We start from the raw sequence: 57,671 nt of genomic DNA, 5'->3' as shown, positions 1-57,671 counted from the left end.
GGCAACCCGACAACTGCCGTCAACCACGCGATCAGTGGCACAGTCGCGGACATCGTTAAATGCGCATATCGAAGTATGAACATGCATTGCCTCCTCGCCGGTCGAGCATCCCCGCCGTGGACGCGGTCCCGGTACGGACCAGCCCGACCACTGGTCACCGCGCAGAACACGGTCCCGTTCACGGTGTGGGTCGCGGCGCGGCATCTCGACGACTACCCGGCCGCGATCACCGCCTGCATCGCCGCGGACGGAGATATCGACACCACCAGCGCCGTCGTCGGAGGAATCATCGCCGCCTACACCGGCACCAGCCCGCACGCGGGAGTGCCGCAAACGTGGCTCACCGCGCGAGAACCGCTGCCCGCCTGGCTCGACACGGCCCGCCGACCACGACGGCGCACGAAATTCGGTTCCGGGCGCGTTCGGCGATGGTTGTCCGGCGCTACGTGAGAACAACCACCTGACGACGGACGCACGCCCCACGAACCGGCCCACTCCCCCACCGACGAGGAACGTGCTTCCGGCTCTGTGCCGGTTTGCCGTGGTCCAGGTGCGCGTGCGCGGGGTGGCTCCCACATAGCCGGCCGACATTTGTCGCCGGTGTACCCGTCGCGGCCGCCGAACCGGAAGCTGCCGGAGACTCGCCCTCCGCCCGTGCTCGACTCCGCGACAGGCCTGGAAAGGTACGGACGGACACAGTCGAGCGCACCCGCGCTGGCCGGGCGTCACGATCCTCGTTTTAATCTGGAGATCGACGCGGCTCCTACCGCCGCGTCCCGGCCGGAGGACGCATCATGCGGGACGTGCTCACGGATCTGATGGCGATCTGGAACACCGGGGGCACGGCGGGGCTCGCGACGGTAGTGCGGACCTTCCATTCGGCGCCTCGACCGCCGGGCGCGGCCATGGTCGTCGCCCCGGACGGGACGGTCGGCGGCGGGATCTCCGGCGGCTGCGTCGAAAGCGCGGTATACGAGCTCGCCACTCAGGTCATGCGGACCGGTCGTCCGGCAGTACAGCGGTACGGGTTCTCGGACGACGACGCCTTTGCCGTCGGCCTCACCTGCGGCGGCATCATCGACATCTTCGTCGAAGCGATCTCCCGGGCCACGTTTCCGGAACTCGGCGCGGTCGCCGCCGACATCGCCTGCCACCGGCCGGTCGCCGTCGCGACCGTCATCGAGCATCCGGACCGCGCTCGGATAGGACGCAGGCTGCTGCTGCGGCAAAGCGGTGCGCACGGCACGCTCGGGTCGGCGCGCACCGACGACGCGGTGACCGACGATGCGGCCGGGCTGCTCGCGGCCGGCCGCAGCGAGGTGCTGTCCTATGGTCCCGATGGACAGCGCCGAGGCGAGGGTATGGCGGTTTTCGTCGCCGCTCATGCCCCCCGGCCGCGGATGCTGGTGTTCGGGGCCATCGATTTCGCCGCCGCCGTAGCGCGGCAGGGATCGTTCCTCGGGTACCGGGTCACGGTGTGCGACGCACGGCCGATCTTCGCGACCTCGGCGCGGTTCCCCACCGCCGACGAGGTCGTCGTCGACTGGCCGCACCGCTACCTCGCCGCGCAGATCGCGCAGGGCGCGGTCGATGCGCGGACCGCAGTCTGCGTGCTGACCCACGATCCCAAGTTCGACGTTCCGCTGCTCGAGGTGGCTCTGCGCGCGCCGCGGATCGGCTATGTCGGCGCCATGGGATCGCGGCGCACGCACGACCAGCGGATGACCCGGCTGCGGCAAGCCGGCCTCACCGACGCGCAACTCGACCGGCTCGCCAGCCCGATCGGCTTGGATCTGGGCGGTCGGACGCCGGAAGAGACGGCGGTGTCCATCGCGGCCGAGATCATCGCGCGACGGTGGGGCGGGGACGGTCGTCCACTGACCCGAACCGCCGGACCGGTGCACCACACGGCGCCGGCAGCGGATCAACCGGCTTCTTCCATGACGCCGCCGCGCCCCCCTGGCGTCTAGTCCGGCTGCCGGAGACCGAAAGCGCGTCACGAGATCCATTCCGACGCACACCGATACGCGCCACCGCGGCAGAAACAATCGAATTCGATCATGAAATGCGATCCGGGGTGAAGATCAAATTGTGTTACCTCGACACAATATCTCGTTAGCCAATTATTAACGGTGATAATTCACACAAGAAGAGAAGTGGATTAGTGGATTTCTTTTTCTTAACGTTGCTGAGGTGCGTCGTGATGGCGCCGTTATCCAACTGTGAAAGGAAGCTCCGTACATGATCTCGCGCATGACCCTCGCCGCCGCCTGCACCGTCTCCGCCGCCGCCCTGCTGCTCGGCCCCGCCGCGGTGGCCTCCGCCGCCACCGGCTCCGCCGCCACCGGCTCCGCCGGCCTGGCCTCGGGTTCGGCCGACGGCGGCTCGTCCACGGGTTCGGCCGGCTCGTCCTCCGGCTCGGCCATGCTCGACTCCGGCAGCTCGGCCCTCGACGGCGGCACCTCCGCCATCGTGAACGTCATCGATGCGATCACCGGCATCAGGGACCTGAGCCAGCCCAAGCCCGCCGCCTGATCCTCACCAGGGCGGTCACCGCGTCGCCGGTGTCCCCCCGAGGCGGAACTTCTTTTGCGCCGCTGACGCTCCACGGCAGCGTGCGCGCACCATTGCAGTGAATTTGCCAGAATCTATCCGTTCATTCGCCGCGCCGAAGTAGCCGCGGCGAATGAGCACAATCAGAACGCGTAGCGCACCTTCAGCCAGGGCGCCCGCAGGGCGATGAGGTCGGTCAAGGTTTCGACCCCGCCCGCTTTGACGTCGTTGCGGTAGCGCACATTCCACATGCCCGACTGGGAGCGCTTGGCCTGCTGGATCGGCGGCCGCCACAGCAGGTCCTCGGCCTTCGGGTGCCAGCCGAGGTTGAGTTCGTGCAATTGCTCGTTGTGGGTGAGCATGATGATCTCCGCCGCGGCCTGGGCCTTGAAGGCCGAGCCCGTACCGTCCGACAACTGCTCCAGCAGCTGCGCCCAGTCCTCCTCCCAGCCTGGGCGCACGACGACGGGGGAAAAGTTCACATGCACCTCGTAGCCCGCTGCAACGAAATCGTCGATCGCGGCGATGCGCTGGCGGATCGGCGTGGTACGCAGGTCCAGCAGCTGGGAGTCCGCCTCGGGCATGAGCGAGAACCGGATCCGGGTCCGCCCGCGCGGGTCGAGGTCCAGCAGGTCGCGGTTGACGTACTTGGTGGCGAAGGATGCCTTCGCGGTGGGCCACGCGCTGAACGCGGTGATCAGGTCGGCGACGTTGTCGCTGACCAGTGCGTCGACCGAGCAGTCGCTGTTCTCGCCGAGGTCGTAGACCCACGCGTGCGGGTCGCACTGGTTCGGCGCCTGCTTCGGCCCTTGCCTGCGCACGTGGCGTCCGAGATAGCCGATGATCTTGTCGATGTTGGTGAACACCGTGATCGGGTTGGCGTAGCCCTTGCGGCGGGGAACGTAGCAGTAGGCGCACGCCATCGCGCAGCCGTTGGACGTCGAGGGCGCGATCCAGTCGGCCGATCGACCGTTCGGACGGGCCGTCAGCGACTTCTTGACCCCGAGCACCAAGTCCTCGGTCTTGACCCGGATCCAGCGGTCGACGTTGCCCGCGTTGCCGTGCAGCTGGTCGATCTTCCAGTGGGAGGCGACGGTGATGATCTCGGCGTCGGGAAAACGCGCGCGCACCTGCTGCCCGCGCGGGCTCGCCAGCGCGTCCGGCTCGGCCCACAGGCGACGGACGTCCAGCAGACGCGGGCCGGAAGCCGGCCGGAAGGGGTCCGGAACTGCGGTGGATCGACTCATAGCCCCTGCCTACTCCTCCGCACCGACATTTCGGTGGGCGTGAGCGACCAGGTGTGTGCAGCGCCACGGCAATGCATCATGGCGCGCCCCGAGCGGCCCGCCGACCGACCCCGGCGTCGCCCACGAGTTGTTCGGCATCTCCGCCGACCGTCTCTTCTGACACGATCGCCCCGGCGGGCAGACGGACCGCCGCACCGAGGTCGGGCCGGCGCCGGCCTGGTCAGCTGGGAACACAGGTGGCGCCGGCCCGGCAAATACCCCGGGGCGACCCGACTAGGGCTTGGTGGGGTCGAGAGCGTCTTTCACCTTGCCGACCAGTCCGGCCTCGGTACCCAACGCCGCCGAACGCGGCTTGCCCTGCGAGCCGTCGTAGGTGGCGTACAACTGCGGGTCCGGCGGCGGTGCCGACGCCTTGTCACCCAGCGGTTTCGGGTCGGCGAGGAAACCGTTCTGGTGCACGCCGTCCGGAGCGACACCGGTCGCCCACCGGCCCGCGCCGGCATCGGGTCCGTCGGACAGATGCCACAGGCTCGTCGCATGCTCGGAGTGCTCCTCGTCGAACAACGCGTTCGGCGTGACGGTGCCTTCCAGTCCGTCCTCCTTCAGCTGCTCGATCGCGGCAAGCCAGAGGTTCTGGTGGTAGGTGTCCCTGGCGAGGTTGAACTTCAGCATGTCCTTGACCCCTGGGTCGTCGGTCATGTTGTACAGGCGCGCGGTTTGGATGCGACCCTGCGCTTCGGCGGCCACATTGGCGCGGAAGTCGGCCAAGAGGTTGCCGCTGGCCACGATGTACCTGCCGTTCCACGGCACCCCGTTGCTGTCAGACAGCGACGCCCCGCCGCCGGAGACGATCGCCTGCTGCGGATCCATCCCGCCCAGCACCGCCGCCACCACCGGATCAGCCGCCGCTTCCTGGGTGGCGCGCGTCGCGGGCGCTCCTTCCAGCAGCCGCGCGATCATCGTCGCGATCATCTCGACGTGGCCGATCTCCTCGGTCGCCACATCCATGATCATGTCCTTGTACTTGCCGGGCATCCGGCAATTCCACCCTTGGAACAGGTACTGCATGGTGACGGTCATCTCCCCGAACGCGCCACCGATCAGCTCCTGCAGCTTGCGCGCGTACACCGGATCGGGCTTCTCGGGCTTCACATCGAACTGCAAGTAATCGGTATGACGAAACATGCACTCTCCTCCGACGAACGGAACAACGTCCCCTCCCCGTCGCCGGGTACCGCCGCCCGCCCGGCGCAAACCGAGAAGAAACCACGAATTGATCGGATTTACTTGTGTCACAACTTATTTCGCGCACGACTACAGAACCCCTTGCCCGAAAGCGATTTACGGACGAGTGCAACGCACGGCCGGTCGCGTCCCGTCCGGCCCGGCGCGATGCGCGGATCGTGGGGCTCCCGCATCGGCGGGTTCCTTCCGCACCCGTGTTACCCCACTGCCCCGGCGTGAACCTCTCAGCATCGATGGTTCAAAGGCAATGGCGGGGCCGGATGCGACCCACGCCGTGTTCCCGCGCGACCGCGACGAAGTCAGGCGCTGCGGGGCAACGTCCGAGCCGCCGGGTCGAGGATCAGGCCCGCCTCCCAAGCACGGTCGATGACCTGCGCGATATCGATACGCCGCACCTGACTGATCTCGCGGCTCGACAGCAGCTCCCCGACATAAGCGACGACATGATCGACGACCATCGAGCGCACATCGGCGAGCCGGTCGAGCAGCCGAGCCGGCCTGTCGACCGGACGAACCTTGATGTCCACGTGCTCCTGACGAACTTCTTCGGTACGCACGAACACCGCGCACGGATCCTCCAGCACCAGCCCGACCCGCAAGCGCACCCGCCCCGTGGCGACGAACCGTCCGACGACCCCGGCGATATCCACCCGCAACCGAAGCCTGATCGGCAACTCCAGCGCAACGTCCCATTCCTCCCCGTCACAGGCTGCGGCCCGCACCTTTCCGGGCCAACCGGTGGCGGTGACGGAGGCCAATCCCCCAGGACCGGCCTGCACCGGCCCCACCTCGATACGGTCACCGACGATGTCCGCGATCACCTCCGCGATGCGCTCGGGCCGAGCGGCCGATCGCAACACCTCCCGCGCGAAACGCGCATTCGCCGAGTCCTTCGCGGACCATTCCCGGCCGTCGCGGCCATCGACTTTCAGCATCAGCCACCTCCGTTCACCACCCGGCGAATACCCCGCGATCGGAAACAATCACCTGGGCCGCGCCGGCTTCCCGCCGCGGACCGCCGATCGCTCAGCGGCGGCTGAGGAGGTTGTGCTTACGCACCTCGGGCAGGGACAGCGTCTTGTAACCGACCTCCTCGAACAGCACCGTGAGGCGATCTGCTTCGGTGGACATCACGATCCCCTCGCCCCAAGCGCGGTGCCGGACCGAACTGTCCACCGGGAACTCGTCGCCACCGGGGACGCGCTCGGCGGCCGTTCCGGCATCGCAGGTGTCGCAGTTGGCGCACGGGTCGAGAAGTTGCTCACCGAAGTAGCCGAGCAAATGTTGCCGCCTACAGCCGGTGGTCTCGGCGTAGCCACGCATCATGTCGATGCGCGAAGCGGTCAGTTCTTCGTAGGCCTGTGCGGCCTCGGCTGCCTGTTCCACCGCGCGCTCGGGTGCGCGTCCTCGATCGGCTCGGATCAGACCTTTCGCGGTGGTCGTGATCGCACCGACCTGTTCGAGCAGGTTGATCGCCCGCGTGCGGCGAGCGGGGGCGGCGTCGACTTCGAGCTCGGACGGCCGCACCGGATCGTCGCGCCGATACAGGGCACGGGCGACTTCGGCGATGGTGTCCGCGGGGACCCTGCTCGAGGTGAGGAATCTCTGGAGGCTAAGGTCCTCGGGGCGGTAGCACAGGATGATCTCGGCGCACTCGCCGTCACGTCCGGCTCGGCCGATCTGCTGGTAGTAGGAATCCAGCGAATCCGGCGCAGACGCGTGGACGACGAAGCGGACATCGGGCTTGTCGATGCCCATGCCGAAGGCCGAGGTGGCCACCACCACGTCGATATCCCCGGCGAGGAAGTTCTGGTGCACCTCGTCGCGGAGGGTGGCCTTCATCCCCGCGTGATAGGCCGCTACCCGGATGCCCGACTCCGCCGATTCCCGCGCGTAGAACTCGCTGTCCTTGCGGCTGGCCACGTAGACGAGTCCGTTCCCGGTCGCCGGGTCGGCGGCCAGCGTCCGGATGCGAGCGATGACGGCGCCGCGCTTGTCGGCGTCGCTGGTGAATCGCTCGACAGCCAGGTGCAGGTTCGGTCGATCGAAACTGGCGACGACTTCACCGTGGTCGCGCATGCCGAGCCGCGTCACGATATCGCGCCGGACCGGTGGTGCGGCGGTCGCCGTCAAGGCGACCACCCTGGGACGCCGGAGCCGCTCGACCACCGGAGCCAGGCGCAGATAGTCCGGCCGGAAGTCGTGCCCCCATCCCGAAACGCAATGCGCCTCGTCCACCACGAACAGCGAAACCCGAAGGGCCGCCAGCTCATCGACCAGATCGTCGTTGGCCAGTTGTTCCGGCGAGAGGAAGATGTACTCGGCGTCACCGCGGCGTAGTGCGTCCCAGGCCGCCCGGCGCTCGCTTTTGCGCTGGGTGGAGTTCAACGCCACGGCGTCCGGGGCACGGCTGCCCTCGATGCCATCGATCTGATCGTTCTGCAACGCGATGAGCGGAGAGACCACCACGGTCGGACCGTCGAGCAGCAAGGCGGGCACCTGATAGATCGCGGACTTGCCCGCACCGGTCGGCAGCACCACGAGCACGTCCTTGCCTGCCATCACCTGCTCCATGGCACGCAGTTGCTCGTCGTGCAGGTGCGCCAAACCGAACTTCTCGGCGGCGGCGTCCCGCAGGCGGCTTTCGTAATCGGACGAGCTCGTCATCGGGCTGGCATACCACCATCGGTCCGGCGGAAACGCCGGTCGGCTCTCGGCGAACGTCGCGGCGCCGTGGCATCGCAGGCGGCCCTCATCGGCCTCCGGGCGGCAGGGCTCCGATGGCGGCATCGGGCCGGGGCGACGATGGCGCGCCTCCGTGTGGGCTCCGCCTGCCTGGGTATGCACGCCACATGAGTGACGCCGAACGCGGGGCGACCGAACACCACGGCTCGTTGCGCGGATATCTCGCCACCATGGTGATGTTCGGCATCACCGTGACCGTCGCCGCTGTGCTCGGCAGAGTGACCGGCCGCAAGCTGCCACAGGCGATGAGCGTGCAAGATCTGGTGGTCACGGCGTTGGCGGCGCACAAACTGTCCCGGACCGTGACCAAGGATGCGATCACCGCCCCGATCCGGGCTCCGTTCACGCGGCCGACCGGCGACGGCGGCCCCGGCGAGGTCATGGAGCAACCCGCGGCCACCGACGGTCTGGCGCACAGCATCGGAGAGCTGCTCACCTGCCCGTTCTGCTTCGATGTCTGGGTGATCACCGGATTCACCCTCGGCCAGGTGTTCGCGCCGCGCACCACCCGCATGGTCGCCGACGCTCTGGCCGCCTTGACCGGTGCCGATTTCCTCCACCTCGCCTACGCCACCGCACAGCAGATCGCGCAGAAATAGCGTGGCTACGCCGGCCGGCCGAACCAGCGCGGCAGGTGCTCGAGCAGATCCTGCTGCTCATCGCCAACCCATGCGACGTGGCCGTCGGGGCGCAGCAGGACGGCGGGCACCTCGAGTTCCTCGCTGACGTCGACGACGTGGTCGATTCGATCCGCCCACCCGGCGACCGAGAGCCCGCCGGTCTGGTCCAAGAGCAGGCCGCGCCCGTCGTGCATCAGCTCGTAGAGGCGGCCGCTTCGCAATCGCACGTCGCGCAGGCGACGGCCGAGCAGATCGTGGCCATCGCCGAAGTCGTAGCGGATGCCGATCGCGACGACCTTCTCGATCAGGTACCGGTTCACCTCCTCGAAGTCCATCAGTTCCGACAGCAGTCGGCGCACCGCCTGGGCGCCCGGTTCGGTGGAGATCAGCTCGGCCTGCGCGCGGGTGTTGTCCAGAACGTCGGCGGCCACGGGCCGCCGTTCGCTCTCGTAGCTGTCCAGCAACCCCTCCGGCGCCCAGCCCTTGATCTCGGCGGCGAGTTTCCAGCCGAGGTTGAACGCGTCCTGAACGCCCAGGTTGAGTCCCTGCCCGCCCATCGGCGGGTGGACATGCGCCGCGTCGCCTGCCAGCAGCACCCGCCCGACCCGATAACGCTCGGCCAACCGGGTGGCGTCGCCGAATCGGGACAACCAGCGCGGCGAATGCACCCCGAAGTCGGTGCCCGCGAACGCCCGCAGTTGCCGCGCGAACTCCTCGAGCGTCGGCGTGACCGCACGGTCCTCGACCACCTCTGCCGCGGGTACGACGACGCGGTACACCCCGTCGCCGAGCGGTCCAAGGCCGAATCGCAACTCCGTCTTGCGGATTTCGGCGACGGTGGCGGCGATCGTCTCCGGATCCTCGGTCGCCTCCATTTCCCCCAGCAGGGTGTCGCGGCGGGACGGTTCGCCGGGGAAATCGACGCCGAGCAGCTTGCGCACCGTGCTGCGGCCGCCGTCGCAGCCGACGAGGTAACGCGCGCGCAACCGCGTGCCGTCGGCCAGCTCGACGGTGACCCCCTCCTCGTCCTGGCTCAGCCCGGTCGCCTCGTCGCCGCGCCGGATCTGCGCGCCGAGCTCGACGGCGTGCTCGGCCAGCAGGCGATCGGTGCTGGGCTGCGGAATGCCGAGCACGTAGGCGTGCGCGCTGTCCAGCCGCTCGGACGGCGGCTTGGTGATGCCGGCGAAGAAGCCCCCGAGCGGGTGCTTGCGGCCGAGCGCGAGGAACCGCTCCAGCAGACCACGCTGATCCATCACCTCGATGCTGCGCACATGCAGGCCAAGGGAGCGGACATACGCAGGCGGCTGGACCTCCTTCTCCAGGACCACCACGCGCACGCCGTGCAGCCGCAGCTCACCGGCCAGCATCAAGCCGGTCGGACCCGCGCCGGCAACGATCACATCGAACATGAGCCACCCATCTGCCGAGAGTTTGCGTTCCGCCAGGCGCTCCCGCGGTCCGCGCAGACCGCACGAACCCCACGTTTTCGCAGGTCCTGACCCTTCGGCCGGACATTCTGCGCCATGCACCCGGCCTTGCCGCAAGTCCCCCGGTGCGATATATGTTGAAAAGGGAGGGAGAATCCCCGACCATTCAGCTCGACTTCAGGCGGCCGTGAAAAAGTCCCGGACTCGCTTGCGGACTTCGGCACACCGGAAATCCAGTTCCGCCATGTCCCCGGCGACGACGAAGGCGAGTCCCAGCGCAACCGAATCCATCATGGACCTGGTAGCCGGGTATGTCCTGCCCCGCTCGGCCGCCATCCGCACCTCCAGCACGCCGGGGAGTCCTGCGAGTTCCGCTTCTGCCCCACCCAGATACCGGGCCTGGTGATCGATGCTGAAGAGCACGAGCGCGCCGCGCTGGGACAGGGCGTAACCGGTCCTGCGCTCCTGCGCCGGAGCGCGGATGCCGAAAAGTTCGGCGATGTACTCGCATTCGCGGTGTATCTGCGAGTTCCCGGTGAGCAGATAGGTCTGCCGAGGGTGACCGATCCCATGCGCTCGCGCGCCGAAGTCGATCAGGCGGGGACCGAGCGCACCGGACATGATCTCCATGTGCGCGGGACCGACGCGCACCCCGAGCGCGTCGAGCACGCGGCACGCGTAATCCGTCAGCTCGCCCACCACGGGGTCGTCACCCTCGAGCCAGCGCCCCCGCTCATAAACGAAGTCGCCGGAAGCCGACACCCATTTGTCGTACACGCTGACACAGACAAGTTCGTGTCCATCCGGGGTGGAGAAGGTGTCCACGGCGTATTCGACTCTGGGCGCGGGATACATCTGCTGGATCAGCGCGGCCGAGCCGCACCCGAAGAGTCCGGCGTTGCCGGTGATCGCGGAGACAGCGGCAGTCAATTGGTCCGGAGTGTCCACCAATCGAACGTCCACGGAGGCGGCTCCCCTGGCCGGTTTCACGACCAGCTTCCGGCCGCCGCGCAACTCCGCGATAGCCTCGGGCGGAACGGCATTCCCATGCGCTTCGACAGCCCGGGTCGTCAGACTCGGCACGCCTGCGGCCGCCAAGGCTTCGAACATGCGCTGCTTGTCCCATCTGCGCGTCGGCGCGGTCGTGTCGTTGCCGGGGCAGTCGGGAAGGTCCGCGCGCAGACGATCGCACAGCTCGACTCCCGGTTCCGATCCGGCGATCACGTATTTCACCGAGCGGTCCAGACACCACCGCAGCAGCAGCCGGTAGGACGATCCGAAGTCGGCTTCGAAATTCAACGCTCCGGGTGTGGGCGCGCGGCGGAATCCCGACACCAGCGCCTGGTCGGTATCCAGCAGTAGGGTGTCGATGCCATATCCCTCGAGCAAGGACGGGTACAGCGTTCCCGAACTCACCGGATCGACGATCAAGACCGACTTATCGGACACGGTCCGGACTCCTGTTCTTGTCTACCCCCGCTACCACCGCTACCGCCCCCGTGACGAATGAGATCTGGACGACCAGCGCCCAGTACAGCGAGAGATCGTGCAGGACTCCGAAGGCGCCGATCCCGGGCCCGACCGCGAAGCCGATCGACTGGGCGGCCGAAAGAAAACCTTGATACCTCGCGTTCTCCGACGAGGTAGAGAGCTTCGCTATCGCCGCGCTCGCCTGCGGAAGGAAAATCGCCTCGCCGAGGGAGAACAGGACGAAGCCCGAAATGCAGACGGTCCAGCTGGTCCCGAGCCCGCACACCGCGAGTCCAAGCCCCGTGACGAATATGCCGAGCCCGAGCGCGTAGTTCCACCGGATCCGTGATGTCACGAAGCTCAGCGGCAACTCGCAGACGATGATGAAGATCGAATTCACCGCGATCAGAACACCGTAGAGTTGCCCCCCGCCGGAAATCCGTTCCAGGGAAAGCGGTGTTCCGCTCGTGCTCTGGGCGTAGATCGCCATGGCCGTTGCGAACACTCCGACAACCGCCCACAGCCGCGCCGTCCGGAAGGTGTCGTATCCGGTTTCCGTCGCGGAACGGGGATCGAATTCCGTCGCACTCTCCCGCGTCCGCGCGCGTTCTTCTGCCGACCGCAGCCTGGCGCGCTCACTCAACAGCAACACCCCGGTGAGCAGCGAGCCGAGCGAGGACAGGAAGAACAGCGTCGAGAAGTTCTGTTCGCCGACCACCGCGACAACGATCGGAGCGACCGTGACGCCGCTGCTGAGAAATATCCGGTGGAAGGCGACCACGGTCACGGTGTCGCCCTGGTAGCCGGAGCCGGTGACCAACGCGGCCGCGGGCCCGGCGAACGACTGTGTCACCGCGACGCTCAGGGATGCCGACACGATCGCAGAGACCGGCTCCGTCGACAGCGATCCGAGCAGGAACAACAGTGGAACGTTCAGTACGGAGCCCGCGATCAGTACGTCGGTCGACCCGAACCGGGCAGCGAACCACCCGCCGGCCAGCGACCCGAGCACGCCGGCGAGCCCGGCCGCGAACAATGCCAGCGACAGAGCGGCGGCACTCAGCCCGATCGATGTGTAGAACACCGTGGAGTACAGCGCGAGGAATCCCACCGATCGACTGAGAAAGGTGGTGACCGAGACGATCCATACTTCCGCGGGAAACGATACGGGTTTCCGTCTTTCGATCACCTCGACGGTCAACGGGGCCACCGCTTCACGCCGGCAACACGTACTGCGCGACAGCGACTCATCGAACGTTCCCGATGGTCGTTGCTGTAGCTTCGCGCACCTGATCCTCCTTGCGATAACCACTGGTACGCCGCCATATCGGTGGGCAATGCGGACGTTAGTCATCGCCGTCCGGCGTCAGTTGCTCGCGCGCGAACAGAAGTTGCTCCCGCGCGCAAAGTTGCCTCGATACGCCGGCTCCTACGATGTGCCGCTCGCGGCCGATCTCACCTGCCGGCGGCGGTGGCCGGCCGGACCGAATGGCGGATATCGCGGGGGCTGACTCCGAAGCGCCGCCGGAATATCGTGCTGAACGCGCTGGCCGAACCGAAACCCAGACCGCCCGCTATCGCGGCGATGCTCTGGTGACGAAACGAGGGATCGCTCAACCGCCGGTACGCCAGTTGCAAGCGTTCTTCTCGGATCAGTTCCCGCGGTGTGGTTCCGGAATGCCGGAGGGCGAGCTGGATCTGTCTGGTCGACCAGCCGAGCGAGCGCGCGATGGTCGCGGTGGAAAGGCCGGGGTCGGTGGCGTGCGCTCGGACGTGATGACGTATCGCCGCGTCCAGTTTGTCGAGGTGGTCGATGCTCGTCATCTTCCGAGCGCGCGCATGCATGCAGAGCAGATCCACGATGTGGGAGGCCGCGGCGTCGAATTGGTAGCCGTCGAGCGCATCGCTCTCCTCGAGCAGGCCGGTGAGCATGTCGGTCACCACCCGCCCCAGCCCGGAGGTCAAGTCCATCGGTCGCGCGAACAGGGAATCCTCGGTGTCGACGCGGTGCTCGAGCTCATGGCGCGGGATCGTCATCAGCACACCGCTGGTGCCGTGCCCGTGCCGGAGGCCGATCGGCCGATCGAGGGTCACCAGACGGCCGGCACGATGCGGCAGATGTGCTCGGCCACCGTCGTCCCAGAGTTCCGTCCGGCCTGCGAAAGTGAGCAGAAGCCGGAAATCGTCGTCGCTGTCGTCTCGTACGTGGTTGGGCGTCCGGACGTAGGACACACCGTCGGACTTCCACCCCACCAACTGGTACTTACTGGTGCGACACAGTTTCGTACGCCCGTTGAAGTCGCTCCCGCCGGGAAAGTCGTATGCCATGCGCCGGTGATAGGAGGTGATGAGTTCCGCCCAGTAGTCCGCGCGTTCGCCCGGTTCGACACCCTGGGTAGTCGAGGTCTCCACCGTCAGGTGAGGCTTGTCCACCGCCGTAACTCCTGCTCGAACCGAACCGTATGCCGAATGGTTGCCCGGCACAGCGTATCGCCGCATCGATCCGGCTGCCGGTGTGAAATTCGTTGCGTGGCCGTCCGTGCCGCATGGCTCGACCGATGATCCGGCGGGTTGGGCCTGGCAGTAGCTGGCACCCACAGCCGCCCGCCAGGCCCAACATTCCCAGTCTGGGCAAAACGCTCGTTCCGGCGGCCGGGCTTTGCGTGCCTTTGCGCCCTTGGGGGGTTACGACCGGATGATCGGTCCGACACGATCAGGGTGTCGGACCGGGACCTCGCTTTCCCCGAGAAGTCCGGTCACTCATAAGGTTCGACGCCCAGAACGTACTCGAGGTATCCGGCCCGGTCGGCTACCTCGGGTTCGGAAGCGATGACGACGCGGTCGGCGCCGCAGAGCCGGACGACCTCGGCCTCGCTCTCGGCCAGCCAGTCGAAGAACTGCTCCCGGCCCCCGCGCGCAGTCACCCCGTGGCCGAGGAGGAGCGGATCGAGACGGACCAGATAGGTACGCGAAGCAGTCATAACCTTCTCCTTTCCGTAGTGCTTCGCGATCAGGCGCGCTGGAACTGCCATCGCTGGGTGCTGCTGGCGGGCGCATACCGCGTCAGTCCGATCTGGTCGGCCTCCGCACCACCGTCGTGTCCGGACAGCCCGAGAACGAGTTCGCAGGCAGGCCAGACCGCGATGCGATAGCGGTCGGCGTCGGCTTCGTCGGTCACGATCTGCCACCCCATGGGTGTCCCGCTGCACTCGACATGAGTCCCTTCGCAAGCCAGCCCATCGCCGAGTCCGAGCCGCGTGCCGGTGCGGCCGTTGGTGATGTACCAGATCTCTTCGCCGAACTCCGGCGCGCTCGACAGCAGCCAGTGCTGCCAGCCGTCCTCGACGCCCGGCTCCCCCACGACTCTGACCTGGTCAGCGCTCTCGAGCGCCAACACGCAACCCGTGCCCGCATTGACGATCCGATAGACACCCTCGCCCAGCTCAGTCATGATCTGTCGTCCTCACCGTCCGCGGAAGTCCGACGCCCGAGGCCCGCGCCGGAGTGCCCCAGGCCTGGGCGTCTCGCCATCGCCGAATTACCCGCCCGCTGACCGGTCAATCCCTTGATCCTCTGCGCCGAATTCGGCGCCGGAATTCCCCCATGTCTCATCAGCCACGCCAGCAACAAGGCTCGCGATATCGACAGGCTCCGACCTTTCCGTAAATAGGTATATGTCGGTGAAATCACCGATGCGGGGCCCGTACCTACCCGACCATGCTGGATGCGTGCTCAGGCACAGGTCCGGCCGGCGACGCCGTCACCGGGCCCCGCCCTCGACAACGACGTCGGTAGGCCGCCAAGGAGGTCGGCCACGCAGGCGGACTTCGCGATCCGACAAGCCAGAATGCTGTTCACATGTCCCTCACTCCACCCAGTATGTTCGGCGTGGTCGCCGCGCTCGATGGCCGCAACATCCGAGCTCATCGCACGGGCGCGATCGAGGACTGCGCGTTGTGCACCACGGTGTCCATCCCGTCCGGCAGGTGCCCCGCCGGCCACGCCGCCGAGATCACGCGCGCCGCGGCGCATCCGTTGTCCGCCGCCGAAATCCTCGATCGACTCCGTGGCGCAGGCTCTTTGAAAGCCTGGTAGCAGACTCCGGCGTGCCCAAGCAGATATTCGGGCGCGGCATTCTCACCTTTCCCACCGCTGTTGCTACGGCAAAGGGAGCCGGAGTTCGGTGACGGCGATGCGGGCGGTCTCGGCGATAGCGGCGTCCACGGCGGGCAGGTGCGGGTCCGCGCGGGCCGCGCGAGTGAATATGGCAACCGCGACGGGGTGCTCGCCAGGAAATTCGACAACCGCTACCTCGTTGCGAATCACCCCGATGGTGCCGGTTTTGCCCGCGGTCGAGACGTTGCGATGCGGAAAGCCTGCCGCGACGCGATGCGGCCAGACCTGCAGGCGCATGACGGCGCGGACGAAGTCGGTCTGCTCCGCGGACAGCACCGTGCCGTTCCAGAGCGCGCGCAGCAGCCGCGTCATCTCCTCCGGCGTGGTCGCGCTGGTGTAGGACGGGTCGTACGCCGACACCGACCATGCGTCGTCGTTCTGCGCCAGCGCCGCGAACGCCTCCGCGGTGCTGTGAGTGTCGGTGTCGCGGACGAGGCTGCGGTGCAGGTCGGCGGTGCCGCCCACGATGCGGGTGCGCTCGAGGCCGAGATCGTCCAGCAGGCTCTCGACGGCGCCGAGTCCGGTCGCGCCGAGCAGGACGTCCGCCGCGGCGTTGTCGGAGACGGTCATCATGGACGTCGCCAGGTCGCGCAGGCTCATGGTCACCGGATCGCGCATGACGGCGATGCCGGTCGGGCCGGGGGTGCAGTCGGACGGGACCACCGTCAGCCGGGTAGCGGGATCGATGCGCCCGGCGTCGACATGGCGGCAGAACGCGACGAACAGCGGCAACTTGTACACCGACGCCAGCACGACCCGCTCGGCACCGCCCACGGAGATCTCGGTCGCGGAGCCGTCGCACCGGCGGGCGTGCAACCACCCGGTGCATCCGGCGTCGGCGAACACGGCGCGGATGCGGTCCTCGACGGTGCTCACCGCAGTCGTTCCCGGTACAGGACCCGGTCGACCGCGTCGGCATGGGCGTCGGCGCCGGGCCGGTGGACGACGCGGACGCGCAGGGCGACCGCCTGCGGCGCGATGCGCAGCCACGTCACGCCGGGCGTGCGCGAGGGAGCCGTGGCAGTGAGACCGAAACTCGTTCCGGCCGCCACCGCCGCGAACAGGGTGCGATCGTCTGGCGCGGGCACGGTCGGTGCGTCCAGCCCGCGCTCACGCAGCAGGTCCACGGCGGTGTCGAAGGCGGGTGGGTTGGCCGCGCGGGGCGGACAAGCGAAGTTCAACCCCGCGAGCATGGGAAAGGTGGGGCGTTCGGCGGCCGCGCTGCGATGATCCGACGGCACCACGAGCCAGCGCGGCACCTTCACGACCGGGCGCACCTCGACCCCGTCGACCAGGGCGGGGTGCTCGATGACCGCCACATCGAACATGCCGGCGCGCACATCGGCGACCAGATCGACGCTCGTGCCCACCCTCGTCGACACCGCGGCGCCGGGCGCGACCACGGTGCGCAAGGCGCCCACACACGCCGTGACCACCCGGTCGGGCAGTGCCGTGATCGCACCCCAGTGCACGGCGCCGTGGGCGTTCGCGATGCGGTGGGACTCGGCGAGCAGGCGCTCGGCGTCGTCCACGAGCAGCCGAGCGCGCGGGAGCAGCTGCACACCGGCCGAGGTGAGCACGGCTCCTTGCCGGGTACGGCGGATGAGGTCGACGCCGAGATGCCGTTCGAGCCGTCTGAGTCCCTGCGACAGCGGAGGCTGGGTCATGTCCAGCGCGGCCGCGGCCCTCCCGAAGTGTCCTTCATCCGCGACGGCAACGAAGAAACGAAGGTGGCGGATCAGGTCCATGCGGTCATTGAACCAGCGGGGCGTCCGGCATCGGTTCGGCCGCGCACCGGCGCGGTCCGCTCCGGAGCCGAAAGAGCGAGCAAACCTGCGGCGATATCCAAGCCGACTCGCCCGCGCCGGAACCGGATATTGGTGTCGGCGAACGTGTCGATGGTGTGGTGCGTCGGTGATCATTTCCGTTTCCCCTCGGCGTGACCTGCTCGGTCACCGTCGACTTCTGGCCGCCGCGGCGGTATCAGCGCTGTCCCTCGTCACCACCGCGTGCGGGTCGGCTGCCGACGTGCCTGCCGCCTCGCAGACCACACCGCCGGCCGCGGCCGCGCCGTTCACCGAACTCGAGACCGACCACGCCGCCCGGCTGGGTGTGTCCGCGATCGACACCGGCTCCGGCCGCACCGTCGCCCATCGAGACGCGGAGAGGTTCCCGATGGCCTCCACCTTCAAAGGTCTCGCCTGCGGTGCGCTGCTTCGCGACCATCCGCTGTCCACGGGCTACTTCGATCAGGTGATCCGCTATTCCCGCTCCGAACTGGTCGCCAATTCGCCGGTGACCGAGAAGCACGCCGACACCGGCATGACCGTCGCCGAGCTGTGCGACGCGGCGATCACCGTATCCGACAACACCGCGGGCAACCAGGTGCTGAAACTTCTCGGTGGTCCGGAGGGTTTCACCGCGTTCCTGCGGTCCATCGGCGACACCACATCGCGCCTTGACCGCTGGGAGACCGAGCTCAACAGCGCCGTTCCCGGTGACGAGCGCGACACGACCACACCGGCCGCACTGGCCGCCGACTACCGCGCCCTGGTCCTCGGCGACGTTCTCGCCGATCCCGAACGGGCGCAATTGAAATCGTGGCTCGTCGCCAGCAAGACCGGCGCCGACCGGATTCGCGCCGCGCTGCCCCCCGGATGGACCGTTGGCAACAAGACCGGCAGCCCCGCCTACGGCAGCGCCCTCGACGTCGCCGTCGTCTGGCCGCCGGGGCGCTCTCCCTTCGTCATCGCGGTCCTGTCCACGAAAGCCGAGCAGAACGCCGAGGCCGACAGTCCTCTTGTCGCCGAGGCCGCTCGAGCCGCCGTCGCGGCGCTGGGGTGACTCGATGGCGCGCGACCGCACCGCCTGCGGCCGCGCGCGCTCAGTACGCCCCGCCCGCCGCGTTGAGATGCTGTCCGGTGATCCATGCGCCGTCGGCCGAAACCAGGAACGCCACCACCGCGGCTATGTCGGCGGGTTCGCCGATGCGACCCAGCGGCGCCGTGACCGGCATCCGCGCGACCGCCTCGGCGCCGAGTTGCTCGACCAGCGCGTCCGTGCGGGTGGCGCCAGGCCGGACGCTGTTGACGGTGATCCCGCGCGCGCCCAGCTCATTCGCGGCGACCCGCACCAGATGCTCGGCGGCCCCCTTGCCTGCTCCGTAGGCGCCGGTACCCGGCCGTGCGGTCACGGTGACTCCACTGGAGACGACCACGATCCGGCCGTAGTCGCGCAGCCGGCGAGCCGCCTCGCGCAACGCGAGAAAGGTGCCGCGGGCATTGACGGCGAACTGACGGTCGAAATCGGCCGGTGTGGTCTCGGCGAGCGAGGCGAACCGGGTGACCCCCGCGTTCGCGACGAGGATGTCGAGTCCGCCGAAAGTGTCGACGGCGGTGTCGAACAGCCGTGTCATCCGGTCGGGATCGGCGGTGTCGCCCGCGACCGCAACGGCCCGCCCACCGGCGCGCTCGATCTCCGCGACGACGCCGGCCGCCGCCGCGGCGTTCTGCCGGTAGTTCACGACGACCTGCGCGCCGTCGGCGGCCAGCCGCAGAGCGATCGCGCGACCGATCCCGCGCGCACCGCCGGTGACGAGTGCGACCGTCATGCCGACCACCTTTCGGTAGAGATACTAGATAGTCGAGATCCTCTACTTAATGGTCGGATGTCAACAGTCCGGTAGTTAGACTTCCGGGGTGAGCGAAACGCCGGATCTTGCCGCCGCGGTGATGACGCTGCATCGCGAAACCGCCGCGCTGTACGCCGAGACCGCACGGCGGTTCGAGTTGACCAGCCAACAGACGCAGGTGCTGTGCCTGCTGGGCCGGCACCGGCCGTCGTTCGGCGAACTGGCCGCGCTGCTCGGCTGCGACAAGACCAACGTCACCGGCATGGTCGACCGGCTGGAGCGGCGTGGCCTGGTGGGCCGGGCGCCCGATCCGGCGGATCGCAGGATCACCCGCGTCGCGCTGACCGACGAGGGCAGCACGGTGGCCCGGAATATTCGCACCCACCTGTCCGCGGCGATCGCCGACCGCCTGACCGAGCTGGTGTCCGATGATCCGGCCCGCTTCGATCCGCTGCGAAAACTGCTGTCCGGCTGATCCGCCTGCCACGCCGCGACCGTCACACGGGAAACGCTGTGCCACAAAGGAACGCGACCGAGCCTGTGCCGCACCGAGTTCGCTGCCGACGCCATCCACGAGAACAGCACAGGGCGTACCGTCTCCGATACACGTTCGTGCGCATCTGGGGGACCGGTTCGGATGGAAACAAGCAGCGACCCCACGGGTGGTCTCTTCGCCGACCGGCGGATCGCGCTACAGAGCGCGATCGCCGCTCGCATCCGAAGAATGGAGCTGACCGACGATCCCGCAGCGGTCCTCGCGCCGGAGGCCGATCGACAGGCACGCGAGCTCGTCGCGCTGGTGAACGGCGGCGACCTGGAGTCGGCGCTGCTCGCGGGTTGGTTCTACTGGTACCGCTACGAGGCCAGGCCGCAGCAAGCCGAGCACCGTGACCTGTCGACCGCCGTCGAGATGTTCACAGCGTGTTTCGTCACCGGCGTCGACCTCGCACAATTGCCACAACAGCTGTTGCCGCTGCTCGCCGAGGAAGCCGCTCTCGTTGCCGTCGCATTGCTCGACCAGACCCAGGAATCCGACGATGTCGAGTTCGTCACCGCGGTTCTGCGGCTGTGGTGGCGCATCCTGGCCGCCACCCCGTCCGACAGTTCGGCACGGGGCGGAATCCTGTGCAACCTCGGAATCGTCCTGCTGGCGCAGTTCCGCCTGACGCGCGACGCCGAGAATCTGCGCGGTGCCATCGAAGTCGGGCGACTTGCCCTCACCGGCATTCCCGCCGACCGAGCCGACCGCGGCACAGCGCTGGCTCAACTGTCGGCCGCGCTGCGAGCCCGATTCCACGAGGCCGGCGCCGGAATCGACTTGGACGAAGCCATCACGCTGGGACGCCATGCCATCGACGCCACCCCCGAGCACCACCCGTACCGACCCGGCATCATCGCCAACCTGGCGACAGCCCTCTGGCAGCGATTCGAGTTCACCGGAGGGCCTGCCGACCTCGATGAAGCGATCCGGCTGCGGAGGCTGGCGGTCGAGACCGCCCCGTCCGACTACGACGATCTCCCGAACATGTTGTCCGGTCTCGCGATGACACTGCACACCCGATTCGAGCACACCGGGAACCCACAGGATCTGGACGAAGCGATCGAACTGGGACGGCGTGCCATCGCCGATCCGGCAGGCCGAAGCCATCCTTTGTCCAACCTGAGCAGCGCACTGCACGCGCGTTTCGAAATCGCGGGCGCGCGAGCCGATCTGGACGAGGCCATCGCGCTGGGCCGCCGGGCGCTGGCCGCGTTACCCGCAGGCAGTCCCGACCTCGGCCTCATGCTGTCCAACCTCGGGAACGCACTGCATACCCGATACAAAGCCACCCGGCAGGTGGCGAGCCTCGACGAAGCCATGGAACTGGGCCGCCGCGCGGTGGACGCGACACCTACAGGCCATCCCGACCGCAGCGGATTCCAAGCCAATCTCGCCAACACACTCAGAACCCGCTACAGCCACACCGGAGCGCTCGCGGACCTCGACGAAGCCATCGACGTCGGCAGGCAGGCCGCCGCGGCGACCCCGGTCGGCCATCCCGACCTCGCTCGCATGCTCGCCAATCTCGGCGCTTTCTTGCACATTCGCTTCGAACGCACACAATTCCCCCAGGATCTGGCCGAAGCCGTCGACCTGCACACCGAGGCCGTGGCAGCCACCCCGGACGAGCACCCGGCTCGCGGCCCACGGCTGGCCGGGCTGGGTGCCGCGCTCTGGAGCAGATACCAGCAAACGGCCGTACCCGAAGACCTCGAGGAAGCCATAGACCTGCTGGAGCAGGCGGAACCGCTCATCTCAGCGACGCACCCCGATCGCCCCATGGTCTTGCACAGCTTGGCCGATACCATGCGCGCGCGATTCGAACGCACCCGTAAACCCGTGCATCTCGACACGGCGATCGCTTACGGAGAACAAGCCGTGGCAGCCTGCGATCCCGGACTCCCTGGCCGCGAGCCGATAGTCGCCGCGCTGGAAATGGCGCTGCACGCGCGCTTCGACCGGAGTGGCGCTCTCGAGGACCTGCGGCGGGTGGTGGGACTGCGGGGTGAACTGGTCGCCACGGCAGCCGCCGACGATCCCGCCTACCTCTCGATGCTGTACGCACATGCCCAAGGTCTGCGGACCTTGTACGAACACACAGGAACACCAGCGCTGCTGGACGAAGCCATCGAAGTCGGCGCACAAGCTCTCGCCCGCACTCCCGCCGACCACCCCGACCGGGCGATGGTGGCGGGAGATCACGGTTACAGCGTGATGCTCCGATTCGAACGGACCGCCGCGACCACCGACCTCGACGAAGCCATCGACCTGCACACCGAAGCCTTGGCCGCGACTCCCGCCGACGACCCGAAGCGGCACGCACGGCTCACGGGGCTGGGATCGTGCCTGCTGACCAGGTACGAACGGTTCGGAGCGCTACCCGACCTGGAGAACGCCGTAGCGTTCACTCGCCGAGCGCTCGCCGAAGCACCCGCCGACCACGCAGACCGAGCCGGCATCCTGACCGCGCTCGGCGCCGCCCTGTGGGCCCGATTCAAACGCATCGGGGCGCTGCCCGATATCGACGAAGCCATCGAGCATCTCCGCGACGCACTTCGCACGGTATCGGACGATCTGCGACTGGAGAATCGCATCCGATCCAACCTCGGCCTCGCTCTGCGCACCCGCTTCGAACGCACGGCCGGCGCAGCGGATCTCGATGAAGCGATAGCCACGGCGCGCCAGGCTGTGGCCGCCACCCCGGCTGATCATTCCGACCGCGCGCAGACGCTGCACACCTTCGAGAACACCCTGATGTTCCGATTCCGCGAAAACGCCGCGGCGGCCGATCTCGCCGACATCGACGAAGCCATCGATATCGGCAGGCAAGCCATAGCCGCCGCCACGCCGGAGAGCCCCGGACTGGGCGGCATGCTCCTCAGCCTCGGTGGCGCACTGTACGCGCGATTCGAGCGGACCGCATCGGCAGCAGACCGGGACGAGGCGGTCGGTGTCTTCCGGCGCGCGATCGACACAAAGACCGCGACACCCTCGATTCGCGTGCGAGCAGCGCATGGTGCGGCGCTCTCGGCCGCGGGTTCGGACCCCGCACTGGCGGCACGAATGCTCGAAGGTGCGGTGCGGACACTGCCGGAGCTGGTACCGCCGCTGCTGGACCGAATAGACCAGCAACACGCCTTGGGCAACGGTTTCGGGATCGCCGCCGACGCCGCCGCGCTCGCGCTGAACGATCCATCCACCGCCGCATCGGCTCGGCCCGAACTGGCGCTGCGCTTGCTCGAAGCCGGTCGCGCAATACTACTCGGCCGCACCCTGAACATCCGCGGCGATCTGACCGAACTCGCGGTCCGACACCCCGATCTCGCTCAGCGCTTCACCCGGCTGCGTGCGCGACTCGACCACGAGACCAAGGCCGCGACCACACTCGATATCCCCCTCGATCCCGCCGCGGTGATCAGCGAGAACGGTCGGCACGTACGCGACCGCAGGCAGCTCGTCGCTGAATTCGACCGACTGCTCGCGGAAATCCGCGCACAGGACGGATTCCGCACCTTCGCCCTGCCGCCCTCGATCGGCGAACTGCTCGCGCAATCCGAACAGGGAGCGATCGTCACCTTCAACATCAGTCGATACCGCTGCGACGCGCTCGTGCTGGCCGAAGGGGCCGTCACCGGTCTCGCCCTGCCCGGCTTGACCATGGACGACGTCGTCGGCAGGGCGGTGAACTTCCAACGCGCTTTGGACGTCACCCGCTACTCCCCGATCGCAGCCGAACGGCGGGCGGCAGAAAGACAATTGCTCGACAGCCTCGAATGGCTGTGGGACACGGCCGCAAGCCCGGTCCTGGAGGCTCTGGGCCACAACCGGATTCCACCGGCCGGCTCCGACTGGCCACGAGTGTGGTGGGCACCAGGAGGAATACTCGGTCTCCTGCCCGTGCACGCGGCAGGCTACCACTCCAGCGGGCCCACATCCGGCGGTCGATCGGTCCTCGATCGGGTCGTGTCCTCCTACACCCCCACCATCGCAGCCCTCCGCTACGCCCGGGAACGCCGCGCTCGGCAACACTCGGCCGGTGCGACGCGCGCCGCGATCGTCGCCATGCCCACCACCCCCGGTGTGGACGGCCGGCTCCATCACGTACTCGACGAAGCCCGCATAGTCGAACGGCTATTGCCCGACTCGGTCGTACTCACCGAGCCTGACCCCGCCCCTGAGGCCGACAGCGACCCGGCGCGCACGCTTCCTACCAAAGCGAACGTCCTCGCGAGCTTGTCCAGTTGCTCGATCGCCCACTTCATCTGCCACGGCACCAGCGACCCGAGCGACCCTTCCCTCAGCCGCTTGTTGTTGCACGATCACGCCACCGACCCGCTCACAGTCTCCGCTCTCGCACCTGTGCAGCTCGATCACGCCCGTCTGGCCTACCTCTCGGCATGCGAGACCGCGCGCATCGTCCATGCCGAACTACTCGACGAGGCGACGCATCTCGCCTCCGCCTTCCAGCTCGCCGGCTACCCCCATGTCATCGGCACCCTGTGGACCATCGATGACGAAACCGCCGTCGAGGTCGCCGAAGCCTTCTACACCGCCCTCACATCCGCCCGAGACGTCGACGATCTCGCCATCGACAAAGCCCCCGTCGCCCTGCACGAGGCGATCCGCTCCATCCGCGGCACTCTCCCCCGCACCCCCTCCCTCTGGGCCGCCTACCTGCACTCGGGAGCCTGACGGGAAGGTGCGTGACGCCAGTCTTGCCAGCGTGGCAGCCACCAGCAGGTTCCTCCCGGTCCTTCCATCGCCGGCTGCCGTCTTCGATGACGATATCCAGTCCGTGTCGACTGTGTCGAAGCATGTTTCGCCGCGACGGTAGGGCGCCTCGAAGTCGATGTACCAGCGATCGCATCGCCCATCGCGGAAGAAGGCCCAGACCGCATAGGCGTCGTGCGGCCGGTGTAGCTGAGCACACCGCTTCCGACCCACCGGTCCTGATGCGACCACGGATGCGGACCGTACGGATGTGGCGGAAAAGTGAGCTCAGCACCGTTTTCCGACAACCACCGGCCATCCGCTCCGAACCACGACTCGGGCAGGCCGATGGGTCGAGAAGCGGGTTCAGCGCGCCGGGATCGGGTACAGCCATGTCAGTGCCGCAAGGCTCTTGTCGAGATAGCTGCGCAACCCGTGCTCGATCCCGTAGGCCAGATCCTCCAACACGCCGCACCGGGCGTAGAAGGCTGCGCGCTCCCGGATCGCCCGTAAGTCGTTGGCGCTGGTGCGGTAATTGTCCAACGCTATGTCCAGTGCTGCTGGGCCGAGATCGCGGTAGATGAGACCGAAGTCATAGGCCGGGTCGACGATCGCGGCATCGCTCCAATCGATGACGCCGGTGACTGTCCCCGAAACAGGTTCCACCAGAACGTGTTCGATCCCCAGATCGTTGTGGGAGAACACCAAGTCATAGCGATCCGCCGCGGGCGTTGCGTCGAGGAAGACCGCCACGGCCGGACGATGCGCCTCGGGCACCATGTCGGCGATCGTCTCGTAGATCCGTGCGGCCTCATCGAGCCACACTGCTTTCGGCTGGTCGTCGGCGTCCACGAAGTCGGCCATCCGGTCGACCGGAACGGCATGCACAGCCGCGAGGAACCGGCCGAGCGCCGTGGCGATCGACCTCACATGGGCCGATCGCCGTGACGCCGGCAGGTCGATCAGCGGTCGGCCGGGGAGTTCGAAATACGCCAGGCAGCCCTGCTCGGCGACGCTGAAACACGGCTCGGGAACCGGTAGTGGTGACACACTCGCGACCGCGGCCAGAAGACCTGCTTCATTGATCACCCGCGCGGCTCGGCTCCCGAGATCGGGTTCCTTGCTGAAGCGCACGATCAGCTCGCCATTGACCTCATAGGCAACGTTGTCCTCCCCCTCCCCGAGCAGCGCTATCGAGTCGATCCGATAGTCGGGCAGTTGCACGGCCACGACGTCCCGGACACCTCTGACCGGATCGCCGTCGTCCCGAATTGCCATGCCACGACTCTAGAACCTTTGAATCCGCCCGCCTCGCCGCTGTTGGCGAAGGTGTCGGCCTGCGAGCGCCGTGTGTCCCCGATACCTGCGATGAATGCCGGGCGACAGGTCGACTGATGATACGTTCAGTGATGTAACCGCCGGTGCGTCCGTGTTCAGCAGCCAGCACAGCATCGTTGGTCGGCGATCCGCCGTGCGCGGCGTCGCGTCCGATACGGGTGGGGCAGAACGAGGATGAGCATGACGGAGACGGCGGCATCTGTCCGCACCGCGTCGGAGCAGGCTGTCACGGCCGCGGACCAAGTCGAATTGCGCCAGTTGCTGGCCGGGTTGACGGCCGTGCGCGACGGCGATTTCGGCACTCGGCTACCGACCGACGCCGACGGGCTGCTCGGCGAGATCGCGACGGTCTTCAACGGCATGGTGGACCAGCTGTCGCTGTTCACCTCGGAGGTCACCCGGGTCGCGCGCGAGGTCGGGACGGACGGGCGGCTGGGCGGTCAGGCCGAGGTGCCTGGCGTGTCCGGTACCTGGAAGGACCTCACCGACTCGGTGAACGCGATGGCGGGCAACCTGACCAGCCAGGTGCGCGACATCGCCCAGGTCGCCACGGCCGTCGCGCGGGGCGACTTGTCCCAGAAGATCGATGTGGACGCCCGCGGCGAGATCCTGGAGCTGAAGAACACCGTCAACACGATGGTGGACCAGCTGTCCGCGTTCGCCGACGAGGTCACCCGCGTCGCGCGGGAGGTCGGCTCGGAGGGCAGGCTGGGCGGTCAGGCGGAGGTGCCCGGCGTCGGCGGCGTCTGGCGCGACCTCACCGCCTCGGTGAACTTCATGGCGGGCAATCTGACCGATCAGGTCCGCAATATCGCCCAGGTCACGACCGCGGTGGCGCGGGGCGACCTGAGCCAGAAGATCACGGTGAGCGCCCGCGGCGAGATCCTGGAACTGAAGAACACCATCAACACGATGGTCGACCAGCTCTCCTCCTTCGCCGACGAGGTCACCCGGGTCTCGCGCGAGGTCGGCACCGAAGGCATCCTCGGTGGTCAAGCCGACGTCAAGGGCGTCTCCGGCACGTGGCGCGACCTCACCGACTCGGTGAACTTCATGGCGGGCAATCTCACCGCGCAGGTGCGGTCGATCGCCCAGGTGGCCACCGCCGTGGCGCAGGGCGATCTGTCCCAGAAGATCCGGGTCGACGCGCGCGGCGAGATCCTTGAGCTGAAGAACACCATCAACACGATGGTCGACCAGCTCTCCTCCTTCGCCGACGAGGTCACCCGGGTCTCGCGCGAGGTCGGCACCGAGGGCAGGTTGGGTGGCCAAGCCGACGTCAAGGGCGTCTCGGGCACCTGGAAGGACCTCACCGAGTCGGTCAACGTCATGGCCGACAATCTCACCGCGCAGGTGCGGTCGATCGCCCAGGTGACCACCGCGGTGGCCCGTGGCGATCTGAGCCAGAAGATCCGGGTCGACGCCCGCGGCGAGATCCTCGAGCTCAAAGAGACCATCAACACGATGGTCGATCAGCTCTCCGCGTTCGCCGACGAGGTCACCCGCGTGGCCCGCGAAGTCGGCACCGAGGGCAACCTCGGCGGCCAAGCGACCGTACGGGGTGTGTCGGGCACCTGGAAGGACCTGACCGACAACGTCAACGTCATGGCTTCCAACTTGACCGGCCAGGTGCGTTCCATCGCCCAGGTCGCCACCGCCGTCGCGCGCGGTGATCTGAGCCAGAAGATCACGGTGGAGGCGAAGGGCGAAGTCGCGGCGCTCGCCGGTGTGATCAACACGATGGTCGACACGCTGTCCGCGTTCGCCGACGAGGTCACCCGCGTGGCCCGCGAAGTCGGCACCGAGGGCATGCTCGGCGGTCAGGCCCGCGTCCCGAACGTGGCGGGCACGTGGAAGGACCTGACCGACAACGTCAACTCCATGGCGAACAACCTGACCAACCAGGTCCGCAACATCGCCCAGGTCACCACCGCGGTCGCGCAGGGCGATCTGACCCGCAAGATCGACGTGGACGCCCGCGGCGAGATCCTGGAGTTGAAGACCACGATCAACACGATGGTCGATCAGCTCTCCGCCTTCGCGGCCGAGGTGACCCGCGTCGCTCGCGAGGTGGGGTCGGAGGGCAGACTGGGCGGCCAAGCCGAGGTCGAGGGCGTCTCCGGAACCTGGAAGCGGCTGACCGAGAACGTCAACGAGCTGGCGGGCAACCTGACCCGCCAGGTCCGCGCGATCGCCGCGGTCACCAGCGCCGTGGCCGAGGGCGACCTGACCCGCTCCATCACCGTGGAGGCGTCCGGCGAGGTCGCGGAGCTGAAGGACAACATCAACGCGATGGTGGAGTCGCTGCGCGAGACCACCATGGCCAACCAGGATCAGGACTGGCTGAAAACCAACCTGGCCCGTATCTCCGGTCTCATGCAGGGCCAGCGCGACCTGCACGTGGTGGCCGGGTTGATCATGGACGAGCTGGCGCCGTTGGTCTCCGCGCAGTTCGGCGCGTTCTACCTGGCCGACGACAGCGAGGAGCAGCCGGAACTGCGGCTGATCAGCTCCTACGGCAGCCCCGACGAGCCGAGCAGCTCGCCGCGGTTCGCGTTCGGCCAATCCCTCGTTGGCCAGGCGGCCCGCAGCCGCCGCACGATCGCCGTGGAGGACGTGCCCGCCGACTACGTCACCATCTCCTCCGGGCTGGGACAGACCGCGCCCGCCCACCTGCTCATGCTGCCGATCGTGGTGGAGGACCAGGTCCTCGGTGTGATCGAACTGGCTACCCTGCACCGCTTCACCCGCATCCACCGGGACTTCCTCGACCAGCTGATGGAGACGGTCGGCGTCAACGTCAACACGATCATCGCCAACGCCCGCACCGACGAGCTGCTGGTCGAATCGCAGCGCCTGACCACCGAACTGCAAGCCCGCTCGGAGGAGTTGCAGGTGCAGCAGGAAGAGCTGCAGCGCTCCAACGCCGAACTGGAAGACAAGGCGGCTCTGCTGGCCATGCAGAACCGCGACATCGAAGCCAAGAACCTGCAGATCGAACAGGCCAGGCAGGAACTTGAAACGCGCGCCCAGGAACTCGCGCTCGCCTCGAAGTACAAGTCGGAATTCCTGGCCAACATGAGCCACGAGCTGCGCACCCCGCTGAACAGTCTGCTGATCCTCGCGCAGCTGCTGGCCCAGAACCCGAGCCGCAATCTCACCCCCAAGCAGGTCGAGTACGCGGGCATCATCCATTCGGCGGGTTCGGACCTGCTTCAGCTGATCAACGACATCCTCGACCTGTCCAAGGTGGAGGCGGGCAAGATGGACCTCGCCCCGGAGCGCGTGTCGTTGCGTCAGCTGCTGGACTACGTCGAGGCCACTTTCCGGCCGATGACCACCCAGAAGAGTCTGCGCTTCCATGTCACGACCGCGCCCGGCCTGCCGATGGAGCTGATCACCGACGACTCGCGGCTGCGGCAGGTGCTGCGAAACCTGCTGTCCAATGCCGTCAAGTTCACCGAGACCGGATCGGTGCAACTGCGCATCGAACCGGCGGAGGCGAGCCAGCTGCCCGCCGCCGTGCGCCAGCACGGCCCGGCCGTCGCGTTCCGGGTGATCGACACCGGTATCGGCATCGCCGAGCACCAGCTGGAGTCGATCTTCGGCGCCTTCCAGCAGGCCGACGGCACGACCAGCCGCAAGTACGGCGGCACCGGTCTGGGCCTGTCGATCAGCCGGGAGATCGCCTACCTGCTCGGCGGCGCGATCACCGCGGAGAGCGCGCCCGGCCAGGGCAGCACGTTCACCCTGTATCTCCCGGTCGCCCGGCCGGACTTCCAGGAGGCGCCGCTGCGCGAGCGGGAGGACGAGCACCAGGCCGACGACAGCAGCACCGAGCACGCACCCGCCGCCGCCACGCCCCAACAGCACCGCCGGCTGCTGGTCGTGGAGGAACGCCCGCAAGGTCTGCTGTCGCTGGTCGCGCAGAGCGCCGTCGCCGAACTCGCGGACAGCAATGATCCGCGCGGGCCGGTTCAGGTCGTCACCGCGGTCGGGGTGGAAGAAGCCGCGGCGGCGATGGCCGCCGAAGCGTTCCACTGCGTGGTGCTCGAGCTGGACATGCCCGACGGCGCCGCCCTGCGGTTCCTGGAGACGATGAACGGGGACGCCGCGTTGAGCAGCGTCCCGGTACTGGTCCACAACCGCCGGGTCGACGCCGAACAGGAACGCCTGCTGCAACACCGCACCACGAGTCAGCCGCTCGAGCTGCTGTCCAGCCTGGACGATCTGCGCGAACGGATCGCGCTGCACGTCACCGCCGAGGCGCCCGGCGACATGCTGCCGCTGGTACGCCGGGAAGACGCACCGGCCGCCGCGCCGCAGCGGCCGGATGGCAGGCTCGCCGGCCGCACCGTGCTGATCATCGACGACGACGCCCGCAACCTCTTCGCGCTGAGCAGCATCCTCGAACTGCACGGCATGAGCGTCCTGCACGCGGAGGACGGGCGCGAGGGCATCGACAAACTGCTCGCTCATCCGGAGACCGACCTGGTCCTGATGGACGTGATGATGCCCGAGATGGACGGCTATACCGCGACGGCGACGATCCGCGAGATGCCGCAGTACGAGAGTCTGCCGATCATCGCCGTCACGGCCAAGGCGATGCTGGGCGACCGCGAGAAGAGCCTCGCCTCGGGCGCCAACGACTATGTCACCAAACCGGTCGACGCGGACGCTCTGATCGCCTGCATCCAGCACTGGCTGGGTGCCTGATGACCGACCCCGACAGCACCGACGCCGAGACAGGCACGACAGCGAACGCTCACCCGGCGAGGGGGCCCGCCGTTCACCGGCTCGCCGCCACCGTGGAGCGGTTGCGCGCGCAGATCCAGCAGGCCCAGGCCACCGCCGACGGGCGCGCGCTGATCGAGATGGCCAAGGGCGTGCTGGTGGAACGGCTGCACTGCGGGCCTGCGCAGGCGGCGAGGCAACTAGAGGCCCTCGCCGAGCAAGCGGGCATCACACCGCTGGAGCTGGCCGCCGAGCTCGTCGACCAAGCGGCCCAGGACGAGGTCAGCGCGGTCGTCGGAGAATTCCTGTCGCGCACCGCCAGCCCGGAGGAGCCATCGGCGGCCGTGCGGTTGCGCACCGCCGAAAGCGGGTTGCTCGCGGCCGGCGACACCCACCGGGTGGCGGAGTCGGTGCTGGAGCACGCGTTGACGCCGCTGGGCGCCACAGCGGTGGCGATCTGGTCCGCGGGCGCCGACGCGTCGCTGACCCTGGCGGGTTTCGCCGGCATCAGCCCGCAGGAGGCCGAGCGATGGCGGTACGTGCCGCCCGGGGTGGCGACCCCGGCCCGGCAGTCGCTGGTGCAGCGCAGCGCCGTGTGGGTTCAGGACCTGGGCGGGTCCGGCCTGCCGTCGATCGGCGACCGCGACGGCGGCCGTGCGGCGATTCCGGCGGGCGCCGGGGGCAAGCTGCTCGGCGTGCTGGAGGTGTGCTGGCCGCAGCCGCTCGCGCCGCAGCCGCCGCAGGTGCACCGGCAGTTGGACGCGCTGGCCGAGCTGTGCGCGCACACGCTGGAGTCGGACTCGGCCGCGGTGCGGGCATCGGACCGGCCCGACGTCGCGGACCTGGTGCGGCTCGCGGACGGCCTTTTCGACCCGGCGCTGGTGCTGCTGCCCCACCTCGACGAGGGCGGCGCGCTCGTCGACTTCTGCATCCACCACGTCAACAGTTGCTTCGTCGACCCGGCCGGACGCCCCCGCGGCCTGGTCAACGGCGCGCTGCTGCTGGAGGCGTACCCGATGGCCGCGAGCGATGGGCAATTGTTCGAGCGGATCGAGCACGTCTTCGCCACCGGCGAGACCTACCGCGCCGACCGGGTGATGCTGACCGAGCTGGTCGACCAGGTGCCGCTGACCGTCTCGGCCGCGCTCAGCATCAGCCGCCATGGAAACACGGTGCTCATGGTGTGGCGGGTGGAGGACGAGACGGCGCGATTGGCGGCGCTGCTGCAACATGCCCAGCGTCTGGGCCGCGTCGGCGGCTTCGAGGAGAACGCGGCCACCGGCGAGATCACGTGGAGCAGCCAGCTGTTCGCCCTCTACGGGCTGACGCCGACCGCGGACCCGATTCCGCTGTCGCAGCTGCCCGCGCACGTCCACGACGACGACGCGCACGCGGTGGGGCGATTCCTGCGTACCCTGCTGCGCTTCCGCCGCCCGGCCTCGACGGCCTTCCGCCTGATCCGCCCGGACGGCGTGACCCGGCACATCCGGATCGTCGCCGAACCGGTCCTCGAGGCGGGGCATCTGGCCGCCATCCGCGGCGCCTATCAAGACATCTCCGCGCAGCACTGGACCGAGGTCGCGTTGTCCGCGACGCGCGACCGGCTGGCCCACACCGAGCAGCACGCCGCCGAACAGAGCCAGCTGGCCCGGCAGCTCCAGCAGGCGATCATGCCGGACGCGCAGCCGTCCATCGAGGCGTTCGGGCTGCGCATCGCGGTGCGCTACCGACCCGCCGAGCAGGACTACACGGTCGGCGGAGACTGGTACGACGCGATCGTGTTGCCCACCAAGCAAATCCTCGTGTCCGTCGGTGACATCACCGGCCACGGTATCAAGGCGGCCACCGGCATGGTCGTGCTCCGCAACGCTCTGCGCGGCCTCGCCGCCACCGGCGCGGGTCCCGGCCAGCTGCTGACCTGGCTGAACCAGGTCGCCCACCACCTGACCGACAACATCTTCGCCACCGCGATCTGCGGGCTCTACGATCCGCATACCCGGGTGCTGCGCTGGGCCCGCGCGGGCCACTTGCCGCCGGTGTTGGTGCGCGGGGGCCGGGCCTCCAGCCTGCCCATGCTCGGAGGCATACTCCTCGGCGCCGTGGCGGAGGCCACCTTCGAGGAAGCGGAACTGCAACTGGAGACCGACGACACCCTCCTCCTCTACACCGACGGGCTGATCGAGCGCCGAGATCGCCTTCTGGACGAGTGCATAGATCGGTTGCTCGCGGCATCGGCGCAACTCACCGGCAGCCTGGACGACCGCTTGGACGACCTGCTCGACGGCAGCGATGCCGACACCGATGACGACACCTGCGTGGTGGGGATTCAAGTGGGGCCGGGTCAGGACGCGTCGGGCCCGCAATAGCACCCACCGGCATCGCCCGGTCAAGGCGTGGCGATCATTCCCGCCGGGCGGCTTCGGCGGCTCGGATCGCTTCCTTGTCCGCCTCGTCGAGCTTGCGGGTGTCGCGCGGGACGGCGAAGGGCTGTTCTTCTTCGGGAAGCCCCTGGGCGATGGCTTTGCCGTGGTCGAGTTCGGCGTTGATCTCGGCTCCCAGCAGCAGCGCGATATTGGTCAGCCACAGCCACACCAGGAAGATCACCACCCCGGCAAGCGAGCCGTAGGTCTTGTCGTAGGACGAGAAGTTGGCGATGTAGACGGAGAACAGGACCGAAATGACCAGCCAGACGAGAACGGCGATCACCCCTCCGGGGCTGATCCACTTGATGCCGCCTTGGCGGGCGTTCGGGCTGGCCCAGAACAGAATGGCCAGCAGCACCGACACCAGGACGAACAGCACCGGCCATTTGACGATGTTCCAGATGGTCACCGTGGTGGCGCCGAGGCCGAGGAGGTCGCCGATCTGCTGGGCGACCGGCCCGCTCGCCACCACGATGGCGGCGCTGAGAACGAGCAGGATCACCGCGACGATCGTGACGCCGAGCCGGATGGGCGTGGTCTTCCAGATCGGCCGGCCCTCACCGATGCCGTAGATGACGTTGGAGGCGCGCATGAAGGCCGCCACGTACCCCGAGGCGGACCACAGCGCGACGGCGAAACCTAGGATGGCGCCCCAGCCTGCGCCCTGTTTGTTCGCCTGCGCTTGGTCGACGAGGGTGCGCACGAAGTCCGCGCTCGAACCGGGGGCGATCCGCTGGGCCTGGTCGACGAGTTCCTCGGCGGCGTTCGGGCCGAGCAGGCCGAGCAGGGAGACCAGGACGATCAGGCCGGGCACGATCGACAACACCGCGTAATAGGTGAGAGCGGCGGCCAGATCGGTGAGGTTGTCGCGCTGGAACTGCTTGCTCGCGCGCTTGACCACCGCGAGCAGCGAGGGTTTCGACAGGTCGGCGGGGCTGTGGGGCTCGTCGGGGTCCAGATCCGGCCTGGCTCCGGTATCGGTCGGACCGACCGTCGGCTCGCGGTCGTCACGGGTATCCGCCGGGTCGGCTCGCCGATCCTCGTGCCGCTGTCCTGCACCGTGCTCTGTCGTCATGGGCTTGCTCCACTCACACGTCCATCTCGGTTCCACGCCGGATGCCGGAACTCCGGCGTCGAACGAGTGGTGCCCGAAGCGGCGGCGCTGAAACTGCTCGGCCCGGCTTCCGCGGGCCAGGTTCGGCCGCGCGGTATGCGAGCGAATCGGCTGGCGTGCGGCCGCGGTGACGGTGCAGGTCCGCCCCCTACAAGTGGGGGCACCCGAGGCGGTAACCAGGGGTGCGGCGGGGGCGATGAGCCAGGTGGAGTTCGTCGAGAGCGGAGGGCGGCGTGGGTCGAGGTATGAGAAGCATTGCGGCGGCGGTCATTACGCTGGCCGCCGCGATGCTGGGATTTGGTGCACCGGTCGTCGCGCAGGCCGCGCCGGAGGGGTTGAGGCATTGCGCGGTCAGCAGTGGCCGGGTCCCCGAAACGGCGACGCCGGAGGATGTCGGACTCGATGCGGCGGCGCTGCGCGAGGCGGTGGCGCTCGCGGCGGATTCGACCCGCACGACGGTGCAGATCTTCCGGAACAACTGCCTGATCGCGACCGGCCCGGACAGCGCAAGGGCCGCCGGTGTGCCGTGGAATCTCTGGAGCAGCACCAAGAGCGTGGTTTCGATGGTGGCCGGGATCGCGGTGGACGAGCAGCGGTTGCGGCTCGACGACCCGATCGGCGCGTATCTGCCGCCCGAGCTCGGTGATGCCCGGCATCGCGCGATCACGGTACGCAATCTGCTCATCGAATCCAGCGGCATGCAGGTGGCGGTGGCCTCCGAAGGAATCACGGGGTTGGCGCAGATCGATCCGAATGTGGTCGCGCAGGCGTTGGCGATGCCGATCGATCAACAGCAGGGCACCGAGTGGCGCTACAGTCAGCGCGCTGTCGATCTGCTGGTGTACGTCATCCAGCGTGCGGTCGGCGAGGACTTTCAGGCGTACGTTCAGCGAAAGCTGTTCGATCCGTTGGGCATTCCGCCGACCGACTACTTCTGGGGTCGTGACCGGAGCGGAAACACCTACGGCTACGCGCATCTGCTGCTGCCGCCGGACGATTTCGCCAAGCTCGGCCTCCTGCTCACCAACCGTGGGCAGTGGGGCGAGCACCGGATCATTTCGGCCGATTATCTCGCACAGGCGGGACGGCCCGCCCCGACGAATCCGTGCTACGGCTTCCTGTTCGTCGTGAACGGGCCGGACTGCGCCAACTACTTCCCTGGCCTGCCGCCGGATGCGATGCAGATGTCCGGGATGATGCGCCAGGACAATTACATCGTGCCGAGCCTCGGACTCACGGTCAGCTGGACCGGCGTCACCGTCCCGGGAAGCGCGTTGAGCTTCCCGCACGATGTCCTGCGTGCGGTCGGCGCCGCCTTCCGGGAACCCCGCATACCCGCCGCGGCGCCCTACGAACAGCAATCGGATGTCCAGCTGTCCGATCCGATGATCTCGAATCCGGACGCGACCCTCGCCGCGCTCGGTGTCGGCCCGATGGCCTACCCGGGCTGCAATCCGCTGTCCTGCCTGGGCAAGCCCATGTCCGCTCCGTTCGCGAATTGGCCACCGGGGTGCTTCGTCCTCGGCTGCGTCGGGCCGCACCCGGCGACCCCTGGGATCCGGTAGCGACACACCCCCGAGTGGGGCGAGCGAGCGTGTTTCCCGGCAAGGGCGAACCGACCCTGAACGCCCCTGCCGGACAACGCCGAACGATCGGCGGGCCGGAGCCTGCCGATCGTTGTCGTGCCTGTCGTGTTGTCACCGGGTGAACAGCGAGCGCAGAGCGAGGGTGTCGCGGCGCTCGTAGGCGATCCAGGCGAAGATCCCCGACAGCACCAGCGGGAAAGGCGCGTAGGCAGGCATATCGGTCAGGAAGAGGTTGGTGGCCGCGGCCAGCAGGGTCAGCACCGACAGGCCGACCGCGGCCGGGCCGCTCAGGCGCCGCACCAGCAGCCCGACACCGCCGGCGATCTCGCAGATGCCGACGAAGTACATGAACCAGGGCGAGCCGAACCCGGCTTCCCGCATCGCGGCCATGTTCTCCTCGGGAACCATGTCGAGCACCTTCGGCAAGCCCGAGGCGACGATGAAGAACAGGCCCAGGACGATCTGCAGTCCCCACAGCACACGGTTGCGGACTTTGCCGGGGCGGACGGTGGCGGCGGCGTTGGTGGTCGCGGCGGCGATGGTGGTCATTGCTGTTTCCTCCAGGGTCGGTCGCGCTCTTCGGTAGCGCGTTCACCTGATAGGACGGCGGCACTCGCGAGGAATCATCGGTCGCGGCGGGACATTCTTGCCGCCGCTGCCGGGTGCGGTCGGACAGGCGGCCCGTCAACCGGTCAGTGACGGTTGATGTCCGGGGCCCGCGGTGACCCGCGCGCCCCTTACAGTGGATCGATGGCATCGGCTTGTACGAACAGGACGCGCTCGCGGCTCGATTCGTCGCCGACTCGCCGGACGGGAACTCATCGAGCGAACCGGCTCAGCGCCGCTTTCTCGTTCGTGTCACGCGGGAGCGCCGCCGCGGAGCCAGTCGGTCCACGGGATGCTCCAATCGCCGTTGTGCCAGATGTCGAGGGGTTCGCCGCCGGTGTTGCGGACCTCGACCACGTCGCCGGGGATGACGAAATCGTAGAACCACGCGGCGTCGGCTGGGGAGATGTTCAGGCAGCCGTGGGAGACGTTGGTGTTGCCTTGGGCCCACATGCTCGCGGCCAGCGCGTGCACGAAGATTCCGTCGTGGCTGATGCGGACCGCATGGTCGATGCTCGTGCGGTAGCCGAGTGCGGAGTTGGTGGGCAGGCCGTAGCTGGCGGAATCCATGATGACCGGGTTGTTGCGGTCCAGCACGGTGTAGACGCCGGGGCGAGTCCAGAACGACATGGTTCTGCCGCCGACGACCGCCGTGCCGCCCATGCCCATCGATGTAGGCATGGTGCGCACCAGGTTTCCGTTGTCGAAGACCTCGATCTGTTTCGTGTCGTCGTCGGCGATCGCGACGTGCGCGGGCCCGATGAGCACTGAGACCCGTTGGTCGCGTAGGCCGTAGCGGCCCTCGCCCAGGGCGACGCCGAAGAGTTCGGACTCGATCGTGATCCTGGTTCCCGGTGCGTGATACTGCTCCGGCCGCCAGTGCGCGTTCTGGTCGTCTAGCCAGTACCAGCCGCCGGTGACCGCGGGCTGGGCGGTGACCCTCACCTGGCGTTCCACCGCTGCCCGATCGACGGGTTCGTCGAAATGGGCGACGAGCACGAAACCTACTCCGTAGGTGTCGTTGTCGGCCAGCTCGACGAGATTGGCGGAGCGCAGCGAGACATCGACGAGCTGTCGCGGCGCCACCGTGGCGCAGGTCGCCGTCGCGGTGACATCGCCGGTTTCGCCTTCCGCCACGGCTTTCACGGTGTAGGTGTGCCCGTAGCCCAGTGGTTCGGTGCTGGTCCACGTCCGCTGATCGGGGGCCGATACGCCCGGCAGCGCTCTGCCCGTTTCATCGATCCATTCGACCGACCGCAGCGTCCCGTCGGTGACGGTGATCGTGCCGAGACCGCGCGCGTCGACATCGCGGGCGCCGGGTGCGGGATCGAATCGGAGGGTGGCGGGTTCGGGCGGCGGCGCGAGTTCGCGCGCCCATCCCCATCCGGCCAAGGCGAGGCCGCCCGCACCGGCGAAGCCGATCAGCAGCCGACGACGTCGCAATGCCACCGTCCATCTCCCTTCCGGATCCGGGCCGACCTGTCCGACAGCATGCGGCAGCTACCCACCGCTCGTGACGCCGACGACCGGCATCTCCACCGATCCGCCGCACAACCGATACCGTTCCTCGATCGCTGGGGGACGCGCGCAACCGTCATCGATGGCCTGCGAAACCGCAGGTCACCCCGCCTGACCGACTACGCCGTCAAGCACTACGGCACAGCGGGCGAGTCCGCTCGAGCGACGAAAACCCGCTCCAGCAGTGCGTACAGACAGTCCCGATCCTGATCACCGAGCCTGTTCAGCCCGTCTTGGGTGGCGCGCATTTTCGCCCGGATGGTGTCGATCACCTGCTCACCCTCGGGCGTGATGACGAGATTGGTGACCCGCCGGTCGGATGTACTGGTCTCCCGGCGCACGAGCCCCCGCTTCTCCAGCCGGTTGATGATCCCGGTCACGTTGGAGGCGTCGCAGGCCATGGTCTCGGCCAGGGCACGCATCGCGACGGGCCCCCGGCGCAGCACGGTCAGCGCCTTTCCCTGGCTCGCCGTCAGGTTCTCACTCGCCGCCGCGACGGTGAACTCGCCGTAGTAGACGCCGAGCGACACCGACAGCAGCTCCATCAACTGGGCCGTGTCGACGCGGGGAGCTTCTGCCATGGCAGCCAGCCTATCCGCAGAAACTTGACTATCTCAAATATTTACCCCTAGCGTGTGTGGCCATTGCTTGAAGTTCTCAACCATCGCAGTCGCACCTCCGAGGAGTACTCAGTGACCGACACCACGTCCGTCGCCTCTCGCACCGCCGAGATCCTGTCCCGGCCCGTCGCGCTGAACGGCCTGACCGTGCCGAACCGCATCGTGATGGCGCCGATGACGCGCATGTTCTCCCCCGGCGGCGTTCCCGGTGACGATGTGCGGTCGTACTACGCCCGCCGCGCCGCCGCCGGCGTCGGCCTGATCGTCACCGAGGGCACCTACGTCGGCCACGAGTCCGCCGGGCAGAGTGATCGGGTGCCACGGTTCCACGGCGAAGAGCAGCTGGCGGGGTGGGCGAAGGTCGCCGAGGACGTGCACGCGGCAGGCGGCACGATCGTGCCGCAGCTGTGGCACATCGGCATGGTCCGCAACCAGGGCGACGCGCCCTACCCCGACGCGCCCGCCGTCGGCCCCTCCGGTATTCGCGTCGACGGCACCGAGGGCTTCGGTAAGGCCATGACCCGCGGTGACCTGGACGACGTCATCGGCGCCTTCGCCGAGGCCGCCGCCGACGCCGAGCGCATCGGCTTCGACGGCATCGAACTGCACGGCGCGCACGGCTATTTGCTCGACCAGTTCCTGTGGGCGCGCACCAACCGCCGTGACGATGAGTACGGCGGTGATCCCGTGGCCCGGACGAGGTTCGCGGCCGAGGTCGTGGCCGCGGTTCGTGCCGCCGTCTCGCCCGAATTCCCGGTCATCTTCCGTTATTCGCAGTGGAAGCAGGAGGCCTACAACGCGCGGCTCGCCGAGACCCCGCAGGAGTTGGAGGCGATCCTGGCTCCGCTCGCCGCGGCAGGCGTGGACGTCTTCCACGCCTCCACCCGACGCTACTGGCGACCGGAGTTCGACGGCTCGGACCTGAACCTGGCGGGCTGGACCAAGAAGCTCACCGGCAAGCCGACCATCACCGTCGGCTCGGTCGGCCTCGACGGCGACTTCCTCCGTGCGTTCACGGGCGAGGGCGCCGAGCTCGGCAGCCTCGACAACCTCCTCGATCGCCTGGAGCGCGACGAATTCGACTTGGTCGCCGTCGGTCGCGCCTTGCTCCAGGACCCGGAGTGGGCGTCCAAGGTGCTGGCGGGGCGGATCGATGAGCTGAAGCCGTACGACGCGGCGGCGCTGAAGACGTTGAGCTAGGCGAATTCCGTTCGGCTCGGCCGGCCCTTCCGACGGCCCCGCACGTAGATACGAAAACGGGCGCGACGATCGGGTCCATTACCCGCCGGAATCTTCGACGAGGTGTTCATAACGTCGGTGCCATGGAAACCGATCTCGTTCCCGGCGCACCGGTCACCACTGCGTTGCGGACACCCGTCGTGTGGTTCATGGCGCTGGCGGCCGCGCTGGGCACCGCGAGTATCTATCCGTTGCAGCCAGCCATCGCGGAAGTGGCTGGTTCGCTGCACACTTCGGTCGCCGCCGTCGGCACGGCTCTGGCATGCGGTCCGCTCGGCTACCTGGTGGGCTTGGCGCTGCTGGTGCCGCTGGTCGACCAGTTCGCACCGCGCATCGTGGTCGCGACCCAATTCGGCGCGTTGGCCGTCACATCGGCGGCGAGTGCGATGGTCGGTTCGCCCTGGTTGCTCGGCCTGGTTATCGGCTCGGCCGGGGCAGGGTCGGCGGTCGGCGCCCAATTGAGTTCCATCGCCGGGCGTTTCGCCCATCCGTCGCGGCAGGCCACGACACTGGGGATCGTGACCGCGGGCATTTCGGCGGGCATTCTCGCGGGCCGGATCGTCGGAGGGTGGCTGACGGAACTGATCGGCTGGCGCGGCATGCTTCTCGCCTTCGCGGCGGCATGCGCCGTCGTCGCGGTAATTGCCTACCTGCTGTTACCGGTCGTGCACGGGAGTGCAGCCGTCGGTTATCTGGCGACGCTGCGCGGATTTCCGGGGCTCTACCGCGAGTTCTCGGCGCTGCGGTCGGCGGCGGTTCGCGGCGCCCTGTGGTTCTTCGCCTTCTGCGCGATCTGGGCGGGACTCGCGGTCGCACTGTCGCAGCCGCCGTACTCCTACTCGGCCGAGCGGATCGGCATGTACGCCGTCGCCGGGCTGCTCGGCGTGGTCGCCACTCGCGTCTCGGGGACGTGGACCGATCGTGTCGGTGCGCGGCGGGTGGTCGCGGCAGGGCTCGTGCCGGCTCTCGCCGCCACGGCGGCATTGAGTGTCCTCCTGCCGTATCCCGTCGCCGCCCTTGTCTGCCTCGGCCTGTTCGACGCCGGGCTGTTCGCGGCCCAGGTGGCCAATCAAAGCACGGTCCTGGCGATCGACCCGGCCGCACCGGCCCGCTTCAACAGCGCCTACATGATCGTCTACTTTGTCGGCGGCAGCTTGGGCACCGCGGTCGGCGCCGCCGCCGTCGGCTGGATCGGCTGGCCCGCCACCGCCGCCCTCGCCACGGCGGCGATCGCTACCGCCATGGCCTCGCTCCGGCGGTAGCCGCTCGGCGGTTACCGCGGCTCGATCGTCCTCCCCCTTGCGGGAGAAGAGTTCCGGCCATGGCTCGACGCGAGCCGAGCAGCAAGGACGGCTACCGGATCGGTGCGCTCACCACGACAGGCGTCTATCGGGTCCACTGATCGATCAACACCGCCAAGCGGGCGTCCCGCTGAGCCGGCCGCAGACGTCCACCGCGGTCCAGGGTCGCCAGGCCGTGCAAGGCGCTCCAGCCGACCTCGGTGAAGGTCTCCGGATCATGCTCGCCCGCGAACGGCGAGAAGGCGGCGAACATGACGGCGAACGCGTCCCGCAGCGGCTGCGAGGCATTCTCGCCGAACGCCAGGTTCACCTTCATCAGGAACATCGCGTCGTAGAGCGCGGGTCGTGAAGTCGCGAAGTCGAGGTAGGACCGCGCCACCGCCGCCAACGCCGCGCGCGGCTCGCCGCCCGCGGACTCCAATGCCTCGCGGCTCCACGCCGCCATCTCCGCGATGCCTTCCTCGGCGACCGCGGTGACGATCTCGTCCTTGCCCGCGAAGTGCGAATACAGCACAGGCTGGCTGTATTCGATCCGTTCCGCCAATCTGCGCACAGTCACCGCGTCCCAGCCCTGCGACTCGGCAAGCTCCCGAGCGGTGTCGATGATCAACCGATGCCGTTCGGCGCGCTCTCGTTCTCGTCGCGTCTGGGTCCCCATATCCGGACTATAGCATTGCTTGGCAAACTAGTGACACTAGATCCGGTCTCCTCCCCCAGCGTTCGAACGGTTAGACCGGCACCAAGCGGGGGTGTGTCGGCGGCAGCACCCCCGCGGTGGTCGTTCGCAGGGCAACGGCACCGCGCAATCCGGCGATCGCAGCACGCCTACCGGATCACCCGATGCCCTGGCGGCGGCGATTGCCGATCGAGCAGTCACCATCCGGTGGATCGTCTAGACTCCTATACACGGCTACCGGTTGCGGGATGTTTCCGTCCCCCGATGCGGACGCGGCGTGTGAATTCGCGTCACCGCTTTCTCCTCTCTGTTCCGGATGAAACTCATACGGCAAGGAGCGGTACATGACTGCACAATCCACGACGATCAATGAGCCGACGCTGCAAGACAAGATCACATACCAGCTGTGCGAGTATGCGAATCTGGTCAACGGCATCAGTAAAGAAGACAGCGACCTCGAGGCCACGCTCTCTCAGCAGATCCAGCGGTATCTCGACACCAACCGAGAGGTCATCGGCGGGTGGGAGATCGTCTGGGGTCCGGGAGTCGCGCTGTTCGACACCGACTTGTACGCGGTCAACGCCCTGTACATGGTGCGAAGCACCGAGGATCGCTCCCGGTACGTGATCGCCATGGCCGGCAGCACCGACGCACTGGTGTTCGACTGGCTCGTCGAGGACTGCTTCATTCGCCAGACGCCGTGGTTCGCGAACGGCGCCGCTTGGCACAACATCGGCACGGCCATCGGGGTGAAGACCCTTCTGAATATCAGACCCTCCGGCAACCGTCCCGGCGCCGGTCACACCTTGCCCGAGTTCCTGAGCGCGCTCGGCGACAAGGCGATCGACCTGAGCGTCACCGGCCACAGCCTCGGCGGCGCCCTGTCACTCACGCTGGCCCTGTTCCTGCGCGACACCCAGTGGCTATGGGACAGCTCCGAGAAAGCCAGGATCAGCGTCCTCTCGACCGCCGGACCGAGTTTCTGCAATCAGGAATTCGTCAACTACACCACCCAACGCCTGCAACGAGTGAAGCGCTACGCCAACGACCTCGACGTCGTCCCGCACATGTGGAACCCGCCCGATATCGAGGACGCCAAGGCTCTCTACTCGAAGAACAACCAGCCTGCTCCCGCTGGCATGGAGGTTGTGTTCGAATTGCTGAAGATAAAGGCGTCCGTGTCAGGCCAATACGCACACTTCGATCCCACCAGCGGCGTGTTCCAAGGCACGTTCAACAATGACATCAATCAAACGCAAGGCTCGACGTCAGACGATCTGTACTTCAAACAGGTCGGCTACCAGCACATAGGCGGCTACCATGATTTCTTCGAAATCAAAGGCGTGCAGTGGCCGCAGGGCGTCGTAGCCATCCCGCCGGTCGGCACCGACACCGTGCTCAACCGCATCCTGGCCGCGGGCGGTCTACCGCTCGGTGACGGTGCCGGAAAGGTATTGGCGAACCGCCGTCCGGTAACCGTCCCGCTCGACGGACAGCCGGTGGAGCTGCCTACCGACCACGACAGCCCCGAAGCCGAGGAACTCGTCGACCGCGTCACCGCCGAGTTCAACCCCGCCTCCGCGTGAACTGATGCTCGCGGGCCCCGCACTCGGGGCCCGCGAGCGTCGATCCGGTCCAGCGCCGGCCTCGGCAGTCGGCCGCCACGACTATGCCGTGGTTTCCAAGGACTTGAGCCATCGCGTTGCGCATGGATGAAAGCCGGTATGCGATAGGCGTTTCGTCGCGACGGCGCGGTGGGAAATATAGGTTCGTCCCGTGCTCGAACGCATCGCCCCGCATCAGCTCGCCTGGTTCGCCGCCTGGGTCGCCGACTCGGCCGAACAGGCTGACGGCCCCCCGCTGCCGGCGACCTACGACCATACGATCGCGGTGCTTCATTGTGATGCCGAACCGGCCACCAGCGGCGTGACCGCGCCCTTCCAAGGATCGTCCGGAACCGAAGGGCACCCGTCGGACAGGCAGAAGGCCGTCCTCGACCGAATCCTCCTCACAACCACCGGCCCCGGTGCCCCGGCCTGCCTTGCGTCCTATGACGCCGACCCCGGTCCCGGCCCGGCACTCCTCATTACTGCCACGTCTGCCGATTCGGTGCCACCGTCGGACGACGCCGTGTCCGCCCACGCCCTGGGCGACCCGCCGCTCGGCGAAATCGCCGAGCGGGTGAACGGGCACATCGCCTACCTCCTCGTCGCCGCCCCCCTCCAGGACTTGGTCTACACCGCGTGGGAGGCCCGCTGGGACTACGAACAACCCGTGACGATGCTCTGGCCCGCCGACCGCACCTGGTGCCTGTCGAGCGACCCCGACCTTTCCTACACCGTGATCGGCTGCGACCACACCCTCGCCGCACGCATCCTCGCCGAGCCGGTCCTACGCGCACAAGAGCTGTGAGCCAGCGATGTGCACACCGCATCCGGCAGGCATCCCGGGCACGATCGCGGTGGTTGCCGGTTCGAGCCGCGCCCGCGCCGACCACCCTCCCATGAAGGCCGATCGAGGCTGCCGCGAGGCTGTGACCAGCGATAAAATCATCACCAGGTCGGGGAATCGCACAATATTCGATCTCGGAAGGAGATGAGTTCGATGGGCTCCTTCGGCCTCGATCTCGGCGTCGGCCTCAACGTGTTCCTCAGATGGCTCGCCATCACGTTCGGACTCGGATTCGGCCTCAGCTGAGCTATACGCCGTAACCTCGCCACCACGGCAGCGACCGCACCACAGGCGCCGGCTGCCCGTCGTCGGCCACCAACAGCCCCGACCGCCACCGCGCCCGGCCGACTGGAATCCCCACCGACCAGCCCACTCGGCGGCACGGGGAAGGTCTGGGGCGGCCGGGACCTGACGACCCGCGGAGCCGGCCGAGTACACGGTGCCCGATCCCCGGCGTCGAACCCGGCGTACCGACGCGGCGGGCCGGTCGAGCCGTTCGGCAGCCATGACCGTCCGCAGCATCCGAGGAATGATCATGACGTCGCGTCACCCGCCTCCCTACGAGCGAACCCGCCATCCTCCCGCTGGGCGAACGCGGACTTGCGCCGGCGCGGCTGGGGAGAACTCCCCCGCGGTGGCGTAGTGCCGATGGCATGCGACGGCGGTCGCGAGAATTCGTCGCACTCGATCGGCCGTCCACACGTCTCCGGTGAAAGGGCGCCGGCCGCGGGCGGCTGGTCGTTCTGTTTTGCCCGGCCGGGTGAGGGTAGGACGACAGCACCCCGGAGAAAGGAACGGTATGCGTGCAATGGTCTATCGCGGGCCGTACAAGGTGCGCGTCGAGGAGAAGGACATCCCTTCGATCGAGCATCCCAACGACGCCATTGTCCGGGTGCAGCGTGCGGCGATCTGTGGTTCGGATCTGCATCTGTATCACGGCCTCATGCCGGACACCCGGGTGGGAATGACTTTCGGGCACGAGTTCGTCGGCGTGGTGGAGCAGGTCGGCGGCTCCGTGGAGAATTTGCGACCGGGCGACCGGGTCATGGTGCCGTTCAATATCTATTGCGGCTCGTGCTACTTCTGCGCTCGCGGACTGTATTCCAACTGTCACAACGTGAACCCGAACGCCACCGCTGTGGGCGGTATCTACGGCTACTCGCACACGTGCGGTGGTTACGACGGAGGCCAAGCCGAGTACGTGCGGGTGCCGTTCGCCGACGTGGGACCTGCCAAGATCCCGGACGGACTCGACGACGAAGACGCACTGATGTGCACCGACGCCCTCGCTACCGGGTATTTCGGCGCGCAATTGGGTGACATCTCCGAGGGTGACGTGGTGGTCGTCTTCGGCGCGGGGCCGGTCGGTCTGTTCGCCGCGAAGTCGGCGTGGCTGATGGGCGCGGGGCGCGTCATCGTGATCGACCATTTGGAGTACCGCCTGGAGAAGGCCCGCAGTTTCGCCCACGCGGAGACGATCAACATGGCCGACTGCGCCGACATCGTCGTCGAGATGAAACGAGTCACCGACTACCTGGGCGCCGATGTCGCCATCGATGCGGTCGGCGCCGAGGCCGACGGCAACTTGATCCAGCACGTCACCGCGACCAAATTCAAACTCCAAGGCGGCTCACCGATCGCACTCAACTGGGCCATCGACTCGGTCCGCAAAGGGGGCACGGTGTCGGTGGTCGGCGCCTACGGGCCCATGTTCAGCGCCGTGAAATTCGGCGACGCGATGAACAAGGGCTTGACCCTCAACATGAATCAGTGCCCGGTGAAACGCCAGTGGCCGCGCCTGCTGTCGCACATCCAGAGCGGCTATCTGAAGCCGAGCGACATCATCACCCACCGCATTCCGCTGGAGCACATCGCCGAGGGTTATCACATCTTCTCCGGCAAACTCGACGAATGCATCAAGCCGGTGATCGTCCCTCAGTACGCCTGACAGGAGTTCCGATGCCTTACACCGAAGAACACCCGCCGGTCCCTTCCGCCGATGAGCTGCGAGCCCGAATCCCCGGATGGGGCGTGGATTCGGATCCGAAGAATCGGCCGTCGGTCCCCAAACTCCGCTACGATCCCGGTGCCACCGGCGCCCACTGGGATTTTCCGGACCGTCAACCGGAGAACGCGCCGCGGGAACGCTCGATCGAGCACAAGTTCCTGACCCCGGTATTCGGTACGTCGACGCCGCTGCGAGGTCTGTCCGGTGTGATCCGCCGCTGGGCCTATGCGAAATTCAGCGAAGCCCGCGCCGCCCACTGGCTGCTGTTGATCGTCGGCGACCGGGTCGACGTGGCCGAGAACCGCGTCCGGTCACTACTGGCCGGAAAGCCGGACAACCCGATCACCGAGACCGGTGTCAAAGCCGAATTCACACACCACGGACTGCGGGACCGTTTCACCGGCAGCCGCGTGGATCGCGCCCATATGTGGATGGACCCGATCATCGTCGCCGCCCCCTGGATAGCTTCTGCGGTGGCCGGCGTAGCGGCAGTGCGGTCACTGCGGCGGCGCAGAGATCGGTAGCTGGTCACCACCGGCAAGGCACCGATCGCATTCTTACGAACCGCAGCGACGAAAAGCCGGAGACCGCCGCCACCGCGGGCCGCCCGGGGCGAACGGACTGCACGCGTTTCCGTGCGTATGGCGGTGCGCAAAGGGTAGGCCGCGTATGCAACCTACTTCAATGAATGGAGGCGTCATGAGAGACGTCGACGACACCGTTCACGCAGGCCACGGCCGTCCCCTTCGGATTCCCCGTAGCCGGGGAGCCCTCGGCGGGCTCGCGGTGCTGCTGCTGGGCTTCTGGGGTGCGCTGATCCCGTTCATCGGACCCTACTTCGACTTCGCGTTCACTCCGGACGACCCGTGGGTGTGGACGCCGGCGCGCGGGTGGCTGCAGGTGTTGCCCGGCGTCGCCGCGATCATCGGCGGATTGCTCATGCTGGCCAGCCGCAACCGGCTCGTGGCGAGCTTCGGCGCGTGGCTGGCGGTGGCGGCGGGCTTGTGGTTCGTGATCGGTCCGATACTGGCGGACACCCTGAAAATCGGGGATGTCGGCGAACCCGTCGCCACGTCCGACCTGAAACGGGCCCTGCTACAACTGGCCTACTTCTATGGTCTCGGGGCGCTGATCCTGTTCTTCGCCGCGACCTCGCTCGGCCGATTGTCCGTGCGCAGCGCACGCGATATCGCCTTCGCGCGACGCGAGGTCGATGCCCGATTCGCCGAGGCCGACAGTCGGCGTCGCGTAGCCGACGCGCCGGGCCCTGTGGAACCCACCTCCCGGATCGAAGCCACACCGGGGCAGCAACCGAACAAACCCGGGCTGTATCGCAGCTGACCTCACCTCCAACGTTGCTGAAACGGTGGCCGCGCAGTTCCATCCGCCACATTGCTCGCAGCACCGTGTGGCACGCAATATGGTCGGGTCGCGCGTGTCGGGCATCCTTCAATCGCGGTAGGGGCTCAGGAACGTTTCCCGACGAATCCCGCACCGTATCCAGCCAGAACGCACCCTGCCCACCCGCGATGCGAGTCGCCCAACCGGTTCAGCCCGATCCGCGGGTGAAGACCTACGCGACAGCCGGCAACGCCTTGTCGGCGAGTTGCCGCGCTGACGCTGATCGGCGGCGCGTTGATGACCTGCAGTTCGCGTAGGCAGTGGGTCCACACCTGCCGCGAAGGGAAGATTCCCGCATCCGTGGACCGCGCGGTGCGCGTGCGATTCCAGGCCCATCCCAGGGAAGGCAGGTTTCCGGTCTTCGCGATCAGCGACGATCCGCGAAATCCGTCGTGCCGATCCCTGCCCCATCTTTCCGCGCGGGAGTGATCGCGCTGCGCCGCTGAACGACATCGCGCGTCAGCGCCTATGGCGGTAGGAACGGGGCCGGCTGCGCGACCACCCTCCTTCATGAGCAGGTGGCAGCCGCCACGCACCGCACAGGGACTTGTCGAGCACGTGCTGACCGAACTGGGTTCTACCTACCGGACACAACAGGTCGCGGCATGGATGGCTGCCTCGCGCAACAGCTCGGGGAGTATGAGCGAGGCGAGAAGGGTTGCGCGACAGACTACTTCCGTGACATTGCGCTGTAGGTACTACGCTCGTCGCATTGTCGGCATCGGTCACGTGGTGGAGGAAAGGCGTAATGGAGGATCTCGCCGCGCGATTCGAGGAACTGGGCCGGCTGGTACCGATCCCGCACCCATGGGACATAACGGAATACATCGCTCGGGTGGCAGAGTACCGGGAGCGCCCGATCACATTGTGCCCTATCGGCATCGGCGCGCTTTCGGGCAGCGGCTGCGGCACCGGAAGCGGTCTGTGGATCGCCCGGGAAGGTGACGACGTGATCATGTACGGGGCCGACACCGAATGGCATGCCGATCACATCATCGCCCACGAGATCGGTCACATGCTGCTCGGCCACGGAGGGATCGCAAGCGGCCCCGATGACGCCGCGGCCGACCTGCCGTTGCGGGAATTGATGCCCTCACTGTCGCTGGAAACCATCCGCAGCGTACTGCGCCGCCAGGACTACGACAGCGAGCACGAGCGCGCCGCCGAAACCTTCGCCGACCTGCTGCTGGTGGAAGCGATGCTGCCGAAGCGGTCGGCGAGCCGATTCCGCTCGACCTTCTTCCGACAGCGGCACCGATGAGATGACCTCGCCGATCCCGGGTCTGATCACCTGGCCTGTGCTGACAGGTCTCGCCATGGTGTTCGCCGGTCGGTGCTGGCTGCTGCGGGACAGCATCGTCGACGGGCTCGTCAACCGCGCGCTCGCCGCCGCTGTCGTCGAACACCTACTGCGGGAGGCATGGTTCGAACGGTCGCTGGCCTGGCTGCTGCCCGGCGACGCCGGCGACGTGGTGCACCTCGCCCAGCAGCTCTCCCTGGGAGCAACCGTGTTGGCCGTCTCCTATATCTACGGCATCGCCAAGTTGTGGGCAGGCGCCGATCCCGCCCAGACGTGGCGCAGGCAGCGGCGATATCACCTCGTCACGATCACCGCCACCGCCGTCATCCTGATCGCGGGGACGCCCGCGCGCCGAGCAGACCAGTTGATCGACCAAGCCCTCGGCTGGCCTGCTGTCGTGGTCTGGGTCGCGTTCTCCTTGCCGCTCGGCGCTACGGCCCTGCTCGTCGGCCGGGCGAGTGTGCGCGAGCTGCGCGCCGCAGGCGACGCCACCTGGCAAGAACGCGCACTCTACACAGTGGTGCTCTGCACCGCGGTGGGCCTCGCGGCCGTGGCGGTCGTATACCCGTTCGAGGCCATCGGCAATGTCCTGACAGGCCGGCCGTCATTCGATCCCCAGATGCGTTGGAAAGCCTGGTGCGGCTTCCTTCTCTCGGCCGTCGGCGCTCCCGCCGCGGTCACGGTGCCGCTGATCAGCACCCTGCTCACCCGCTACGGATGGGACCGCGCCGGCCGATACTGCCGCCGCCTACGTCCGATGTGGGCCGACCTCACCGCAGCCGTACCCGAAATAGTCCTGGAGATGCGGGACCGAACGGACCCGGCGATCCGTCTGCACCGCATGACGGTCGAGATCCGCGACAGCCTGCTGCACCTCGAGCGCTACAGCGCAGGGCCCGACGACCCTACCACCACCAGCGCTGACCCACATGTCTATGCCCGACGCGTCGCGGAGGCCATTGCCGCCAAAGCCGCCGGCCACCCCCCGAACAAGAGCCGATCCACGCCCCGGCACCGAGTCCAACCGGGGCCACGGGACCTCACCGCGGAGCTGCGCCGGCTACTGGCACTCGCCGATGCATGGCCAGGTGTTCGCAACCTGACGGAGTCGCCGTAGCGTCACGCCCGGATCACGCCGCCTGCGGTCCACCACTCAGTTAGGTAGCCCGGGGAGCAGCGGACCGTCTGGACTGTGATCGGTTGTGGTGCATTACGCGTCGGCCGTGTCGGACAAGTTGTCGAAACGTCTCGTTCCGGACGAGCTTGGGCGATGGCGGAGCCGTTGCTGCCGAAGTTCGAGCCACGACCGCATGCCGACAAGGCGTACGACACCGCCGAGCTGCGGCAATGGGTGCGCGATCGGGGTATCGCCGTCCGCATCGCGCGCGACGGCATCGATTCCTCGCAGCGCCTCGGCCGCCACCGCTGGGTCATCGAAGGCACCATCTCCTGACGCACCGGCTACCACCGGCTCAACATCCGCTACGACCGCAAAGCCACACACTTCCTCGCGTTCCTCACCCTCGCCGCGGCGCTGACCTGCCTCGAGAAGCTCACGAAATGCGCCACATGAGACGTGGTCTCAGTGTCCGTACTCGGGTGCGGCCTGCAAGTCGGGCGCGGCGGCGGCCAGCAATGCGTCGCGGTCGCGGTTCAGCGGTGGGTAGATACGCCGGGTATTGATGGCGCGCTTGGTGTCTTTGGCCTCCTCACCGCACGCGACCACATGGCGGTCCCAGCCCTCGGTATACACCGCTCCTGCCGGTCCCAGATCGAGAACCGTTACATACCAAGGGATCCTCAACGGCATCATGGGCTCGCCCAGCAAATCGCCGATGACGTTGTATCCCGCCCATCGGCCCATCGGGCGGCTGTGCTGGCAGGACATCACCGACATATGCGCGTCGTCCATTTTCGCGGCTGCGACGTCACCTGCGGCGAATACCCCGGGCACACCGCAGACACGCAGATAGTCGTCGACGGGGAGTCGCCCCAGCCGGTCACGGTCGACGCCGAACTCCGCGGTCAGCAGGTTGGCCCGCATGCCCGCACACCAGACGACAGTGGCGGCGGGCACCATTTCACCCGAGGAAAGCGTCACCCCGCGTTCATCGATGGACACCACCCCGACGCCCAACTCCGTCTCGATCCCGGCGGAGGCCAATGCCGCCTCGATGACCGGTCGAGCCGATACACCCATGTCCGAGCCGACGAACGGGTTGCGGTCGACCAGGATGACCCGCGGTGCGACGGCACGCGTGGCGAAGACGTCGGCGAGCATCGCGGGCAGCCCGGTCGCCTCTTCGATCCCCGTCAAACCCGCCCCTACGACGACTACCGTGGCGGCCGCAGGGTCAGCGGGGCCCTCGGCGAGCCGGCGCAGGTGAGCCTGCAGTCTCGTCGCCGCGTCGTGGGTGTCGATGTCGAATCCGAACTCTCGCAGGCCAGGGATATCGGGCTTGGCCACCTGGCTGCCCAACGCGAGCACCAGCCGGTCGTAGCCGTGAGCGCCCGCGGTGGATTCCACGATTCCCGCCGCAGCGTCGATCGCCGTCACTTCGCCGATGATGTGCTCGATTCCGACCGGATCGAGAAGAACGCTGAGCGGGATGCGGGATGTGCTCAGATCGGCCTCATAGTCACGCACGCGGATGTCGTGGTAGGGCGTGGAACTGATCATCGTGATATCGACGGTTTCGCCCGCCACACCGAGTTCGTCGAGCCGCCGGGCCGCCGCGAGCGCCGCCCACAGACCCGCGAACCCGGACCCGAGGACCACGACCCGCGACGGATCGGTCACTGCAGCGCGCTGCACATCGTCATTCTAAACTTCGTGATCGTTGCTGCCGCTGGTCTGGACGCTGGAAGCCCCGAGGTACCGAACCAATCATGGCCCTCAGCCCGCCGCCGCGTGATACAACTCCCGATGCTCCGCCCACGGACGCCGCCGCTCCTCCGGACTCATCGCCAACAACTCCCGCAACTTCCCCCACGCCACCTCATCAACCGGCGTATACACCTGCATCCACGCATTCGGCACCGACGGCAACGACATACTCGTCAAAAACATCTCCAACTCCCCCACCGCCAAATTCCGCACCGTCTTCGTCCGGCTCACCGGCACCGCCACATCATTCAACGCCCACAACGACGCGAAACTCTCACTTTCCGCACACAACTCCGCGATGAACCCCTCCCACCCCGGATCACCCAGATTCTTCGCATACGCCCCACGCAAATACCCCACCATCCGCCGCAGATCATCCCAATTATGCCGGTAGGCGTTGCAGCACTCCGGGGTCAAAAACACCCGACGCGCCACATTCCGCTCCCCCGCCAAGAACCCCGGGCACAACGCCTCATACGAAGAGTTGTGCGCCAACACGTCGTATCTCGCACTCAACACCACCCCCGGCAACGGCTCCAGATGGTCCAGAATGACCTGCAACTCCTCCGGCAACGCCGACCCCGAATCCACCGAAGGCACCGTCGGCACATCCGCCAACCGATACAAATGCGCCTTCTCCGCCGCATCCAACGACAACGTCCGAGCCACCGCATTCAACACTTGAACACTGACATTGATCTCGCGCCCCTGCTCGAGCCACGTATACCAGGTCACCCCGATTCCCGACAATTGGGCGACTTCTTCGCGGCGCAGTCCCGGTGTGCGTCGACGAGTCCCGGTGGGAATTCCGACATCCTCCGGCGAGATACGGGCTCGCCGGGACTTGAGGAAGGCTCCCAGTTCGGCACGCCGCGCTCTGCGCACCGCCCGCACGTCGACTACATCGGTCATTCCAGAGATCATCCCGGACCGTGACACAAGTATCCAGGTGCTGCCAGTACCCGTTTCGAGGCGGCGCGGCGCGGTGATGTTCGGTTTCTCCCGGCTGGGTACGTCTGGGAAATGGTGCGATGGCGTGAGGTACTCGAAGGCGTCACCGCGTTCCTGGCCACTGCGGTGGCCGGGCTGTTGCTGGTCGTACCGCTCAGCTTCGGCCGGACCTGCCGTTGCACGCCTTATCAGGTCAATCGGCTGGTGCTGAGCGTGCCGCGCGAGGCGGCGATCGGTGTGTTGGTGGCGGCGGTCACCGCGGTGGTCGCGGTCAGCCTGGCCCGGGCGCGCACCGCGTGGTGGATCGCTCTGGCGGCGACGTCGTTGCTGTTCGTCGCGGACACGGTGGAAGCGCACAGCGCCTCCCCGGACATCCTGACGACCACCGCCTACCTCGACGCGATCGGCAGCGGCGTTCTGCTCGGCGCGACGGGCGTGGCGGTACTCGGCCGCCGCGTGCCCGCGACGGGTCTGGTGCTGGGCGCTGTCGGCTGTTTCGTGGTGATCACGCTCTCGCAGGCGTCGGGACTGCTGGGCAATCCCCATCGCGCGACGACCGAGCCTCGGGTGTGGTCGGTGTTCGAAACGCAGCCTTGGTGGTTGCTCGCGGCGGTGGCCGGGCTCATCCTGGCGTGCCAGGTGGCGACCCGGCACCGGTTCACGCCGGAACCGATCTATCCGGAACTGCCGCTCAGCCCCGTGGTCGCCGCGATCGTGCTCGTCATGACCGAATTGGGCGTCGCGGAGTGGCGCTTCCGGCACGGCGACGGCAGTATCGGGCTCATCGTCACGGCGGTGTGCACCTTGCTCGCCACGACCGTCGCCGCCTGGCTGCTACCCCGCCGGGACGGCATCGCGATCTACCTCGCGGTCGGGCTCAGCGCCACCGGCAGCGCGGTGGGCAACGGGCCGCGACCGGCGTGGAGCGTGCCGCTGCTGCTGGGCCTGATCCTGCTGGGCTATCTGGCCGGAACCCGAATCCAGCCGTCGAATCCGCTGGTCGGCGCCGGATTGCTGGCCGCAGTCGCTCTGTTCGCCTCCGTTGCTCCGGCCGGTGGCATGCGCAACACGGTCACGGCCGCGCTGGCCGTGGCATCGGGGTATTGCGCGGCCGGTATCCAGCCGCGAACAGCGGGCAGCATTCTCGCGATCGCCATCCTGTGGCGCCCCTCGACGGTGGCGCCGGTCCGCACCGAATCATTCGACTGGACGATGGTGTCGCCACACCATCTCCACGACTGGGGTCCGGTCACCGTGGTCTCGGGCTCGGAATGGGCGGCGTTCGCCATCACGGTCGGTTGCGGAGCCGGACTCGTGATCCGCGCTCTCCCCAAGCTCAGGACACCTTTCCGTAGCCAACTCGCAACCTGGCCGGCCTCTACAACAGATCTGACACCTCGCATCAACGCCTGAGCGCAGGCGGCAGCCGGCCCATCGGTCGGAGGTGGTCGTAGTGAACCAATTGTCGTCGGGAGCTTCGGTAAGCCCGACCTATGGATCACGGCCGCGGGCGACCTCCGGCTTCCGGCCCGATTCCGCCGCAGGACTGGAATCCACACCGCTGATCAGATCCTTCTCGCGGCAGACCTCACAGACGGCGTCCTCCTCATGTCCGGCCCTGACGCTGTCGAGGCGATGATCACGCGGGCGCGGCAGGCGTACTCCGGTACCATTCGCGCACGACCCGGCCCTGGCCGCCGTCCGCACCGGCGACGCCTTGGTCGTGCCGATACTCGACCGACTCGCCCGCTCGGTTCCCGACGCTCGGGCCATCGGTGACTCCCTCGCCGCCCGCAGCATCCGCCTACAGCTGGGCACGATGATCGACGACCCGACCGACCCGATGGGCAAGCGCCCCGCTCAATCTGCACGCCGCCGGCGAGCACACCATCGCCGAGCTGGCGGAGCTGTTCGAGATGTCGCGCCCGACGGTGTACCGAGCCCTCGACCGCGCCGGCATCACGGCAGCCACAACGGATGCGACATGACCGCCGCGACCACGTACTCTACCCAGGCCTGCACACTCCCATGGGAAGCGAGCACCACACCGTGTCGATCACCGCTGACAGAACCGCCCTCACCGACCCCGCCCGGCTAGCTGCGGTACGTCGTTACGAGATTCTCGACGCTCCAACCGACGGCCAGTTCGACACCATCGCGGCGACCGCCGCAGCGGTGTGCGGCACCCCGATCTCCACGGTCAGCATCGTCGACGCCGACCGGGTCTGGTTCGCCGCGACCAAGGGACTGGATGGTGTCGCGCAGGTCGGCACGGAACCGGGACTGTGCGCGTCGGCGTTCTGCGCCGAGGGCCCGTACGTGGTCAACGACGCGCTCACGGATCCGCGCACCCTCGATCATCCGTTGGTACGTGGTGAGCTGGGGCTGCGGTTCTACGCCGCCGCCCCGATCGTCACCGCCGACGGGCACCACCTCGGCACCGTTACCGCAATCGACGCCATGCCTCGGGAGTTGAGCGAGGTGCAGCAGACCGTGCTCGGCTATCTCGCCGACCAGGTCGCGCAGCACCTGGAGCTGCGCCTGGCCACCATCGAGGCGGTACGCGCCGAACGCCAGTTGCGCGACGATGCCGAGCAACGCGCCGCTGCCGCCGCCGAGCTCGCCGCCCGGATACGAGCCGCGGCCGCCGCACAGGCCACCACGCCGCACCCTGAGCACTGCCAGCTCGGCGGCACCGCCGGCTGCACCGCGCCGGCCGAGCTGAAGATCGCCGATTCGTGGGGCGACTCGGCCTGGGGCTGCACCACCCACGTCGAAGAGGCCATCATCAACGTCCGTTCGGTGTTCATCGCCAACGAGGAACTCGGTGGCCTGGCCGCCTACCTCAACCGCTGACCGTCGCCACGAACCAACCTCCCGGCCCCCGTTCGGCACCAGCAGCCCGGGTGACCGCCCGCCACGCGCACACCCGCAGCTGCGACCTGCTCGGCCGCGTCGCCGAACGCGGCAATGGCCCACTTCGCCGCGTTCCTCGCAGCCCGCCGAGTGATCCGCCCCCTCGACGAATACCGCATGACTACCACAGGTCGCCGGCGCACCGGATGTGGTCACTGCGGAACATCACGTGCTCGACAACCATGTCATTCGCCCTTCACCGTGGTGGGGTGTGTGTTGATGGCGGGTGGGGTCCACTGCCAGTGAGCAGCGACCTGGGCGAACCGGCACAGCATTCGTTCCGGAGTCGTTCCACCGAAAGCGTTCCGAAAGCCCCCGTACGCTCCGGCCGGCGGACTCGAACTCGGCTACGCCCGAGTCTCGACCACCAAGCAGAGCCTCGAACGCGAGCTCGACGCCCTCGCCGACACCGGACTGCCCGATGAGCGGATCTACGTCGACACGAAGACCGGCGCGACCGTCGACCGGCCCGGTCTGACCAAACTGCTCGAATACGCACGCCCGGGCCACACCGTCGTCGCCTACACCCGCAACCGGCTCGGACGGAACCTGCGCGAAGTGCTGAACCTCGTCCACGACCTCGGCGAGAAGGGAATCGGTGTGCGCACCCTCGCCGACCCCATCCCGATTCGACACCGCCGACGAAGGCATGGCCCGCCTCGCGTTCCTGCTCCTGGCGCTGTTCGCGGAAATGGAACGCACCTCGCCGAACGCGCAGCCCACGCCCGCGCCGTCGCCGAATCCGAAGGCCGCCACATCGGCCGGCCCGCCGCCTGGCCCGACGACAAGATCGGCTACGCCCGACTGCCCCGCAAGCAGGGAAACAGCCTCGGCGAGATCACGAGCAAGACCGGCATCCCGAAGACATCACTGCACTGCCACCTCACACCGACCGCCGAACAGGAGTGACCCCGGCAGCGACCTGGCCGACCGGGCTTCATGCACCGGGTGACCCGATCGTTGACGGCACCCCCAGTCAGTCGCTGTGGTAGTCCAGGTCGAACTGTGGCTCTCGCAGCCATCGCCGCAGGCACGGGGCGATGTGTACCGGGTTCAACGAAAAGAGCTCCGCACCGACCTCGGTGCGAAGCTCTTCACAAACGATCACGCGATCGCGCGGAATCAGATGGCGCGGACGTCCTGGGCCTGGGGGCCCTTCTGGCCCTGTTCCACCGAGAACTCGACACGCTGACCCTCGTCGAGGGATCTGTAACCCGAGCCGCTCACCGCGGAGTAATGCACGAAGACGTCCGGGCCGCCTCCGTCTTGAGCGATGAAGCCGAAGCCTTTTTCACCGTTGAACCACTTCACACTGCCTTGAGCCATGCTGTAAACAACTTCTTTTCTGTAGTGAGCCGAGCAGACTCTTGGTGAGAAGCCCGTACTCAACCTCTCACTATGCCACAACCGTCGCCGTTCGGCTCGCCGCACGCAGTGATCAGAGGGTTGGGGCCTACGGGGTGCGGACGGCTGAACGTCACGCCGAAGACCCGCCGCCGCCGGCGGTTCCCGCCCCGGCGCCGACCCGTACGGGGTATTCGCCCCGCTCGACACCCCCGCGAAGCGGGACTTGTCCTTGGAACGCGGTCCGTGGTGAGCGTGGGTGCGGTGTTTTCGTGGGGGTGGGTGAGGGTATGTCGTGGCCGAAGTAGTGCTGTCCGTGTGGAGGCCGGTACTGGGCGAGTGGAAGGAGGGGGTGCAGGGTGGGTGTTTCGACACTGGATGCGGTGCGTGCCGACGAACGCGCCGAGGGCGCTGTTGTCGAGTGGGATCTCGAGGTGGTGTCGTTGGGGCAGCTGCGGGCTGCGGTGCGGCGGCTGCTCGCCCCGCTCGCCGGTATCGGGGTCGAGGACGCGGTGCAGGTGTGTGACGAGTTGGCCAGCAACGCTGTCGTGCATGCCCGCGCCCCGCGTGGTTGCCGGTTGACGGTGGCCGGCCACGGCGGCTGGTTGCGGGTGGAGGTCGAGGACGCTTCACCCGCGCCCGCGCGGATGCGCCGACCCGACCACACCGGCGGGCGGGGGTTGATCCTGGTCGATCAGCTGGCCACCTGCTGGGGTGTGGACTACCACGGGCCTGGCAAGACGGTGTGGGCCGAACTGGGTGCCCGCTGCGGCGGCTGATCGGAGTTCAGCTGTCGTGGTCGGGCTCGGGCGGGTTTCGTCGGGTGAGTTCGGCGTTGAGTTCGCGGGCTTGGGTGAGTTGGTTTTCCAGGACGACGATCCGGCACGCCGCTT

Annotated in this window: 48 protein-coding genes and 1 pseudogene; 27 read left to right on the top strand and 22 right to left on the bottom strand. The window is 67.8% G+C overall.

Going from position 1 to position 57,671, the window contains the following annotated elements; translation table 11 throughout:
• Positions 1-75: 75 nt before the first annotated feature.
• From ACWDMM_RS28535 to ACWDMM_RS28525, 3 genes are all read left to right on the top strand, one after another.
• Positions 76-450, top strand: coding sequence for an ADP-ribosylglycohydrolase family protein (locus ACWDMM_RS28535; RefSeq protein ID WP_449940382.1), 375 nt, complete (start codon positions 76-78; stop codon positions 448-450).
• A 344-nt stretch (positions 451-794) separates the two neighbouring features.
• Complete coding sequence (locus tag ACWDMM_RS28530; protein ID WP_357209044.1) at positions 795-1,970, top strand: XdhC/CoxI family protein; 1,176 nt, start codon at positions 795-797, stop codon at positions 1,968-1,970.
• 271 nt (positions 1,971-2,241) lie between these two features.
• Positions 2,242-2,535 carry a hypothetical protein gene (locus tag ACWDMM_RS28525; RefSeq protein WP_195083298.1) on the top strand — a complete coding sequence of 98 codons (294 nt, stop codon included), beginning with the start codon at positions 2,242-2,244 and terminating at the stop codon, positions 2,533-2,535.
• Positions 2,536-2,696: 161 nt separating this feature from the next.
• Here the strand turns inward: ACWDMM_RS28525 and ACWDMM_RS28520 are convergent, their stop codons facing one another.
• The 4 genes from ACWDMM_RS28520 to ACWDMM_RS28505 all read right to left on the bottom strand — a co-directional run bounded on the left by ACWDMM_RS28520 (position 2,697) and on the right by ACWDMM_RS28505 (position 7,712).
• Complete coding sequence (locus tag ACWDMM_RS28520; protein WP_195083299.1) at positions 2,697-3,800, bottom strand: spore photoproduct lyase family protein; 1,104 nt, start codon at positions 3,798-3,800, stop codon at positions 2,697-2,699.
• Between the two features lie 273 nt (positions 3,801-4,073).
• On the bottom strand, positions 4,074-4,985 hold the full coding sequence (locus ACWDMM_RS28515) for a manganese catalase family protein (RefSeq protein ID WP_195083300.1): 912 nt from the start codon (positions 4,983-4,985) through the stop codon (positions 4,074-4,076).
• 359 nt (positions 4,986-5,344) lie between these two features.
• Positions 5,345-5,980, bottom strand: coding sequence for a hypothetical protein (locus ACWDMM_RS28510; protein WP_357209046.1), 636 nt, complete (start codon positions 5,978-5,980; stop codon positions 5,345-5,347).
• 91 nt (positions 5,981-6,071) lie between these two features.
• Positions 6,072-7,712 (bottom strand): RecQ family ATP-dependent DNA helicase, encoded by a 1,641-nt coding sequence (locus ACWDMM_RS28505; protein ID WP_195083302.1) that lies wholly within the window; start codon positions 7,710-7,712, stop codon positions 6,072-6,074.
• A 185-nt stretch (positions 7,713-7,897) separates the two neighbouring features.
• On the opposite strand from ACWDMM_RS28505, the gene ACWDMM_RS28500 reads away from it, so the two are divergent.
• Complete coding sequence (locus ACWDMM_RS28500) at positions 7,898-8,389, top strand: DUF1360 domain-containing protein (RefSeq protein ID WP_323124024.1); 492 nt, start codon at positions 7,898-7,900, stop codon at positions 8,387-8,389.
• A 5-nt stretch (positions 8,390-8,394) separates the two neighbouring features.
• On the opposite strand, the gene rox is transcribed toward ACWDMM_RS28500, so the two are convergent.
• The 6 genes from rox to ACWDMM_RS28470 all read right to left on the bottom strand — a co-directional run bounded on the left by rox (position 8,395) and on the right by ACWDMM_RS28470 (position 14,758).
• Positions 8,395-9,819, bottom strand: a complete 1,425-nt coding sequence (rox, locus tag ACWDMM_RS28495) for a rifampin monooxygenase (RefSeq protein ID WP_449940375.1) — start codon at positions 9,817-9,819, stop codon at positions 8,395-8,397.
• 195 nt (positions 9,820-10,014) lie between these two features.
• Positions 10,015-11,286: an ATP-grasp domain-containing protein gene (locus tag ACWDMM_RS28490; RefSeq protein ID WP_449940372.1), complete on the bottom strand. Its 1,272-nt coding sequence runs from the start codon at positions 11,284-11,286 to the stop codon at positions 10,015-10,017.
• Positions 11,276-12,661 (bottom strand): MFS transporter, encoded by a 1,386-nt coding sequence (locus ACWDMM_RS28485; protein WP_449940369.1) that lies wholly within the window; start codon positions 12,659-12,661, stop codon positions 11,276-11,278. Before ACWDMM_RS28485 ends, ACWDMM_RS28490 begins: the two co-directional genes overlap by 11 nt.
• A gap of 101 nt (positions 12,662-12,762) precedes the next feature.
• The gene (locus ACWDMM_RS28480; RefSeq protein WP_357209054.1) at positions 12,763-13,740 is read right to left on the bottom strand and encodes a helix-turn-helix domain-containing protein; all 978 of its coding nucleotides are present in this window, start codon (positions 13,738-13,740) and stop codon (positions 12,763-12,765) included.
• 323 nt (positions 13,741-14,063) lie between these two features.
• Positions 14,064-14,288: a hypothetical protein gene (locus ACWDMM_RS28475; protein WP_195083308.1), complete on the bottom strand. Its 225-nt coding sequence runs from the start codon at positions 14,286-14,288 to the stop codon at positions 14,064-14,066.
• A gap of 29 nt (positions 14,289-14,317) precedes the next feature.
• The gene (locus tag ACWDMM_RS28470) at positions 14,318-14,758 is read right to left on the bottom strand and encodes an RICIN domain-containing protein (RefSeq protein WP_449940365.1); all 441 of its coding nucleotides are present in this window, start codon (positions 14,756-14,758) and stop codon (positions 14,318-14,320) included.
• Between the two features lie 407 nt (positions 14,759-15,165).
• On the opposite strand from ACWDMM_RS28470, the gene ACWDMM_RS28465 reads away from it, so the two are divergent.
• A complete protein-coding gene (locus ACWDMM_RS28465; RefSeq protein ID WP_449940362.1) occupies positions 15,166-15,402 on the top strand; it encodes a hypothetical protein in 237 nt (78 codons plus the stop codon).
• A gap of 63 nt (positions 15,403-15,465) precedes the next feature.
• Here ACWDMM_RS28465 and ACWDMM_RS28460 read toward each other — a convergent pair whose 3' ends face one another.
• Positions 15,466-16,359, bottom strand: a complete 894-nt coding sequence (locus ACWDMM_RS28460; protein WP_195083311.1) for a serine hydrolase — start codon at positions 16,357-16,359, stop codon at positions 15,466-15,468.
• Entirely contained in the window at positions 16,356-17,231 is an 876-nt protein-coding gene (locus ACWDMM_RS28455) for a LysR family transcriptional regulator (RefSeq protein WP_195083312.1), read from the bottom strand. Before ACWDMM_RS28455 ends, ACWDMM_RS28460 begins: the two co-directional genes overlap by 4 nt.
• A gap of 196 nt (positions 17,232-17,427) precedes the next feature.
• Here ACWDMM_RS28455 and bla point away from each other — a divergent pair, with 196 nt between their 5' ends.
• Positions 17,428-18,327 (top strand): class A beta-lactamase, encoded by a 900-nt coding sequence (bla, locus tag ACWDMM_RS28450; RefSeq protein WP_195083337.1) that lies wholly within the window; start codon positions 17,428-17,430, stop codon positions 18,325-18,327.
• Positions 18,328-18,367: 40 nt separating this feature from the next.
• Here bla and ACWDMM_RS28445 read toward each other — a convergent pair whose 3' ends face one another.
• On the bottom strand, positions 18,368-19,093 hold the full coding sequence (locus ACWDMM_RS28445; protein WP_195083313.1) for an SDR family oxidoreductase: 726 nt from the start codon (positions 19,091-19,093) through the stop codon (positions 18,368-18,370).
• A gap of 88 nt (positions 19,094-19,181) precedes the next feature.
• Here ACWDMM_RS28445 and ACWDMM_RS28440 point away from each other — a divergent pair, with 88 nt between their 5' ends.
• Together ACWDMM_RS28440 and ACWDMM_RS28435 are read left to right on the top strand one after the other, a co-directional pair.
• Positions 19,182-19,589: a MarR family winged helix-turn-helix transcriptional regulator gene (locus ACWDMM_RS28440; protein WP_323124021.1), complete on the top strand. Its 408-nt coding sequence runs from the start codon at positions 19,182-19,184 to the stop codon at positions 19,587-19,589.
• Positions 19,590-19,751: 162 nt separating this feature from the next.
• The gene (locus ACWDMM_RS28435) at positions 19,752-24,347 is read left to right on the top strand and encodes a CHAT domain-containing protein (protein WP_449940356.1); all 4,596 of its coding nucleotides are present in this window, start codon (positions 19,752-19,754) and stop codon (positions 24,345-24,347) included.
• A 384-nt stretch (positions 24,348-24,731) separates the two neighbouring features.
• Here ACWDMM_RS28435 and ACWDMM_RS28430 read toward each other — a convergent pair whose 3' ends face one another.
• Positions 24,732-25,595, bottom strand: a complete 864-nt coding sequence (locus ACWDMM_RS28430) for a phosphotransferase family protein (RefSeq protein ID WP_357110923.1) — start codon at positions 25,593-25,595, stop codon at positions 24,732-24,734.
• 288 nt (positions 25,596-25,883) lie between these two features.
• On the opposite strand from ACWDMM_RS28430, the gene ACWDMM_RS28425 reads away from it, so the two are divergent.
• Together ACWDMM_RS28425 and ACWDMM_RS28420 are read left to right on the top strand one after the other, a co-directional pair.
• Complete coding sequence (locus ACWDMM_RS28425; RefSeq protein ID WP_449940352.1) at positions 25,884-30,419, top strand: HAMP domain-containing protein; 4,536 nt, start codon at positions 25,884-25,886, stop codon at positions 30,417-30,419.
• Positions 30,419-32,803 (top strand): SpoIIE family protein phosphatase, encoded by a 2,385-nt coding sequence (locus tag ACWDMM_RS28420; protein ID WP_357110917.1) that lies wholly within the window; start codon positions 30,419-30,421, stop codon positions 32,801-32,803. Before ACWDMM_RS28425 ends, ACWDMM_RS28420 begins: the two co-directional genes overlap by 1 nt.
• A 34-nt stretch (positions 32,804-32,837) precedes the next feature.
• On the opposite strand, the gene ACWDMM_RS28415 is transcribed toward ACWDMM_RS28420, so the two are convergent.
• Positions 32,838-33,935, bottom strand: a complete 1,098-nt coding sequence (locus ACWDMM_RS28415; RefSeq protein ID WP_195083318.1) for a YihY/virulence factor BrkB family protein — start codon at positions 33,933-33,935, stop codon at positions 32,838-32,840.
• Between the two features lie 326 nt (positions 33,936-34,261).
• Here ACWDMM_RS28415 and ACWDMM_RS28410 point away from each other — a divergent pair, with 326 nt between their 5' ends.
• On the top strand, positions 34,262-35,539 hold the full coding sequence (locus ACWDMM_RS28410; RefSeq protein WP_449940346.1) for a serine hydrolase domain-containing protein: 1,278 nt from the start codon (positions 34,262-34,264) through the stop codon (positions 35,537-35,539).
• Between the two features lie 132 nt (positions 35,540-35,671).
• Here the strand turns inward: ACWDMM_RS28410 and ACWDMM_RS28405 are convergent, their stop codons facing one another.
• The 3 genes from ACWDMM_RS28405 to ACWDMM_RS28395 form a co-directional block, all read right to left on the bottom strand.
• Complete coding sequence (locus ACWDMM_RS28405; RefSeq protein ID WP_195083320.1) at positions 35,672-36,109, bottom strand: DoxX family protein; 438 nt, start codon at positions 36,107-36,109, stop codon at positions 35,672-35,674.
• Between the two features lie 309 nt (positions 36,110-36,418).
• Entirely contained in the window at positions 36,419-37,615 is a 1,197-nt protein-coding gene (locus ACWDMM_RS28400) for a L,D-transpeptidase (protein ID WP_195083322.1), read from the bottom strand.
• Between the two features lie 203 nt (positions 37,616-37,818).
• Positions 37,819-38,265, bottom strand: a complete 447-nt coding sequence (locus tag ACWDMM_RS28395; RefSeq protein WP_323124019.1) for a MarR family winged helix-turn-helix transcriptional regulator — start codon at positions 38,263-38,265, stop codon at positions 37,819-37,821.
• Between the two features lie 111 nt (positions 38,266-38,376).
• On the opposite strand from ACWDMM_RS28395, the gene ACWDMM_RS28390 reads away from it, so the two are divergent.
• Together ACWDMM_RS28390 and ACWDMM_RS28385 are read left to right on the top strand one after the other, a co-directional pair.
• On the top strand, positions 38,377-39,504 hold the full coding sequence (locus ACWDMM_RS28390; protein WP_357209066.1) for an NADH:flavin oxidoreductase: 1,128 nt from the start codon (positions 38,377-38,379) through the stop codon (positions 39,502-39,504).
• 122 nt (positions 39,505-39,626) lie between these two features.
• Positions 39,627-40,805: an MFS transporter gene (locus tag ACWDMM_RS28385; RefSeq protein WP_449940341.1), complete on the top strand. Its 1,179-nt coding sequence runs from the start codon at positions 39,627-39,629 to the stop codon at positions 40,803-40,805.
• A gap of 124 nt (positions 40,806-40,929) precedes the next feature.
• Here the strand turns inward: ACWDMM_RS28385 and ACWDMM_RS28380 are convergent, their stop codons facing one another.
• Complete coding sequence (locus ACWDMM_RS28380) at positions 40,930-41,502, bottom strand: TetR/AcrR family transcriptional regulator (RefSeq protein ID WP_195083324.1); 573 nt, start codon at positions 41,500-41,502, stop codon at positions 40,930-40,932.
• Between the two features lie 362 nt (positions 41,503-41,864).
• Here ACWDMM_RS28380 and ACWDMM_RS28375 point away from each other — a divergent pair, with 362 nt between their 5' ends.
• From ACWDMM_RS28375 to ACWDMM_RS28340, 8 genes are all read left to right on the top strand, one after another.
• Positions 41,865-43,106 carry a lipase family protein gene (locus ACWDMM_RS28375; RefSeq protein ID WP_357110900.1) on the top strand — a complete coding sequence of 414 codons (1,242 nt, stop codon included), beginning with the start codon at positions 41,865-41,867 and terminating at the stop codon, positions 43,104-43,106.
• 190 nt (positions 43,107-43,296) lie between these two features.
• Positions 43,297-43,932, top strand: coding sequence for a hypothetical protein (locus ACWDMM_RS28370; RefSeq protein WP_357110897.1), 636 nt, complete (start codon positions 43,297-43,299; stop codon positions 43,930-43,932).
• Positions 43,933-44,770: 838 nt separating this feature from the next.
• Positions 44,771-45,919, top strand: a complete 1,149-nt coding sequence (locus tag ACWDMM_RS28365) for a zinc-dependent alcohol dehydrogenase (protein WP_195083327.1) — start codon at positions 44,771-44,773, stop codon at positions 45,917-45,919.
• A gap of 11 nt (positions 45,920-45,930) precedes the next feature.
• A complete protein-coding gene (locus ACWDMM_RS28360; RefSeq protein ID WP_357110894.1) occupies positions 45,931-46,503 on the top strand; it encodes a hypothetical protein in 573 nt (190 codons plus the stop codon).
• Positions 46,504-46,678: 175 nt separating this feature from the next.
• Positions 46,679-47,320 (top strand): hypothetical protein, encoded by a 642-nt coding sequence (locus ACWDMM_RS28355; RefSeq protein ID WP_357110891.1) that lies wholly within the window; start codon positions 46,679-46,681, stop codon positions 47,318-47,320.
• Between the two features lie 808 nt (positions 47,321-48,128).
• Positions 48,129-48,641, top strand: a complete 513-nt coding sequence (locus ACWDMM_RS28350) for a hypothetical protein (protein ID WP_195083329.1) — start codon at positions 48,129-48,131, stop codon at positions 48,639-48,641.
• A 1-nt stretch (position 48,642) separates the two neighbouring features.
• On the top strand, positions 48,643-49,797 hold the full coding sequence (locus ACWDMM_RS28345) for an MAB_1171c family putative transporter (RefSeq protein ID WP_357110887.1): 1,155 nt from the start codon (positions 48,643-48,645) through the stop codon (positions 49,795-49,797).
• A gap of 153 nt (positions 49,798-49,950) precedes the next feature.
• Positions 49,951-50,133: a hypothetical protein gene (locus tag ACWDMM_RS28340; RefSeq protein WP_357110884.1), complete on the top strand. Its 183-nt coding sequence runs from the start codon at positions 49,951-49,953 to the stop codon at positions 50,131-50,133.
• A gap of 129 nt (positions 50,134-50,262) precedes the next feature.
• Here the strand turns inward: ACWDMM_RS28340 and ACWDMM_RS28335 are convergent, their stop codons facing one another.
• Both ACWDMM_RS28335 and ACWDMM_RS28330 read right to left on the bottom strand, forming a co-directional pair.
• Positions 50,263-51,480 (bottom strand): NAD(P)/FAD-dependent oxidoreductase, encoded by a 1,218-nt coding sequence (locus ACWDMM_RS28335; RefSeq protein ID WP_195083342.1) that lies wholly within the window; start codon positions 51,478-51,480, stop codon positions 50,263-50,265.
• Positions 51,481-51,576: 96 nt separating this feature from the next.
• Positions 51,577-52,479, bottom strand: coding sequence for a helix-turn-helix transcriptional regulator (locus ACWDMM_RS28330; protein WP_449940333.1), 903 nt, complete (start codon positions 52,477-52,479; stop codon positions 51,577-51,579).
• A gap of 111 nt (positions 52,480-52,590) precedes the next feature.
• On the opposite strand from ACWDMM_RS28330, the gene ACWDMM_RS28325 reads away from it, so the two are divergent.
• The 5 genes and pseudogenes from ACWDMM_RS28325 to ACWDMM_RS28305 all read left to right on the top strand — a co-directional run bounded on the left by ACWDMM_RS28325 (position 52,591) and on the right by ACWDMM_RS28305 (position 56,343).
• The gene (locus tag ACWDMM_RS28325) at positions 52,591-53,931 is read left to right on the top strand and encodes a hypothetical protein (RefSeq protein WP_195083332.1); all 1,341 of its coding nucleotides are present in this window, start codon (positions 52,591-52,593) and stop codon (positions 53,929-53,931) included.
• A gap of 310 nt (positions 53,932-54,241) precedes the next feature.
• Positions 54,242-54,310: pseudogene (locus ACWDMM_RS28320) on the top strand (hypothetical protein); the annotation flags it as partial.
• Positions 54,311-54,383: 73 nt separating this feature from the next.
• Entirely contained in the window at positions 54,384-54,506 is a 123-nt protein-coding gene (locus ACWDMM_RS28315; RefSeq protein WP_357111002.1) for a helix-turn-helix domain-containing protein, read from the top strand.
• A 40-nt stretch (positions 54,507-54,546) separates the two neighbouring features.
• Positions 54,547-55,374 (top strand): GAF domain-containing protein, encoded by an 828-nt coding sequence (locus ACWDMM_RS28310; RefSeq protein ID WP_449940330.1) that lies wholly within the window; start codon positions 54,547-54,549, stop codon positions 55,372-55,374.
• A 333-nt stretch (positions 55,375-55,707) separates the two neighbouring features.
• Entirely contained in the window at positions 55,708-56,343 is a 636-nt protein-coding gene (locus ACWDMM_RS28305; RefSeq protein ID WP_357110999.1) for a recombinase family protein, read from the top strand.
• A 213-nt stretch (positions 56,344-56,556) separates the two neighbouring features.
• Here the strand turns inward: ACWDMM_RS28305 and ACWDMM_RS28300 are convergent, their stop codons facing one another.
• Positions 56,557-56,760, bottom strand: a complete 204-nt coding sequence (locus ACWDMM_RS28300) for a cold-shock protein (RefSeq protein ID WP_195042958.1) — start codon at positions 56,758-56,760, stop codon at positions 56,557-56,559.
• A gap of 377 nt (positions 56,761-57,137) precedes the next feature.
• On the opposite strand from ACWDMM_RS28300, the gene ACWDMM_RS28295 reads away from it, so the two are divergent.
• Positions 57,138-57,557, top strand: a complete 420-nt coding sequence (locus ACWDMM_RS28295; protein ID WP_357110879.1) for an ATP-binding protein — start codon at positions 57,138-57,140, stop codon at positions 57,555-57,557.
• The last annotated feature ends 114 nt before the right edge of the window (positions 57,558-57,671 follow it).

The organism is Nocardia sp. NPDC003726, from assembly GCF_053586955.1.
The sequence above is the reverse complement of the archived record's forward strand: the minus strand, read 5'-3'. Positions and strand labels throughout refer to the sequence as shown.

What these genes read in the sequence shown, in the direction of transcription:
- ACWDMM_RS28535 (WP_449940382.1), top strand. Translation starts at nt 76, where the DNA reads ATGAACATGCATTGCCTCCTCGCCGGTCGAGCATCCCCGCCGTGGACG.
- ACWDMM_RS28530 (WP_357209044.1), top strand. Translation starts at nt 795, where the DNA reads ATGCGGGACGTGCTCACGGATCTGATGGCGATCTGGAACACCGGGGGC.
- ACWDMM_RS28525 (WP_195083298.1), top strand. Translation starts at nt 2,242, where the DNA reads ATGATCTCGCGCATGACCCTCGCCGCCGCCTGCACCGTCTCCGCCGCC.
- ACWDMM_RS28520 (WP_195083299.1), bottom strand. Translation starts at nt 3,800, where the DNA reads ATGAGTCGATCCACCGCAGTTCCGGACCCCTTCCGGCCGGCTTCCGGC.
- ACWDMM_RS28515 (WP_195083300.1), bottom strand. Translation starts at nt 4,985, where the DNA reads ATGTTTCGTCATACCGATTACTTGCAGTTCGATGTGAAGCCCGAGAAG.
- ACWDMM_RS28510 (WP_357209046.1), bottom strand. Translation starts at nt 5,980, where the DNA reads ATGCTGAAAGTCGATGGCCGCGACGGCCGGGAATGGTCCGCGAAGGAC.
- ACWDMM_RS28505 (WP_195083302.1), bottom strand. Translation starts at nt 7,712, where the DNA reads ATGACGAGCTCGTCCGATTACGAAAGCCGCCTGCGGGACGCCGCCGCC.
- ACWDMM_RS28500 (WP_323124024.1), top strand. Translation starts at nt 7,898, where the DNA reads ATGAGTGACGCCGAACGCGGGGCGACCGAACACCACGGCTCGTTGCGC.
- rox (WP_449940375.1), bottom strand. Translation starts at nt 9,819, where the DNA reads ATGTTCGATGTGATCGTTGCCGGCGCGGGTCCGACCGGCTTGATGCTG.
- ACWDMM_RS28485 (WP_449940369.1), bottom strand. Translation starts at nt 12,661, where the DNA reads ATGACTAACGTCCGCATTGCCCACCGATATGGCGGCGTACCAGTGGTT.
- ACWDMM_RS28475 (WP_195083308.1), bottom strand. Translation starts at nt 14,288, where the DNA reads ATGACTGCTTCGCGTACCTATCTGGTCCGTCTCGATCCGCTCCTCCTC.
- ACWDMM_RS28470 (WP_449940365.1), bottom strand. Translation starts at nt 14,758, where the DNA reads ATGACTGAGCTGGGCGAGGGTGTCTATCGGATCGTCAATGCGGGCACG.
- ACWDMM_RS28465 (WP_449940362.1), top strand. Translation starts at nt 15,166, where the DNA reads ATGTCCCTCACTCCACCCAGTATGTTCGGCGTGGTCGCCGCGCTCGAT.
- ACWDMM_RS28455 (WP_195083312.1), bottom strand. Translation starts at nt 17,231, where the DNA reads ATGGACCTGATCCGCCACCTTCGTTTCTTCGTTGCCGTCGCGGATGAA.
- ACWDMM_RS28445 (WP_195083313.1), bottom strand. Translation starts at nt 19,093, where the DNA reads ATGACGGTCGCACTCGTCACCGGCGGTGCGCGCGGGATCGGTCGCGCG.
- ACWDMM_RS28435 (WP_449940356.1), top strand. Translation starts at nt 19,752, where the DNA reads ATGGAAACAAGCAGCGACCCCACGGGTGGTCTCTTCGCCGACCGGCGG.
- ACWDMM_RS28425 (WP_449940352.1), top strand. Translation starts at nt 25,884, where the DNA reads ATGACGGAGACGGCGGCATCTGTCCGCACCGCGTCGGAGCAGGCTGTC.
- ACWDMM_RS28420 (WP_357110917.1), top strand. Translation starts at nt 30,419, where the DNA reads ATGACCGACCCCGACAGCACCGACGCCGAGACAGGCACGACAGCGAAC.
- ACWDMM_RS28415 (WP_195083318.1), bottom strand. Translation starts at nt 33,935, where the DNA reads ATGACGACAGAGCACGGTGCAGGACAGCGGCACGAGGATCGGCGAGCC.
- ACWDMM_RS28410 (WP_449940346.1), top strand. Translation starts at nt 34,262, where the DNA reads ATGCTGGGATTTGGTGCACCGGTCGTCGCGCAGGCCGCGCCGGAGGGG.
- ACWDMM_RS28405 (WP_195083320.1), bottom strand. Translation starts at nt 36,109, where the DNA reads ATGACCACCATCGCCGCCGCGACCACCAACGCCGCCGCCACCGTCCGC.
- ACWDMM_RS28395 (WP_323124019.1), bottom strand. Translation starts at nt 38,265, where the DNA reads ATGGCAGAAGCTCCCCGCGTCGACACGGCCCAGTTGATGGAGCTGCTG.
- ACWDMM_RS28385 (WP_449940341.1), top strand. Translation starts at nt 39,627, where the DNA reads ATGGAAACCGATCTCGTTCCCGGCGCACCGGTCACCACTGCGTTGCGG.
- ACWDMM_RS28380 (WP_195083324.1), bottom strand. Translation starts at nt 41,502, where the DNA reads ATGGGGACCCAGACGCGACGAGAACGAGAGCGCGCCGAACGGCATCGG.
- ACWDMM_RS28375 (WP_357110900.1), top strand. Translation starts at nt 41,865, where the DNA reads ATGACTGCACAATCCACGACGATCAATGAGCCGACGCTGCAAGACAAG.
- ACWDMM_RS28365 (WP_195083327.1), top strand. Translation starts at nt 44,771, where the DNA reads ATGCGTGCAATGGTCTATCGCGGGCCGTACAAGGTGCGCGTCGAGGAG.
- ACWDMM_RS28360 (WP_357110894.1), top strand. Translation starts at nt 45,931, where the DNA reads ATGCCTTACACCGAAGAACACCCGCCGGTCCCTTCCGCCGATGAGCTG.
- ACWDMM_RS28355 (WP_357110891.1), top strand. Translation starts at nt 46,679, where the DNA reads ATGAGAGACGTCGACGACACCGTTCACGCAGGCCACGGCCGTCCCCTT.
- ACWDMM_RS28350 (WP_195083329.1), top strand. Translation starts at nt 48,129, where the DNA reads ATGGAGGATCTCGCCGCGCGATTCGAGGAACTGGGCCGGCTGGTACCG.
- ACWDMM_RS28345 (WP_357110887.1), top strand. Translation starts at nt 48,643, where the DNA reads ATGACCTCGCCGATCCCGGGTCTGATCACCTGGCCTGTGCTGACAGGT.
- ACWDMM_RS28340 (WP_357110884.1), top strand. Translation starts at nt 49,951, where the DNA reads ATGGCGGAGCCGTTGCTGCCGAAGTTCGAGCCACGACCGCATGCCGAC.
- ACWDMM_RS28330 (WP_449940333.1), bottom strand. Translation starts at nt 52,479, where the DNA reads ATGACCGATGTAGTCGACGTGCGGGCGGTGCGCAGAGCGCGGCGTGCC.
- ACWDMM_RS28325 (WP_195083332.1), top strand. Translation starts at nt 52,591, where the DNA reads ATGGTGCGATGGCGTGAGGTACTCGAAGGCGTCACCGCGTTCCTGGCC.
- ACWDMM_RS28310 (WP_449940330.1), top strand. Translation starts at nt 54,547, where the DNA reads ATGGGAAGCGAGCACCACACCGTGTCGATCACCGCTGACAGAACCGCC.
- ACWDMM_RS28300 (WP_195042958.1), bottom strand. Translation starts at nt 56,760, where the DNA reads ATGGCTCAAGGCAGTGTGAAGTGGTTCAACGGTGAAAAAGGCTTCGGC.